Origin of the sequence: Collinsella sp. AM43-1, assembly GCF_003467925.1 — a bacterium.
In the GTDB taxonomy this organism is placed as follows: Bacteria; Actinomycetota; Coriobacteriia; order Coriobacteriales; family Coriobacteriaceae; genus Collinsella.
The window spans coordinates 1-42,195 of sequence record NZ_QSFR01000002.1 but is presented as its reverse complement, the minus strand read 5'-3'; the positions used below and the strand labels follow the sequence as shown (position 1 = coordinate 42,195).

Below are 42,195 nucleotides of genomic sequence, written 5' to 3'. Positions count from 1 at the left end.
CTCGCCATCCCCGGCCCCGACCGACTCACACACTTTCCCTCAGCTTACGGTCCCGAGAGGTTATCCGAAGGCCCGCCCGCCGGGAGGGGTTTCTTCTGAGTGATCCCGCAGCGCGAAGCGCGAGGACCAGCGAAGAAGAAACCCCGCAGGCGGGCGGGCCCGGACAGGTACGTTACTCTTTCTCCACCGCGCGCATGATCGCCTTGTAGATCTCCATCAACGGGATGATCAGGAAGGCCAGGCCCAGCGCGGCAAGAACGCCCTTGAGCTCAAGCGTCACAGGGCCAAAGAACATCTCGGCAAGCGTCGGCTGCACGGTCACGATCACCGTCAGCACCAGTGCCAGAGCGGCGGAAGCCCACAGCCACTTGTTCTGCTTCTTCATGGTGAACAGCGACGCACGACGGCTGCGCATATTGAAGCAGTGGAAAATCTCGACCATGTTGAGCGTGATGAACGCCATCATCACGCCTTCCTCGTCGGCATTGCCGGCGATCATATCGGCGATGTGGATGTAGCCCATGTCAAAGTACACGCCCACAAAGAAGCTCGCCAGCACCAGCACGGTGATGATTAGGCCCTGGACCACGCAGTCCAGACCCATATGTCCGGCAAAGACACCATCCTTGGCGTTGCGCGGCTTGCGCTTCATGATGTCGCCCTCGGCGTCCTCCATGCCCAGCGCGAGCGCAGGGAAGCAGTCGGTAACCAGGTTCACCCACAGCAGCTGCACCGGCTGGAAGATGGTAAAGCCGATGAGCGTGGCGATAAACACCGAGAAGACCTCGGCAAGGTTGGCCGAAAGCAGGAACTGGATGACCTTGCGGATGTTGTCGTAGATGCGACGGCCCTCTTCGCAGGCACCGATGATGGTGGCGAAATTGTCGTCGGCAAGCACCATGTCGGCGACGTTCTTGGTGACATCGGTACCGGTGATGCCCATGCCAACGCCGATGTCGGCGCGCTTGATGGACGGGGCGTCGTTGACGCCGTCGCCCGTCATGGCCACGATCTGGTCGCGCGACTTCCAAGCCTCGACGATGCGTGTCTTGTGCTCGGGCTGGACGCGGGCGTACACGCCGTAGTCCTCGATGTGCGCGTCGAGTTCCTCGTCGCTCATGCGATCGAGGTCGGCACCGGTGATGGCATGGCTGCGATCGGTGACGATGCCCAGCTGCTTGGCGATGGCCACGGCGGTGTCGATGTGGTCGCCCGTGATCATGACGGTGCGAATGCCAGCGTCGTGGGCCTCGCGGATGGCTTCGGCGACCTCGGGGCGGACCGGGTCGATCATGCCGGACAGGCCGCAGAAGACCAGGTCGTGCTCGAGCGCAGCGGGGCTGCAGTCGCTCGGGACCTCGGTGTAGGTGCGGCTTGCCAGCGCCAGCACGCGCAGAGCCTCGTCGGCCATGGCCTTGTTGGCGGCCACGAGCTCGGCGCGACGCTCCTCGGTCAGCGGGACGACCTTTTCGCCCTCGTAGATATGGGTGCACAGGCCGATCACCACGTCGGGCGCGCCCTTGGTGTACTGCTCGTACTCGCCATCCAAGGTCTCGACGATCACGGACATCATCTTGCGGCCCGAGTCGAACGGGGCCTCGCCCACGCGCGGATGCTCGGCAGTCAGGCCGGTGAGGCCAGCCTTGCCGGCGTCGTTGACGAGCGCGCACTCGGTCGGCTCGCCCACGGCCTCGCCCAGCTCCTCGTCCCACTGAGCATCGGAGCACAGCGCCATGCCGGCCAGGAACTTCTCCTTGGGCGCAGCGAGCTCGTGCTTGACGACGGTCATCTTGTTCTGGGTAAGGGTACCGGTCTTGTCGGAGCAGATGGTCTGTGTGCAGCCAAGGGTCTCGACAGCAGAGAGCTTGCGGATAATCGCCTGGCGCTTGGCCATCTTGGTCACGCCAAGCGAAAGGACGATGGTCACGACGGCAACAAGGCCCTCGGGGATGGCGGCGACGGCGAGCGAGACGGCAACCATAAAGGTGTCGAGCAGGGCAGTCGGATCGGTAAGGACGTTGCCCACGCCGTGGCGGAGGATGTCAACGCCAAAGATGACGACGCAGATGACGATCACCATGATGGTGAGGATGCGGCTGAGCTCGGCGAGCTTCACCTGCAGCGGCGTGAGCTCTTCCTTGGCCTCGGCCAGGGCGCCGGCGATCTTGCCCATCTCGGTGTTCATGCCGGTGCCGACCACGACGGCGCGACCACGGCCGTACACGACGGTGGAGCCCATATAGCACATGTTCTTACGGTCGCCGAGCGGCACGTCGTCGGTGCCGGCGGCGAGCTCGATCACGTTGGCATGCTTCTCGACGGGCACGGACTCGCCGGTGAGCGCGGCCTCTTCGATCTTCATCGTGGCGCTCTCGAGCACGCGGCAGTCGGCCGGAACGGAGTCGCCCGCCTCGAGCATGATCACGTCGCCGGGCACGAGCTCGGCGCTCGGCAGGTGCACGAGCTTGCCGTCGCGCAGCACCTTGGACTGCGCCGCACTCATCTCCTGCAGGGCCTCGAGGGCCTCCTCGCTCTTGGCTTCCTGGACCACGCCCAGCACCGAGTTGACGATAACGACGAACATGATGATGGCAACATCGGCAAAGTCGGGCTCGCCCTTGACCATGCCCGTGAGCGCACTGATGACGGCGGCAACGATCAGCATGATGACCATGGGGTCGGCCATCTGCTCAAAGAAACGCTTCCACAGCGGCGTCTTCTCAGCTTCCTCGAGCTTGTTAGGGCCTGTCTTGGCGAGGCGCGAAGACGCCTCGTCGTTGCTCAGGCCGAGGTTCTCATCGACACCTTGGTCGCTGAGCACCTCCGCCGCGGCGGACAGGTATTCCTTTTGCATATAGAGTCCCCTCCTGGGATTCGGGCCACTCAGCAGATTGATGCCCGATCATAATTCCCAGGAGAAGGGCAAGGGCTCATCAAGGCTGCCGTGCTGAGCGGCAGTTGATAGTGGAGCTATGGTACCCCAAAGCGACGCGTCTAGCCAAAACAATCGGTTTGGAAATATGGTCCGCACGCAACGGTGCAGACCGTGTGATGCTCAACATTGGTAAAACGTTTTTTCTTCGGCACATCGCCAAACTGACATATCGCCCAGATAGCAGCGGTTAGAGCGGTTGGTAAATTTTCTCATATACCGTTTATCCCGCAAAAAATGAACTTCTAATTCGGCATACGGTCGATTTTATGGGGTATTCGGTCAGCATTTCGTTATAATCAACACGGTTTTATTTCTTATGGTTTATCTATCAGCGCAAGACGATGTCAGATGGAGGTCTGAATGTACAAGCGCACTAAGATTGTATGCACCATGGGTCCCGCCTGCGATAGCGACGAGACCATCCGCGAGATGATCAAGGCGGGCATGAACGTCGCCCGTTTTAACTTCTCGCACGGCTCCTACGACGAGCACCACGGTCGCATCGAGCGCGTCCGCCGTATTTCCAAGGAGCTCGGTCTGCCCGTCGGCATCCTGCTCGACACCAAGGGCCCCGAGGTCCGCACCGGCCTTCTGGTCGACGGCAAGAAGGTTGCCGTCAAGACCGGCGATAAGATCGTCGTCACCGCTCAGCCCACGTCCGAGGATTTCCACGGCACCGCTGAGCACATCTCCCTCGACTACCTGGCTCTGCCTTCCGAGGTCGAGAAGGGCTCCCTCATCCTGATCGATGACGGCCTGGTTGCCCTCGAGGTCGAGTCCGTCAGTGGCCAGGACATGACCTGTGTCGTTAAGAACGACGGCCTGATCGGCGAGCGCAAGGGCGTCAACATGCCCAACGTCAACATCTCGCTGCCCGCCATCACCGAGCGCGATCGTCAGGACATCCTCTTTGGCCTGACCGAGAACATCGACTACATCGCCGCTTCCTTCATCCGTGACGGCGAGTCCGTCCGTGGCATCCGCAAGCTTTGCCGCGAGAACGGCGGCGAGCACGTGACGATCTTCCCGAAGATCGAGTGCGCCCTGGGCGTCGAGAACTTCGACGAGATCCTCGAGGCTTCCGACGGCATCATGGTCGCCCGTGGCGACCTGGGTATCGAGATCAAGCCCGAGCTCGTTCCGCACATCCAGAAGGAGATCATCGCCAAGTGCAACGCGGCCTACAAGCCCGTTATCACCGCTACGCAGATGCTCGACTCCATGCAGCAGAACCCGCGCCCGACGCGCGCCGAGGTTGCCGACGTTGCTAACGCCATCTACGACGGCACCGACGCCGTTATGCTCTCTGGCGAGTCCGCTGCCGGTAAGTACCCGGTCGAGGCCGTTAAGATGCAGGCCAGCATTGCTCTCGAGACCGAGAAGTACCTCCCGGCCCACGCTCCGCTCGAGGTTCCGGCCGACGCTCACGGCACCCGCGTCGTCAACAACGTTGTGGGTATGTCCGCTGTGAACATGGCCACCACCGTTGGCGCCAAGTGCATCACCGTGCCGACGACAACCGGTCGTACCGCACGCCTGATCTCGCACTTCCGTCCCAACATGCCGATCTGCGCGTTCTCCCGCCACGAGTGGGCCGTCCAGCAGATGATCATGTACTGGGGCGTTATCCCGCACCAGGCCGAGATTACCCAGGGCACCGTCAACGGCACGATCGTCAAGGCGATCGAGACCGCTAAGGAGCTCGGCTACGTCGAGGCTGGCGATTTGACCGTCGCTACCGCCGGCGATCCCCGCATGAGCGTCCAGCTCGAGGACAAGGTCTCCTCGACCAACGTCGCTTACGTCGCTCAGGTCCGCTAAATCGTACTTGCAAGCAGATTTGCATTGCAAAGGGCCCGGAAGGCATTGCCTTCCGGGCCCTTTTTCTGTGTCAATGCCGGCACACGGCAAAACACGCACCCATTTCTTTACCAAAAGCGCGAAATCCACCTTTCGAGGCCCAAAAATAAAGTCCCAAGCGCTAAAAGTGTTCGCCCGATGGCGAAACCACACCCTACCCGACGCTGCTAAATCGTTTTAGCAAGAGCCAGATCGACCGCGTTTTCGGAAGTATGCGGCAAATTCTGAGACCTCCGAGCACACCCCGTTTTTTCGCAACAAAATGCCTGATAAACTGGCCTCAAAAGCCAGGTCTGCTCACAGGGTTCAGATTTTGCCGCATACTTCCGAATTGACGCTGGCATCGCACGGTCCAAAAGCACATTTCGACCAGGAGGATATCATGGACCTGACGCTATGCGGTCAATCCGCTTTTTACTATCACCGTATCCCGCCGCAGGTATTAGGGCTTTACCCCGCCATTAGCCTTGGCAATATGGATCGCAGATGTTGCGGCCTCGGAAGTCATGCAGTTGTAAAAGACCTGCTTCACGCACCGCTTCACAGGCTTGTATTCACTCGAGTACAATCCGGGTCGCGAAGCCTGTTTAAATCGCACCTCCTGACCCAAGAGCCGCCTCCCGGGTCGTTTAGGCAAACTGAACATGGATTTGATGTCACGTCGCCCGAGTTTACGTTGCTCAGCCTTGCCACGCAGGTCTCACGCAACCAGTTACTCATGGCTTGCTACGAGATGTGCGGCTCCTTTGCAGTGTTTACGCCCTGCGAGCGAACGCAACAACAACTCGATGAAGCCATTTCGCTTAAGCTCATTCCACCCAACTGCGGTTGGGAGCGTGTTGTCGACACCAAGGGCAATGACACCAATTTGTGGAAGCGCCCGCCGCTCCTCAGCGCGGCGGATATCGCCGCGTTCGCCAAGCAGGCTGCAGGCCTGCGCGGCGTTAAACAACTGCGCTGGGCGGCCGAGCACATGACGGGGCAGACCGCCTCGCCCTTCGAAGTACAGACCTCCATACTTGTCTCGCTCCCCCGCAACGAGGGCGGCATGGGTATCAACATCGCAAACAACGTGCGCATCCCACTCAGCGACGCCGCGCGCTCACTGTATGACAAAACCTGCTGCTACGCCGATATCCTCATCGAGAGCAACACCGACAGCATGGGCGTCATCCTGGAATGCCAAGGCCGCTCCGCCCACGATGGCGAAGCCGCAAGTCTCTCCGATGCCGAGCGCACCACCGCCCTCACAAGCATGGGCTATGACGTTATCCAGATAACCTATGAGCAAATCAAAGACACGAAGAGCTTTAACAACATCGCCGAACTCATCCATAAAAAGGCAGGGCTCCCCTACATCCCAAAGACCGATCAGGAACGCACCACCGAAGATGCCCTGCGGCGGGAGCTATTGGTCGATTGGGATGAGCTGTTCGCCGTCAAGCCGGCCAGCTAGCAGCTAGTGATCAGAGGGACTGCGGGGACGTCAGAAGCGGCAACGCGAGTCGCAAAGCCCACCTCGGTCAGCTCGATGACCTCGGTAAACGTTGCATCGAAAAACTCCTCAGTTAGCAGGCGGTATGGCGGATGATCGGGCTCACCGGGGTTTTCGCGCACAATCTCGTGCATAACGCCGATGGTCTTGAGCACATACTCCTTATGGATGGGATACTGCCCAAAACGCATCGCCGCAGTATACAGACGATCGGTCGCACGCGGGATGGAAACAATGCCGAGCGTCTTACCAAACCAGTCAAAGTCACCTTGCTTTTTAATGCGGAATTCCTCGCACAGCTTGCCGCCGTGCGCCTCCAGGTACTGATTCACGCGCGTATTCCATACGGTATCGGCCACCAGATGCGACCAGACGCCCAGCGTTAAATCGAGCAACGACTGCGCCACATCTTCGGACGCAAGCGAGAACTCACAGGCGCCGGGACCGACAACCGGCTCGGCATCCCTGTAGCGCTGGGGATAGTGCACGCGATTCAGTCGCTCGCGTTCCTCGATAATCGAGGTCGCCGCGGCCGGCGCACCGGTGGGCGAACTTTTAAGCAACGGTGCCACATAGGTATCCCAGAACTCATGCTCACGAGGCTTAGGGATAGGCTCGGGCTTGGCAAAGTGCGTAATGCGATACGGAATGGGATCAGCGATACCAGGGACCATATAGCCCACGAAGATATCCGGAACCACGCAGCCAAACAAAAAGGCATTGCGGTCGCGCACGCTATTGGCAAGCGCGCCGGTGCACTCCAGCAAACGCTCCGTCTGAGCGATATGAATGTTCCAGCTTGGCATAGCCACCCCCATAAAAACCTGGATAACTATACCATCACGGCAAAGCCGCGCGGGCCGCTACGCACGCTCTACGCAGCAACTATTCCGCAGCGCCGCTCTCGGTTCCATACGAAGACACCGGCGCCTCGACCACATGGTGATATCGATCGATATAGATGGCGCGGGCACCCAGGCGTCGTACCAAATCCTGATGGTGCGTGCTCATCAAGACCGTCTTACCGGCAGCAACATAGGCCAGTAGAAAGTTGACCACGATGTCGCACGAGTCCTCGTCAAGTCCGTTGGTAGGCTCGTCGAGCACCAGGATATCGGGGTTCATCGACACGACGGCAGCCAGCGCCACGCGCTTCTTTTGCCCGCCCGAGAGCTGATAGGGCGAGGCATCGACCAGATCGGCAACCTGGAACAGCTCCATGGCATCGCGCACGCGGCGCTCGAGCTCGTCTGCCGGCAGCCCCATCTGCGCGGGACCAAAAGCAACTTCCTCGCCCACCGTAGCGCAGAACAGCTGGGCGTCGGCATTTTGAAACACAAAACCTACGCGCTGATGAAAACGCTGAGCGGCCGCGGAATCCTTTAGAAACGCCGCGTCGATCGCGTGCCCGTCAAACAGGTATGCCCCTGCGTCCGCGAGTTCAAGGCCGTTAATAAGGCGCATAATCGTCGTCTTACCGCAGCCGTTGGGACCGAGCAGGGCAACGAGTTCACCACGATCGACCTGCAGCGACACACCATCGACAACCGTATGGCCCGCATAGGAGAACACCACGTCGCGCAGCTCGATGAGCGGCGTGGCCTCGGCGCCGCCCGCACCGTTCGTGCCCGCCGCACTATTCATATCGATCGTCAAAACGTCGCCCTTCCCTAGTTGCATCCCCAGCCGGAACCAGCAGCGCCTACAGCACCGCGCACAACACGGCGAGCAGAACCACGCCGGCCGCATAGACCGCATCGCGCCAGCCAAACCCGGCGCGTGCAGGCGCCGGGTACACGCCGGCAAAGCCGCGGCAAAGCATAGCCTCGTCCATCGCGCGACTGCACTCCATCGCCTTGATAAACGTCATGCCCATGATACCCGCCAGCGAGTCGGTGCGCGAAAAACCCGCAGGCGCGGAACCGACGCTGCGCAGCATGACCGATTCGCACAGATCGTGCGCTGTGCGTCCCAGCACCTCGATATGCTTGAGCGCCATATCGAAAGTAAAGATGACCTCGTCGGGCAGGTGCAGCATCTTAAGCGCCGCCGACATGCGGCTCCAGGTGAGCGTCCACGAAACACCCAGCACCAGCGACACGTTAATGAACGTCTTGAGTGCAATCTTGAGCATGGCGCCCGAGGCAGAAGCACCCAGCAGCAGGGCAGGCAGCGCCAGAACCACGGCAAACCCCGCGGCAGCCAACGCCGGCACAAAGGTAGCGCGCAGCCCGCGTACGGGGCGCACGGCAACGAGCACCAACGCGATCGCCGCCATCAACATCAGGTACAGCGGGCTTTGCGTCAGACACACGCACAGGACGCAAACGAACATCCCTAACAGGCGCACCGGAGCCGAAACGCAAGAAAGGGCGCGGTCGACCATCGACCCGCCCTTGTTCGCGCCTCCACCCAGGCGAACCCGCTCAAGCAGGCTCGCCAGGTGCAGGACGTTCTTTTGCATCACACGATGCCGAGCCCCCGCGGGCTCGTATCGCTCCTCGGCCGCAAGCCAACTAGGCAGCCCGGCTATTGCCATGAGCACCGCTTTCCTTGACCGTCAGCGAGACCAGGCGGAATGCGATGGTGAGCACCGCCACGCCAATCACGCCCGAAAGAATATACATCGCGGCCTGGCCGGCAAAGCCAAGGCCCTGCTCCTCGGAATAGGCCTGCAGATAATCGCCCGTGGGCAGGGCATCGGCAAAGGTCGGAGTGTCGAGACCGACCGAAGCCTGCAGACTGTCGTCACCAGCCTCCTGAACGGCGATCGCGGCGCCCTCGGCGTCCCACTCACCCCAGGCGTCACCGGTGGCAAGCAAGCCGAGCGGCGTAGCCACGACAAGCACGGCGACCAGGATGAGCGTGGGGACCAGCGAGGTCTTCTTGGCGGTTGTGCCCTCGGCAGCAAGCTGGCCATCGACGGCCTCGGGCCCGACGATAACGCTCGGCGCCGTCTTCTTGATAAAGCCGTAGATCGCGGCAGTCGCCACGCCCTCGACCACGCCGGCAACCAACATATGCGGAATCATCATGGCCGGAATGGCAATGGACAGCGGGAAGGGGCAGTACAGCGGCGCGCCCGAAGCGTTAGTAAAGAGCATGGGCTGAATACCAAACTCGACCGCCGCGCACAGGGCCGCCAGGCACAGGCCGACCCAGCCGCTTACGATGGCCGAAACCGAGGTGCCCCAGCTCTTGTCGTGCAAACGGCTGTTGAGCGCACGGAACACGATAGCAGCGGCAAACGGCAGCACGAAGGCCATGTTAAAGCAGTTGGCGCCAAAGGACAGGATACCGCCGTCGCCAAACAGCAGCGCCTGCAACGCCAGCGCGACCGAAACCGCGATGGCCGCGGCCTCGGGGCCCAGCAGCAGCGCGATGAGCGCGCCGCCGACGGCGTGACCAGTGGTGCCGCCGGGCAGCGGCACGTTGAACATCATGAGCAAAAAGGAGAACGCAGCGCAAATACCCAGAAAGGCCATATGCTCGCGATCGAGCGTGGCGCGCACTTTCTTGATGCAGTGAACCCATACGGGCACCATCGCCACCGCCATAACGGCATCGGTCTGCGGGGACAGGTAGTTATCTGGAATGTGCATATACGCCTCCCGGTTGCCGGCACATGGGATTGCAGCGCCGCTTGAACCATTTCATCAGTGTTACGAGCTAGATGATTCGTAACACGCCGCAGGCTATGATAGCAAAACGGCGCGCCGCCACAAAAGCAGCACGCCGTTTTGTAATGCGCGTGTCATATATGCAGGGTCAGCGATGCCTTATTCCGAACACCGCGGTCGCGCAGAGCTCCGCAGCAACCGCCATCAGGCCCTACGCCCCCCATCGCAAGCCCTAGCCGCGGACCTCGCCGTTTACGCCTTTGCATACCTTGGTGACAATCTTCTGGTGCGCTTTCTCGACCTCTTCGCTGGTAAGCGTGTGGTCGTCGGAGCGATACGTAAGCGCAAAGGCCATGGACTTTTTGCCCGCTCCGATGCGGATGGGATCGCGGTAGACGTCGAACAGGCGCACGCCCTCGAGCAACTTACCGCCGGCGCTCGCAATGCGGCGCTCAAGATCCTCACAGGTCACGGAGTTGTCAACCACAATGGCAAGGTCGTGCTCAACGGCCGGGTACTGCGAGAACTCGCGATAGTTCTCCTGGTTGCGGGCGCCCTTGATCAGCTTGTCCAGATCGAGCTCAAAGGCAACGACGACCTCATCGATGCCCATCGCCTCGCGCGCCTCGGGGTGAATCTCGCCGACCCAGCCCAGCACGGTTCCGCCGGACAGAACCTCGGCCGCACGACCCGGCTGCAAGAAAGCGTAGCCCTCGCCCTCGACGGGACGGAAGCGAACCTTCTCGATGCGCAGCTGGGCGAGCAGCTCCTCGACAATGCCCTTGCCAAAGAAGAAGCGCAGCTTACGGTACTTCATGTTCCAGGACTGCTCGCTCCACTGGCCCGAGAGCACACCCGCCACGGACTTGGTCTCCTTGGGCAGGCTGGCGTTCTCGCGACCGTGGAACAGGCTGCCGACCTCGTACAGGTGCACGTTGGGCGTACCGTGCGCCTCGTTGTAGGCCACGGACTGCAGCAGGCCCGGCAGCAGCGAACGACGCATCTCGGTCTGCTCGGCCACCAGCGGGTTCATGAGCACCACGGGGCAGCCGCGGCCTTCGGTGGACATGCCGATCTTCTCCAGGTCGCCCGGGGCGGCAAAGCCAAAGGTCGTGGTCTCGTTGAGGCCGCAGGCGCGCAGGATCTCGCCGACCTTGCGGGTGAGCTTTTGCTCACGGGTCAGGCCGCCGATGTGGTTCTTGGCAGCCGGGATGGTCGCCGTCACGCGGCCCATGCCCCATAGGCGCAGGACCTCCTCGATCAGGTCAATCTCGCGCGGTAGGTCGGGGCGGAAGCTCGGCGGGGTAACCATAAAGTCCTCGCCGTCGCGCTCGACGGTGCAGCCCAGACGGGTGAGCGAACGCTCGATAAAGTTGGGCTCGATATCGGCACCGCAGATGGCGTGCACGCGGGCCAGGCGCAGCTTAATGCTGTCGATGGTCTTGGGCGCGGGGAAAACGTCGACATAACCGGGAGCAACCTCGCCGCCGGCAATCTCCTCGATGAGCGCGCAGGTAACGTTGGCGACATCCACGCAGCCGGTCTCATCGACCTGGCGCTCAAAGCGAATGGAGGCGTCGGAGATCAGCGACAGATCGCGGCTGGTGTGCGAGGTGCGACCGGCATTGAAGCAGGCACTCTCGACCATCACGTCGACGGTGTCGTCCTCGATCTCGGAATCCATGCCGCCCATAACGCCGGCCAGCGCCACGGGGCGCTCGCCGTCGGTGATGAGGCCCATGCCGGCGTCGAGCACGCGCTCTTCGCCATCGAGCGTCGTGAATTTCTCATCCTGCTGGGCGGCGCGAACCACCACGCGACGGTGGCCATCGCGCTCGGCAAAGGTGTCCAGGTCAAAGGCGTGCAGCGGCTGACCGGTGAGCATCATCACGTAGTTGGTGATGTCGACGATGTTGTTGTGCGGGCGCACGCCCAGGGCGTTAAGGCGCTTGACCATCCAGTCGGGCGACGGGCCGACCTTCACGTTGCGCACGATGCGGGCGACATAGCGGTCGCACAGGCCCTCGTCGGCAATCTCGACCGAAAGCTCGTCGTCGGTCGCGCGGCCGGTCTCCGCCTTGATGACGGGCAGCTCAACGTGGAAATCGCGGTCGAAGATGGCACCGGTCTCGCGGGCCATGCCAATCATGGACAGGCAGTCGGGGCGGTTGGGCGTGATCTCGCAGTCGAGCACGGTGTCGCTCGAGCCCACATACTCGGCAAACGACATGCCGCAGGGCGTATCCTCGGGCAGGATCATAATGCCGGAGTGGTCGCCGCCCAGGCCGAGCTCGCGTGCGGAACAGTTCATGCCCATGGACACGACGCCGCGAAGCTTGCTCTTCTTGATCTTGACGTCGCCGGGCAGAACTGCGCCGATCATGGCCGTGACGATGTGGTCGCCGGCCTCGAAGTTCTGCGCGCCGCAGACGATCTGCAGTGGAGCGGGATTGCCGTCGGCATCGAGGTTCTTGTCACCCACGTCGACCGAGCACACATACATGTGGTCGCTATCGGGGTGCGGGGTCTTGGTGAGCACCTTGGCGGTCACCACGTGGTCGAAGGACTCGCCCACGGTGTCGATCGCCTCGACCTCGGTGCCGGTACGGATATATTCGTCCGAAAGGGTCTTGGGATCCTCCGGAATATCGATCATGGTCTTGAGCCAGTCGTAAGAAACGCGCATCTAACTGGTCTCCTTTCATCTGTAACGCCTGCAATAAACAGACGAAAAACTCCAGCTACGGAGACGGGTTTCCGAGGTGCCGCAGATTGCCTTGAAAGAGGAGGGCCGCGTACTTAGGTACGCAACCGACGATTGAAAGGCAAGGTGCGGTGGCTCGGGAAGCCGCCGGGACAGGTCAACTTAAAATTGGTTCAAGAAGCGCATATCGCCCGTCATGAGCGTTCTGAGGTCCGGCAGGTCGTAGCGCAGGGCCGCGACGCGCTCGGCGCCAATGCCAAAGGCGAAGCCGGTGTACTTCTCGGGGTCGATGCCGCAGTTGATCAGGACGTTGGGGTCGACCATGCCGCAGCCTAGGATCTCGATCCAGCCGCTGTGCTTGCAGAAGTTGCAGCCCTTGCCGCCGCACACGTGGCAGCTCACGTCCACCTCGCAGCTGGGCTCGGTGAAGGGGAAGAAGTGCGGGCGATAGCGCGTCTTGCGGTCCTCGCCAAACATGCACTTAACAAAGTAGTCGAGCGTGCCCTTAAGATCGCCAAAGGTGATGCCCTCGTCGACGACCAGGCCCTCGATCTGGTTGAACTGCGGCAGGTGGCAGGCGTCGGCCGTGTCGGGACGGTAGACGGTGCCCGGGCAGATCATGTAGATGGGCGGCTTCTGCGACTCCATGGTGTGGATCTGCACGCCCGAGGTCTGGGTGCGCAGCAGCACGTCGGACTCGCCGTGGGCGTGGGCCTCGGGGTGCGCGACGCTGCCGGGGTTATTGTCGACCACGTAAAAGGTATCGCGGGCCGAGCGGCTCGGGTGATCCATGGGGGCGTTGAGCGCGGTGAAGTTGTAGTAGGAGGTATCGACCATGGGGCCAGACTCGACGGTATAGCCAATGCCGCAGAAGATGTCCTCGGCCTCCTCGATGATCTGCTTGATCAGGTGCTGGTGACCGATCTGCGGACGGATGCCCGGCAGCGTGATGTCGACGGCGTCGTGCTCGAGCGCGTGCTTGAGGGCGGCGGCCTTCATCTCGGTGTTGCGCTCGTCGAGCATGCCCTCGATCAGCTGGCGCATCTCGTTGGCGCGCTTACCCATCACGGGACGATCCTCGGGGGCGAGCTTGCCCATCATGCGCATCAGGCCGGTGATGCGCCCCTTGCGGCCGAGCAGCTCAACGCGCGCAGCCTCGAGCTTGGCTGCGTCGTCGGCGCCTGCGACGAGCTCCTTGGCCTCTTCCTCGAGTTTGACCAGATCATCAATCAGACTCATGTCTTCCCTTTCGTCTCTCGCGCTCTCCGTTTGCCGAGGCGGCTGCCGCCGTCTGGCGTTGTGAAAACGCGGCCCGGTTCGGTAATAAAAAACCGTCCTCGGGCGTGTGCATTGCCCAAGGACGGTTGAATTCCGCGGTACCACCTTGTTTGACCCGGCGGATGTCTGGCCCGCCGTGCCCACTCTGCGCCCCTTATCGCGAGGCTCACGGCTTCCCTACTGGGGCTTCGCCGCCGCTAGCCGCGCGCCCGTTGAGGTCGCTGCTCGGGAGTGAACGCTTGGCCCTTGCCACCGCAGGAAGGCTTGCAGCCCATGACCTTCCCTCTCTTGCCGGCGACGCGGCGGGCAAAACCCTCTCCGTCAACGCATTGGGCTACAGGATACCACATTGTGTGGGCGTATCGCCGCGTTCCGTTTTGTTCGTGCTGGGTACAAGGCAGGTAGCTGTGCAAACTGGCCGCGCGCCCACCCGTGGCGCTCGACCTGCGAGATCAAGGATATAGGTATGGGAAAGAAACTCGATAAGAAGGCCAAGGCGGGCAAGAGCATCAAGAAGCTCCGCAAGCTCGAAGGCAAGCTGTGGACTCGCGAGTACCTGCTCAAGATTGCCGAGTTCGATGGAGCGACGATTGCTCCTGCCAACGGCGCAGCAGCGCGTGCCGACGCCATGGGCACGCTTGCCGGCGAGCATCACAAGCTGCTGACCAGCGAGAAGTCCGTTGAGCTCGTGCGCTCGCTGGCGCGCGAGACCGTCGCCGGCGGCAAAATCGACGACCCTCAGCTGCTCGACGAGATCCGTGTGCTCGGCCGCGATCAACGTGAGGCCAGTGCCATCCCCACCGAAGAAGCCGAGGCCTGGACCAGGCTCACCTGCGAGGCGGACGCCGTGTGGCACAAGGCCAAGGCAGCCAACGACTGGGCGAGCTTTGAGACCTATGTGGATAGAATCGTCGCCCAACTTAAGCATCAGGCCGAGCTCATGGACCCCAAGCGCGATCCATACGACGTTTGGCTCGACCAGTACGAGCGCGGCCTTTCCGCCAAGAGCTTCGATGCGTTTTGCGATGAGGTCAAGGCCACGGTCGTGCCGCTCGTGCACGCCATCGGCGAGCGCGGCCAGCAGCCGGCTGCCGACTTTTTGCACGCCCACGTGCCCGAGGCTGCCCAGCGCGCCATGAGCTTCGACCTTATGAAGCTTGTCGGCCTGGACCTGGACGACACCACGCTTGCCTTTACCGAGCATCCGTTTAGCGAGGGCTTTGCCGTGGGTGATGCGCGCATCGCGACGCACATCTACGAGGACGACTGCATCTCCAACGTCTACAGCATCATCCACGAGGCCGGGCACACCATGTACGAGCTGGGCGTCAATCCCGCCTATGCGCGCACGTGCTTGGAGGGCGGCACCTCCATGGGCATCCACGAGAGCCAGAGCCGCTTCTTTGAGAACACCGTTGGTCGCAGCCGCGCCTTTATGGGACCGCTGCTCGAGGTGCTGCGTCGTCACGCGCCCGAGGTCTACGGCGACGTCGACGAAGACACGCTCTACCGCGCCGTGAACATCGCGCAGCCGTCGTTGATCCGCACCGAGGCCGACGAGCTCACCTATCCGCTGCATATTATGGTGCGTTACCAGATTGAGCGTATGCTGTTTGCCGGCGAAGCCACGGCCAAGGACATCCCCGTGCTTTGGAATCGCTTTATGGACGAGTACCTGGGCATTCCAGTTCCCGACGACACGCACGGCTGCCTGCAGGATACGCATTGGAGCGGCGGTTCGTTTGGCTACTTCCCCACCTATGCGCTGGGCAACGCCTACGACGCCATGTTTGTGCCGGCCATGTGCCGCGACGGTGTCGACCTCAACGGCGCCTGTGCGAGCGGCGATCTGACACCCGTCCGCGCCTGGCTGGGCGAGCACATTTGGCAGTGGGGCCGCGCCAAAGACGCGCCGGAACTCATCAAGGGCGCCTGCGGCATGGCCTTTGACGCCCGCTACTACTGCAGCTACCTGCAGGACAAGTTCACCACGCTGTATCAGCTGTAAAGCTTAGGCGACACGCCAACGCAAAGGGGGCGCCGCGGGTTGGTTCCGCGGCGCCCCTTTTTCATCTAAGCCAGAGACCCGGTACTTGGGGACGTTCCTTTCATGCCGGCACAATAGGAACGTCCCCAAGTGCCGGGTGAAATTGAATGTCAGATTGCCGCTTGGGGCCGTTTGCAGCGTCGAGCAGTTACGCGGTTTGGTAAAACAGCGTAACTAAAGAGCTTCCAAAGCACTTGCGATGCGCTTCATGGCGGCATCGGCGGATGCTTGGTCGGGCGCCTCGGCCAGCACGCGGATAACCGACTCGGTTCCGCTCTTGCGCACGAGCACGCGGCCCTCGCCTGCCAGCGCAGTCTCGGCCTCGGCGATGGCGTTCTGCACGCCCATGTTCTCGAGCGCGGCGTCCTTATCCGCTACGCGCACGGCAACCTGCGCCTGCGGCAGCAGCTTGCACGGAGCCGTGAGCTGCGAGAACGTCTCGCGCTCGGCACGAATCACTTCCATCACGCGCAGCGAGGTCATAATGCCGTCGCCCGTGCGCTCGATATCGCCAAAGATCGTATGGCCCGTCTGCTCGCCGCCCAAGCTGTAGCCGCCCTCGCGCATCTTGGCATACACGTGACGGTCGCCCACGCCGCTGGTCACGGCGCTCAGTCCGGCAAGCTCCAGCGACTTGACCAGACCAAAGTTGCTGGCGATCGTCGGCACCACGGTACCGCCCGAAAGGCGACCGTGCTTGTTCAGATACACGCCACACACGTACAGGATCTGGTCGCCGTCTACCACGCGACCGCGCTCGTCAACGGCCAAGCAGCGATCGGCATCGCCGTCATAGGCAAAGCCCACGTCCAGGCCCTGCTCCACCACGTGGCGCCGCAGGCGCTCCATATGCGTGGAGCCGCAGTCGACGTTGATGTTAAAGCCATCGGGCGCGGCGTTGATCGCGCGCACGTCGGCACCGAGCGCGTCAAACACCGGCTTGGCCACCGAGGAAGCCGAGCCGTTGGCGCAGTCGATACCGATCTTGACGCCCTGCAACGAAAAGTTCGCGCTGGCGATGAGCGAAGCGATGTAGCGGTTGCGGCCCTGCATATAGTCCACCGTGGCGCCGATGTGGTTGCCCGTGGCCAGCGGCACCTCGCTCTTGCCATCGACGTACTCCTCGATGAGCTCCAGTACGTCCTCGTCCATCTTAAAACCGTCGCTATTGACGAGCTTAATGCCGTTATCGCAAAACGGGTTGTGGCTCGCGCTGATCATGATGCCGCAATCGAAGCAGCCTTCCACGGTCTGATGCGCTACGCCCGGCGTGGGGATCACGTGCAGCATATAGGCGTCCGCACCGCTCGCGACCAGGCCACTCACCAGCGCCGCCTCGAACATATAACTCGAGCGACGCGTGTCCTTACCCACGATGACACGCGCCTTGCGCTCGCGGTTGGCGCCGTAATACCAGCCCACAAAACGGCCAATCTTATAAGCGTGCTCTACCGTCAGCCCAACGTTAGCCTCACCGCGAAAGCCGTCGGTGCCAAAGTACTTCATGCGCTCTCCTTACAAAATAGGGGCGAACAGATTGCCTGTCCGCCCCAAAATGGTACTCGATTATCTGCGCTACCAGAAAAACCCTACGCCGACGCGCTGTCGCGAGCCGCCTGGCATGTAGGAGTCTGACGCAGCGTAAGCGGCTTGTCCCCCGCCTCGGCTGACGTGGTCAGCGTATATGTGATCGTCGTCGTCTCGCCAGCATGCAGGTCAACGGTGCCCGAATAGAAGGGGATTCCATGCCACGTAGCGGCGCCAAGACCAAACTGGGTGCCCTCGACGGTCAGATCAGTAATGTTGCCGCCCGTCGGGGCAAACAACGAGACATTCAGACGCTCGTCGTCGCGCGCGGCATCGGGCGCGCTCGCCGCGACGTAGTCGGGCAGTTTGCCTGCCTCCTCCTGCGTCATGATGTTCGTCAGGGTAACGGTGATGCGATACGAGCACGTGCCGTCGCCGTTCTTGACGCCCTGGCCAATCTGCGTATCGGCGTTCAGGTACCAGTCGAGCTTGGAGAAGCTCAGGTTGTTAAAGTAAACGCCGGCAACGGGCTCGGCACTCGGATCATCCGGATCGGGCAGAGAAGCGTCAATGCCCGTCTCTTTGATGGCATTCTGCTCATCATCGTTTCTCATCCAAGCAATCAGACGGCCCTCTTCGGCACCGCGCTCGAATGCACCGACAAGCTTTGTAACGTCGACGTCACCGATGCCACCGAGAATCTTGTCGAAGGCGGCGCTGGCAACAGCCGCAAAGATGCCATCCGATTCCTCGACCGGATAGTTCCAGTACACATCGTGCATGAGGACCTTTGCGGCGTTGGTGCCGTCGACAACCGTTCCGTCGGGCAGCGACACGTTACCGACCAGGCCCAGCAGATACTGCAGGAACACCGGGTCGATGCCGACGACGCCATCAACGTCCTGCCCATATTGGGACTTCCACAGCGCGGCGACACGCTGCGAGTTGCGGGGCCAATCAGGCGAATAGGTATTGCCCGAGTTGTACAGGTTACTGTGGTTGCCGAACAGCGCCTCATCCTCTTCGTCGACACTCTCGACTGCCTCATCCTCACTGAGCCCAATGCGGGGAACAAACTCGCCAATCGACATCTGGCCGTCGGTGACCGAAATCAAACCTTGCGAACCGCCAAAGCCGCCGCAGGCACGAATTTCGACGTTGTTCATGGCGTACACAAGGTAGTTACGCGTCTGGCCGTTGGCGCCGAGCATCTGGGGAAGGACGGGGGCGACCTTCTCCGCCGCGTCAACCGCGCCGTTGAGGGTGGCAAAGCCGTCCTTGGCCTTATCGACCAGCTCGGTCACCTGGGAAATATGAGTATCGCCAATGCCCTGGATCTTCTCGTTGGCGCTCTTGAACACCTTCGAGCTGCTGGAAAGCGAATCGGCGACCGCCTGCAGCGCGGACACGTTAATCATGCCGTCCTGAAACAGCTTGCCGGGCGTGGCCTGCGAAAGGTTATCGGCCATGGGAACCAGCGCATTGCTCGAGACATCGGACAGGGCGTCGATCATGGTGCGGGCCGCATTGATGTCGCTGCCATACACCGGGATAAACGAAGCCGCCGTCCACAGCGGGCTCGAGGTCTCCGCCTTCATGCTGTCGCAGAGCTCATCGATCTTCTTCGCGTCGTCAGGCAGCGTCGAAAAATCGCCCGACGTGACCTTGTCCTTAAGGCCACCGACGATCTCGACAGCCTCCTTCGCTTCGCTCTTTACGGTCTTTGCCGAGTTAAGCAGCATAAAGCCGCTTGCGCCAAGCACAACGAGAAGCACCGCGACTACAGCGGCAATAATGGCGCCAGTGTGACGCTTTTTGCGCTCGCCCTTGCGATGGCGATGACGGACCAGACCGTCAGAGGTCGAACTCGACGAAGCGTCGCTACCGTAGTTCAAGCCAAAATCGTAATAATCTTCCTTGGAACCCGAGCCCGCAAACTGGGCACCGCTATCATCCAGGCGGGCGAACGTGCCGGTCTCGGAGGCGCCGGTGTAAATCGTGCCAAGGTTACCCGTAAGCCCCGCGCCACCGGCAGAGGGGGTATTGTTGGCTGCCTTGCCGGCATTAACGTTGCCGGCGGCATTCGCGGCGTTGGCGGCACTTGCGTTGTTCGCAGGTACCGAAGGAGCCCCGCTCGGCTGCGACGTGGAGGTCGCACCGCCCGCAAAGACATTCCCTCTTGCACGGCCGGTCTTTTTTGCCTTTTGAGACTGCTCGTACAGAGCGGTAAACATCGCCGTCTCGCCCGGGGACACGCGCTTACCGGAACCGCCCTGCCCAGCGCCGCCCGGCGTGCCGGCCTTACCAGCCCCGTTCGGACGCGGCGGAACTGCAGGACGGCCGCTATCGCTGCCCTTAAAGTGATTACCAGCCATAAAGAAATCCTCGCAATTGAGTCGCAATGAAAAAGTCCATAACGTTACTAGTTTATGGCATTTTGAGCATCGACAGCTAAACTCCAGACACGGACATCAATTGGCGAAAATGTGGCACAGCACCTTTTCCGTCTTGGCGCCAGCTACACCGTGAGGAACACCATCGCGATAATCATGGCAAAGCCCGCCAGGTCGGTGGGCAAAAACACCGTTCCCAGCATAAGGGCGCTGGTGATGGTGGCCGAAACCGGCTCCATGGTTCCAAGGAGGCTCGCGCGCACCGAGCCAATCTCCTTAACGCCCTGCATGTAGAACATATAGGCGAAGAACGACCCCACCACAATAAATATCGCGAGTGCACCGACACCCGAGGGCCCGAGCGCCGGCATATGCGCCCACGGCTGGGTAAAGATACTCATCACGATTCCCGCCGAAAGCATGGCCGAGCCCGTGACGACCGGGCTTCCGTATTTGTTGAGGATTCCGGCAGGGATGATTGCTATGCAGGCACCGCCCACGGCGCACAAAAGGCCCGCAAGCAGACCCATCGGCGAGATGCTGAGCGTACTGGGGTCGCCGCCCGTGGCGATCAAAAACGTTCCGCCCAAAGCGAGCAAAATGCCAAGCGCCTCGCGCGTGCGCGGCAGTCGATGCGCGGTGACGCAGGCATACCCCATGACGACCACCAGCTGCAGGCACTGGAAGACGGTCGCGGTGCCCGCGTTGGTCAGGCGCACGGCTGACAGATAGCAAAGCTGGTTGAACAGCAGACCAAAAATCGTAAACAGAATGAGCTGCTTGCGATCGGCGGGGGTAGTCCACAGCTCGATCAAGCGGTCGCGGTCTTTTCTGAGCACAACGAACATAAAGAGCAGGCCAGCGATAACTTGGCGCACGCTCATCAGCCAAAACGTCTCGATATGGCACACGTCAAAGAGGTAGCTGGCGCTGGTGCCGGAAAAACCCCAAAACGTACCGCCGACAAACGCGGCGAGCGTACCCAGGGCCATCTTGCGCGCCTGGGCGTCGTTGAGGCGGTCGCGCCATGCGCGGCGGGTGCTGCGGCTCAGCTCGTCAGTTCCCTCGGGCACGACAAAATCGGCCGCCGCCGTCATCGGTACCGAAGCCTTTTCGCGTGCGTGCTGCGCCGTGCGCTCCTGCTCCATTCCACTCCCCCGAAATCAATTGGCAACAAAGCGCTCAAACTGTAGCACGAATATTGATATGGAAATGCGGACGATTCAGAACATATACGAGCGTCCAAACTGTAGGGACGAAAGGCGCGGATAAGCTATGCCGAGTGGTTGGAATCGTCTAGGGCGCCGGAGGCGGCTTCCGCACTTCCCTCAGCATGCTCGCCATCGTCCCGGTCCTTGTCGCTGTCCCGGCCCTCCTGCTCGCGACGGCGCTTTTCGCGAATCTGCTCAACGGCGGCTCGCAAGGCGGCCTCGTCCTCGGCGCGTGCCACCTCTTGCGTTGTCTTGACCATATGGCGAATCTCGAGCACCAGCAGCACGATCAGCGGCACCACGATAAGCGGAAAGAACAGCAGCGGATTGGTGAGCAACGAGACCACCACGCCCAGCCCCGCCGAGACAAAGACCACGCGCCCCACCACGTCGGCGGCGGGCACGGGCGCAGCATCCTCGACCGGATTGGCATCGCCCTTGGTGCGGTAAACCGGCGTGCCGTCGGCCGCATCCTCCACGGCAACGATGCGATGCGTGTTGAGCGAACCCTCCAGCGCGTCATCGGACGAATGGAAGGTGATGATGTCGCCGACCTGGTAGGCCTGGCTGTTGTCGGTATCGACGACGATAAACGAATGCACGGGAATCGCCGGCTCCATCGAGCCGGTCAGCGTGCGCATAAAGCCGTAGCCCATGATGGTGGGAATCTCGCCGGCGGGCGTGAACACCGTGCGCAGCAGCACCACAAAAGCGACCAGGATCACCACGGTCGCCAACACGTTGATCACGCGGAGCACGTGCTTCATCACTTGTCGGCGTCCTTTGCGGAAGGCTCGACGTCAGTGGCGTCAGATGCCGAAACGTCGGTCTCATCTCCCTCAACGGTCGTGGCGACATCGCCCTCGGCGGCCTCTCCGCGCAAGCGAGCCAGCAGATAGCGCGACAGGCTGTTGCCCTCGGCACGGCGCTCGGCGCGGGCGCGATCGCGCTCGGACTGCTCCAGCTCGTGTGCCAACGAGTCCAAGCGTTGCTGCATCTCCGCGCGAGCGGCCTCGAGCTCGCGCTCGTGCGCGGCCTTGGCGGCGGCGAGTTCCTGCTCAATACGCTCCCCTGCCTCGAGCTCGGCTGCGGCGGCACGCGCGTCGGCGTCGGCATGAGCCTCCTCGGCGGCACGCGCGGCGGCATCGCGCTCGGCAGCGGCAGCGGCGACCTTCTCGCTGGCATCCACCGCGGCCCGCTCCACCGCAGAATCGGCGGCCGCGCGGGCGGCATCGATTGCGGCATCGGCCGCCTGCTGAGCGGCGGAAACCTTCTCCTCGGCAGCGGCAACGGTGTCGGCAAGCGCCTGCTCCGCCTCGGCCGCGGCGACGTCGGCAGCCTCCTGCGCGGCACGGGCATCGCGCTCGGCCGCCAGCCGCACTTCCTCGATCTGCAGCTTGGCGGCGTCCAGCTTGGCATGCAGTGCAGCCGCTTCCTTGGCAGAGGCCTCACGCACGGCGGCGAGCTCGGCCGCAGCAGCGTCCTTGGCGGCCTGCAGCTCGGCAGCGTCGGCAGCCGTCTTGGCAGCCAGGGCCGCAGCGGCATCGCTTTTGACCTGCGCGATCTGCTCGGAGGCCGCCTGCTCGGCGGCCGCAACCTTTGCATCGGCATCAGCGTGAGCAGCCGTGACCTCGTCATCGGCCTCGACGCGCATCTGCTCAAGCTGTGCCGCCGCAGTCGAGCGCACCTCGGCAGCAGCCTCCTCGGCAGCTTTCTTGCCCGCCTCGACATCCTCCAGCGAACCTTGCAGCTCCTCAACATCAGCCTCGGCCATCTGAGCGCGCTGCGTCAACGCCAGCTCGCGCGTCTTGGCCTCGTCCAGCTCGTCGACCAGGTCGTCGCGCTCGTCGGTCAACGCGTGCGCCTGCACCTTCCAGGATTTCACCTGGCCCTGCAGCTCCTCGATCTGCTCGCGGGCCTCGGCCAGCGCCTGCTCGGCATCGAGCTGGGCCTGCGTGACCTCCTCCACAAACACGCGACGGACCTCGACATCGGGCAGGTCGGGGCTATCGACCTGCACCTCCTTAATCTCCTTAATAAACTTGGGCGCCACCGGCGCGTGTTGCACGCTTTCGAGCTCCTGCAGGTTGCGCTCGTCGTCGGTCAGGCTCTTAAAGACGGCGTAGTTGTTAATGAGGTTGGTGTACATCTGCACCATGTACTCGTCATCGAACGCCAGTGACTGCTGCTGCACGTCGATGTTGTAGCCCACCTTGTCGTAGCGCTCCATAAACTGCCACAGCTGGTAGCACTTGCGGTAGTTGGGGTCCTTCATGATGAGGTTGGTGCGCTGGATGGGGCTGCGGACCGCGCTGCACCCGTTCATGATCTGGCAAAACGACGCGCCGCGCAGCGCCATGACCAGACGGCGCACACGGTCGATGCGCATAAAGACGTCCATGTTGTCGGCGTCGTTCTCGGCAAAGCTCTGGCGGTTTTTGACCGTCATCTCGACGTTATACTCGATCTCTTCGTACGCGTCGTCGATCTTGCTGTGCATCTTAAAGCGGTTGCGGATCTCATTGCCCGTCGACCAAAAGATCACGTCGGTGCGCTTGTCCACAAACGTCAGCAGGCGCTGAATCAGGTGGTAGATGAAGCGGTTCTCGTACAGATCGTAGGTCTCGACGGTATTGACGTTGAGGATGCGCGTGGGATGGACGCCGCCATCGTCGCTCGGCGCCAAAAACTGCGTGTTCTGGCTCAGATGACGGACGCTGTCGGCGCTGATCTTTTTGGCGAGCGAGACCGGCACCACCTCTTCCTCGGTGGTGATAAAGCGCCGCGGCTTTTCGATAATGGTGTTGATGGCGTCGAGCGAGTCCTCGATCATGCTGATCCATTCCTCGTCCACCACCTTGACGAGCTCCTCGCGCTGCTGCTCGATCGTGGTGCACGAGGCCTGCGCCATCTCAAACAGATAGCGGAAGTAGCGGTTGTCCTCCTGGATGGGCTCCATCTGCTCGGAGAAGCTGGTATAGAGGTCCTGAATGGTCTCGGACATGGGTTACTCCATAGATTGGATCGATCGGAAAGGGGCGGGGCGACATCACGCCGCCCCGCACTTACGCCATTAGTAGAAGTTCTGGATCCGCTGCAGGTACATGACGGAATCGGGCAGGCCGCCCTCGCCAAAGGTCTTCTCGATGTACTCGATCAGGCCCTTCATCTCGTCGCGCACAAAGCTCACGTTCATGGACTCAAACTTCTTGAGCACCTTGCGGGCGATGATGTAGTCCATGCCGCCCAGCTCGGTGCCGCCGCACGCCACGTACACGGGGATAAAGTCGTACATCTGCTTGATGATACGGTTACCAAAGGCCAGCTTAAAGCGGGTCTGCAGGTACTGGTCCAGCTTGTGCATCTTCTGGAGCAGCTCGTCGTCGATTACGTACTCGACCTTAGCCTTTTGGAACAGATACTGCAGGTGGTCGGCCGTCACGTGCACGCGCTCGTGCGGCTCGCATTCAAACGCGTCGGCACGCTCGTTGAGCTCGATGGGGATTGCACGGTCGTACACCTTGTCCGTGATGGTAAAGGTGGAGTCGTCGTTGTTGGCCGTGCCGATGAACCACAGGCTGTCGGGGATGGTGAGCTTGCCGTCGTGCAGAGCCTTGGGATCGGCGGCCCACTGGGTGGGGACCAGATCGAGTACCCACTCGTCGTGGCTGGGCATCTCGAGCACCGACAGGATCTCGGCAAAGTAGTACTCCACGCGGGCGAGGTTCATCTCGTCAAGCACGATCATGGACGGGTCCTGGCGAAGGCCCGCCTCGTACACGGCGCGGAGGAACTCGGTCTCGTTAAAGCGCTTGGAGAACTCGTTAAAGTAGCCCAGTACCTCGGTGCGATCGCGAAAACTCGGCTGCACCGACACGATGGTCGCGGGGTTATCCAGATAGCGGCTAAAGCTGTAGGGCAGCGAGGTCTTACCAGTACCCGAGATGCCCTCCAGGATCAGCAGCTTGGAGGCGGCCATGCCGGCCACAAAGCGGCGGATGACCTCAGGCGTGTAGTAGAGCTTCATCTGGCTGCAGGCGAACGCGCGGAAGCTGTCGACAAAGTCCTCCAGCGAGATGGCATCGTCGTAGGCCGGCGATTCCCAGTCGCGGTACTTAAGGTCCACAAGGGACAGCTTGGGGAAGCGGTTGGCCTGGGCGATCTCTTTTTCCTCGGCAAGGGTCTTGGCCTCGACGGTGGCCTTGGCCATGGCGGCCGCGGCATCCTTGACGCCCTCGCCATCGAGCGCGAGCGACGCGTTGCCCGACATGACGGCCGTCGCCGCAGCGCCCTCGCCAGCAGCCGTACCGGCGCCCGCAGCGGCGCCCACCACGTTGCCCACCGTGGGCAGGTGGTCGTCGGCCAGGGCCGAGGCACCCACGTACGGAATCTGCTTGGTGCCGCCCATGGCATTGACCTTGAGCGCCAGCAGCTTGTTCTTCTCGTCCATAAGGTCGAGCACCTGCTTGTTCAGGCGGCCGATCTCGCGATAGAGCGCCTTGTTGGACGTGTCGTCGCGATGCAGGCGGCGGTTGATGCGGTAGCGGTGGACCAGAATGGCCACGATCAGCACGGGAACCGCGATGAGCATGGCAAACAGAATGACCGCACCGATCTTGCCCACCAGGTCAAACGTGGTGAAGTAGGTCATAAAGATGTTGAAGTACTCAACCCAGCCAAACACCAGCAGGTTAAGGATAGAGCTCACGACGGCAACGACGTTATAGACGACCTTTGCCAGCAGCTCCCAGGCAAATCCCAGAAACTCACTCACCGTCGGTATCCTCCTGCTTGGTCGCGTTCATCGCCGCCTCGGCCTCGGCCTTTAAACGACGGGCTTCCTCGAGCTTGGCCTCGGCCTGGGCGAGCTGCTCGGCGGCGTTATCGGCGGCAACGGTGGCGGTGTCACCCTTGCCCTCGGCGTCCACGATGGCAGCCGCGGCGGCCAGGCGGTCCTCCTCGGCCATAGCGCGCTTAAGGTTCATGCCCACCACGATAAGGTGATACACCTGGTAGATAAAGAACAGCAGCATGGGCAGGACAATCACGATGAGGAAGCCCATGGAGCTGGACAGGAAGTCCATGACCTTGCCCATCTGCGGCAACGCGAACAGGTACTTACCAACGATGTCTCCGTCGCTGATGATGTGCGTATCGGCCACGTCGTTGTTGTCGCCCTTGGTGGTAAAGCTGCGCATGCCGTTGACCTCGTCGATCGCGGCGATGCGGTGCGTGTTGAGCGCGTACTCGTTGTCGATGATGGTGTGGAACGTCACGATGTCGCCCACCTCGAGCTTGGAGGTGTCGCACTTTTGGATGACGATGAGGTCGCCCTTGTTAAACGTGGGCGCCATGGAGTCGGACTGCACGGCGAGCGGGGTGAAGCCGGCGATGTCCGAGACGCTGCCGTCCTCGCGCGTGGCGAGCGTGGTGAACGCGTACAGGGCCGCTACCAGGATGATGATCCACATGACGACGCTCAGTGCGATGGGTGCGGCTTTTTTAACAGATTGCATGATGTCCCTTACTACCGTGTCTGACTAGGTCGTGCGCGGCCCGGTGGCCGCCGTGCATATCTACTGTTCTTCGATGCCCTCAAAGCGCATCGAAACCGAATAGTTAGCTCCCTTTAGCATATTAGTGCAATTTGGGTCCGTTCCCTCGAGCCATATGCGAACGGTTACCGGCTTGTCCGTATCTTTTATTAGGTCGAACATGTCGCTGGCAGCGTTCGCTGCTCCCGAGTCGAGCCCAAAGACGGTGGCCGCACCAGACGAGCCCCCGCCTCCGTTGGGGTTGTAGACCCAGGTGTGGCCATCGGCGGTAAAGCTCATGCGCATGGCGCTGGCCATGCCCTGCGTGTCGGAGCTAAACCGCGTGCCGGACACGCCGCCGTCGCCGTCCTGCCCGGTCAGGCGAACGCGCAAGTCCGTGCTGCTCATAAAGTGCAGCGTGAACTCCAGGTAGGCGCCGGTGGCGGGGTCGGCGGTAGAGCCGTCTTCGAAGGTGAAGGTCTGGTAGTCGCTCGTGGTGACGGGCTTGAGCTTGGACGCGTCGATGTCCACGCCCTTTTCGCTGGCGATGCGCGCCGAGATCTGGTCGAAGCCCAGGCTGTGGACGTATTCGTCGAACGTGGCATGCTCGTCCAGGTCAAAGCGCAGCGAACCGTCGGCGTTGGCGTCGATCATGAGCATGCGGGTTTTGGCGCTATCGGCGATGGAAAACCAGGCAAAGGTTGCCATGGCTATTGCCACCAGGGCAAACAGCACCAGCACCACAGTGGTGGTGAGCTTGCGGCGCAGGTCGGTTTCGGCGGGCGCGGCGGCGCCGGCGGGCTTGCCGGTGGCGGGCGTGCAGCTGGCGGCGGGTTGCTTACGCGTCATGGCTACTCACCGTCCAGGGTCGCAAAGAGCGCCAGGTGCAGGGTGCCCGGGTCTTGATGCAGGTAGTCGGCGCTATCGGGGTCGGTTCCCTCGATGTAGTAATAGATGTCCAGGCGATAGATCTGGCCCAGCGCCAGCGTGGCGAGCGAGTTTTGCGGGCGCTCGGCCGTCTCGCTCGTGTCCAGCGTATAAGCGGCCGGGTCCTGCGTCACGTTGGCACCGCAAGCGAGCTGGCCGTTTTGCCAGCCCAGGAGCATGCCATCGGCGTAGCCGGCAAGGCCAGCCGGGGCGGTCGTGGGATGCTCGCCGCGATGGCCGCTGTCGGAACTGTCGAGCTCAAAGATGTTGGTGGCGAGCACCTGGTTGCCGCTGGAGATCTTAATGCCCACGCGGGCCGCGCGCAGCAGCTCGGCGTTGGCGCCCTGCGGGACCAGCGATTCGGCCAGATACAAGTTGACCCTGCCCTTTACTTTGCTGGCACCCGTTCCGGTAATGGTGGGACGCAGATCGATCCAACCATGGTAGAACGCGGAGCCGTTGTCTTTTGCCTGTTCAAACACCGTGGCATCGCCGGCTGAGTTGTTTTGTGCGCAGGCGGCAAAGCCGTTGAGGTCAAAGGTCGAGACCGGGTAGAGTGTCACGGCACCGCTCGCGTTAGAAGTCAAGGAAACGTCGCCCTGCTGCGACCAGCTACCACGATCGGCATCGCCCTGCTCCAGCACCAGCTTGGACGTGTCGCTGTGCACGCTCACCGAGTTGGTGTTGACCTTCATGTTGTTGGTAAACCAGGCGTAGGTCGCGGCGCCCAAGGTGGCGGCGAGCGCCACCATGACGAGCGCGATGTAGGCACGCGCGCGGCGGGCGTGACGGCGGGCGGCGGCGGGCTCGAGGCGTTCGCGCTCGGCGGCTGCGTTGGAGGGGACCGCGGGGGTCGCGCTCTCGGCGTTGGCCTTGCAGCTATCTGCTGGCATGTGCTTCTTGTCTTCCATGTCGCTTCGCCCCCTTACGCCTTGGCCGCAGCAAAGGCAAGCTGCAGCACCACATCGCGGGCCTGAGCCTCGTCGATGCAGTTGGCGTCGCAGCCTTCCATGTACACAACGTAGCGAACGCTTGCCACTTCGTTGGCGGCCAGCGTGCAGATGGGCGTGGCGCCTGCGCGCGCCGCGGGCGTGTCGCCGGTGCCATCCATGCTGTAAGCGCTTATGGCACGCGCGGGGTCGGCGGTGTAGGTCCAGCCCGAGACACCGGGCGCCACGACCACGCCGTCTTGCGCGGTGGTACGCCTACTGGTGGCGCCCGAGGTGTTGCCCAGATCGTCGCAGGTAAAGATATGCGTTTGCGTGCCCGACTGAGTTGTAATGACCAGGCCCAGACGCAGCGCGGCCAGCAGCTGCGGGTCGTTCGTCACGCTCATCTGGCCCTGATACAGGTACACGTTGAGCGCGCTATCGCTGCCCTTAAGGTACAGCGTGCCCGAAAGGGCGTAGTCGTCCAGCCGCGCGGTGCAGTCGGCGTAGTCGGTCGTGATGCCGGCGGCGTTTTGGAACGTGCCGCGCCAAAAGCGGGAAAGGTCTGCCGTCGAGATGGGATAGAGCGTCTTGTCGGCGGCGGCAAGCGTTGCCGTTGTGTCCCAGGGCCCGTTGGCCGAAAGACCAATCTGCAGGTCGGCGCCCTCGTCGCTTACCGTGTGCGCCACGGGCGTCACGTTGGTGTAGCGCGAGTTGCTAAACCAGGCGTAGGTGGCCGCGCTCAAGGCGGCTACCAGCACCAACATCCATGCGGCCGCAGCAACCATGCGACGGCGCGAGCTTAGGATATCTTTGATGTTCGATACACTCATACCCAGCCCCCTTACGAACGCTTACCGGCAAAGCGCAACGCCAGCGATTGCAAGCTGGTGGCGGCCAGGTTGTTGGTGCAGTCGGGGTCGCAGCCTTCCAGCCACACGTACACATCCACGCGCACGGGCGTGCTGCGGTTGGTGCCCTTGGCAGCGGCGGGCAGGCTGCAGATCTTGGTCGTAGCCTCCTTGAGGCTCACGATGCCAGTGTCTTCGTTGTAGTCACAGAAGTTTGCACTGGTCAGCTGGTCAAAATGAACCGTTGTTCCATCGGAGCGGGTGCTGTCGAGCACCAGGTGATTCTGCTCGTTCTCGCCGGCATCCTTGCCGTCGAGCGTGTTGTAGCGCGCCTGGGGATTGCGCTCGCCCGAGACCTCAAAGATGTACTGGCCCGTAACGGTATCGCCCTGCCCCGGCGCATAGGTAACCAGGCCCACCCGCAGAGCGGTAGAGATGGGGTTTGCCGGGTCCTGCTCGGTAAAGTCGATGCCCGACAGGTACACGTCGGTCGCGGCAGAGTTGGTGGCCAGGTACAGGGAGGTCTTGTAGTAGTCGGAATGCTCTGCGGCACCAAACATGCTGGCAAACAGCGAGTCCTGGGTGGTTCCGCCGGTAAAGCCCGTTACCTTTTGAAAGCCGTTGAGCACGTTGTCGGTCGAGACGGGATCGAGCAGACCCGTAAAGCTCAGGCCGGCGTTGGTTTTGTATTCGCCGTCGTACTCGTTGGAGATAAGGAAGGTCACGCCCGTGCCCGCGGCCATCTTGACGTCGGTGATGTGGCGGTTGGCGTTGTAGATGTACCAAGCATACGTTACGGCTCCGGCAGCAGCAAGCGCCACCAGCAACGTGGCGAGCATGCGATTGAACTGTTTTCGCAGCGAGCGCGCGTCCGACATGTCCCTCCCCCAGATGCCGCATCGTAAACTACCTGGACACCATTTGCCCATAATGGGAACATTTTACGCGAACGTGCAGTTCATCGGGGGTACAAACGCGACTTTTCACGTGCTGCTCGTGCCGGATCGGGGGCCGATAGGGTCGCAAGTTGCCACTTTTTAAAAAATAGTTCTTGCCACCGGATGGGAGCTCCGTTATATTATTCCCTGCGCACTCGCGCACCCTTGATCGGGCGTTTAGCTCAGGGGGAGAGCGCTTCCCTGACACGGAAGAGGTCAGAAGTTCAAATCTTCTAACGCCCACCAAATGTTCGCAGCTCAGAGGCTTCGCCTCTGAGCTGTTTTATTTTACGGCGACCAAGCCCAGAGGATGCCACGGCACCCAAAGCGCCCAAACAGCCCCGGTGATTGCCCCGATCAGGCGCGGTTGGGTCTCGCAGCCATATATAAATAACCCCCTATAAAGTGAGGTTTAATACTTTTCCCGAGAAGTGAACGAGCTTATTTGGACCCCCAGAGCATCCACACTTTTTGACGTTAAAACCGCAGGACCCCAGCAGCAAAACCGCAGGAAACGGGCCCCTAAAAGTGTCGATGTTTCGGGGGTCCATTCTGGCTCGTTCACTTCTCGGGAAAAGTATTAGATCTGGATATATGGCCGCTAATTCTAACCCCCTGTTACCGCCCCTACCAATACTGATGCGCATCGATAACGGCTTGCCAGAGCCAAAATCGCTTCGTTTCGGCACGCGCATGGGCAAAATATCGCTGCTCTGCACTCATCGCCTTGTTAAAGATGGGGCGCTTATTCCGATGCAGCTTCCGTCGGATGCGTTCGCACAGCCGAACGAGCTTGTCGTAGTCATTTGCTTGGTCGGTTGTCACCGTAAAATACGCTACTCCCTCAAGCAGTTCCAACTCGTTGCGGCGCTCGGCATCCTTGTGGATCTTCTCGCGGCCGTCATGAATGGCATCGCTGTCGTAGTCGACCATCGCGGTCAGCACCTCTGGCAGCAGCCCGGCCTTTACTTTATCCCTGCCCACCTCGACTTTAGCCGTAAGCGTAATGTCGGGCGTGCGCTCCAACACGCGCAGTTTGCGCTCGCGCCCATCGTTGAGTCCATCGCGAATGAAAGCCTTCTTGTTGAGCTCGGCCTTGCCCAATGCATACCCGCCGTAGCGCGCAGGCAGCGACATAAACATGCACAGCCCCGACTCCCTCGGAGAGCGCGATCCCTCGATCACATACGCAAGCAGCGCCTTTGCCTTCGCGAGACCCCTTACCTTTGGGGACGCCTCGATATACGCCGCAATGAGCTCCTTCGTTGTGAGCCTGCCATCGCGCATGCCCCCATCCCTGCTTGTCACCCCGCCGGGAGCAAGGTTGTCCAGCCGATAGTCCGATGTCATGGCATAGCCGGCATAGATGGCCTCGGCCGCAGAGCTGTCGTGCGCAACCTGCACAAACGCCAGCTCGGGGGAGCACACATACGCATCCAGGCCGCCCATCCAGTGGCCCAGCGAGATAAACGAGCCCGCCGGGAGCTCGTTGGTGCACAGGTGCGTCTTAACATGCTTGCTCTGCCGACGGTCGGCACGCGATGGCACCAGCAAATCCAGCGTTTGGATCCCCAGATCATAGCGATCGATAAACTCCTGCGCCTCTTGCTCCAACAGCGCGCAGGCGCCTGCAATCGACACGACCTCTGGTTCCGAATCCCCAAAACGAGGGTTCGGCAGGTGCGCCAAAAGCGCCAACGCAGCGTTATGTGAAACGATAAAGTAACCCATGGCGCGAAGATAGCACGCGCGTCGGCGGCCGCTGGCGGTCCTGGCGAGTTTTCGGCAAACGACCAGCAGTTTTTTGCCGCGGCGCAACCAAAGTGTTCATTCGTCGACGTCTAAATGCAAATCCGTCAAGCTTTTGGCAAGGTTGCCGCTCAACTGACCAAAAGCTGACCATTTGCTTGCCCATTTGCTTGACGGCACCCCCTCGCCAAAATGCTCCGCGACTTCTCGGACGGTCGAAATGCTCGTTTAGCGACCACACACCCAGCGCTGGGGTATCCTTGGAGCACATGCACCGCAAGCCGCACAAAGGAGCCGCCATGCGCACCGAGCTCGATGTTCCCTTTTCGCACAAAGACAAGGCCAAGGCCCTGGGCGCCAAGTGGGACCGGGTCAAGAAGATCTGGTACGTGCCCGATGGCGTCAACCCCGAGCCCTTTGCCGCGTGGCTGCCTGGGCTGGACCGCTCCGACCCCAGCGCGCCCTACATCTACCTGGTGCTGGGCAAGCGCGAATGTTGGAAGTGCCACGAGCAGACAACGGTCACGGCCTTTGGCATTCCGTATCGGGTGGCCGAGGACTCGGGCAGCAAGGCTGCGCCCGGCGCAGTACCCGCCATGGACGACGCGGGCCACATCGCGATCGACACCGCCCGCGCCAACGCCATAGCTATCGTCCCCGCGCTGGGCTGCGTGCCGGCCGAGATCCGCGACTACCTGCGCGAGCGCTGCGGCTACAAGCCCGTAACGTCGCGCACCACCAAGACCGCATCGCTCTCCAGCACCTGCACCGCCTGCGGCGCGCTGCAAGGCAGCCATTACCTGTTCGAGGAGCCCACGTCGCCGTTTGCGCTCACGGCCATCAACAAGCTGCCCGCGCTGGAGTTCGTGCGCGTGGAAGTCGCCGGCGTCTACGGCATCCCCGCCAGCCAGGACAACTTTGACCAGGCGCTCTTCACCTGGGCACGCGACCACCACACCCAGTTCCACAAGACCTTGTACGAGGGGATTTACCTGTAGGGCATCTTATAAGGCAGAAACGGCTGAGCGTGGAAAATCTCCCGTTTTTGACAGCCCTTCAGCCCAAAAACGGGAGATTATCCACGCTCGGTTTTCGATCGTCCAAAAATCCTCGCTCGCCATCAGGCAATTAGGTGTCCGCATCGTCATAGGTAATGGCGCATCCACAGGTCGGGCATTGCTGAGGATAGACCGGGAGGCGCAGGCCCGTTCGAACCCGCGGGTCGGTGGCGTGCTTATCGCGGGCATCGATGAAGGTGATGTCTAGGCACGGAAGGTCTGTACCGCAGCAAGGACAGGGCAGACAGATTTGGCTGCAGCTGGCCTCGATGAGCGGAAATAAGCTCCGATCCATCAAAACGCGCGGTAAGTTACCGTATGCGCCGCGTGCGATATCGCTTCGCCATCCCATGGTCTCCCCTTTCCTGTTTTACCTGTTGAGAAGAGGATGGCAGGATCGTGCGGCTCTCGTTGCGGCGCGGCGCGATCCGATCAATCGACATGATTGGGTTGCGACGGGCCGCACCTAACTAATACGGAGCAACGGCTTCCGCCCGACGTCGCGATTCCGAGAAATCGAACTCGGCTCGATGCGCCTCGAGGAATCGAGCGTTGGGTCGCAAGCGATGCTCGTCCGGCTCGCGCAGCACCGAGCCTGCAAACGTCGCATATTCCGTATGTCGCAGAAGGTACGACCCGCAAAGTTGATAGTCGCCGCGTACCAGCTCAAACGAAATCAGATGAGCGTCGAACAGCGAGTGCAGGTCGCGGCGCAGCAGGATACCGTTGCTGACAACCTGCGACTTGGGACCCGAGTAGTTCTCGATATGCGCAGCTTCGAGCGCTTCGTCGACATTGCAACCCGAGACGGCGCATCGACCGGTATAGGCCTCAAAGAGCTGCGTGCGGAAACGCTGCTGGCCGATTCGCTCGCGACGCAGCGCATAGCGAACCTTTTCATCGTCGCTCGCCGGAGCGCCGGAAAACTCCGCCGCAATCGGAGCGTCCTTCATGTAGCTCATATCGGGGAAGAAACGCGCGTCGGGTCCACCCTTGTGAACGGGGCCATGCAGCACAAACCAGCTGTTCTCCGGCTCGTAACGCTCAACGAACGCTAGGCCCAGCACCTTGTAGCCAGCGCTCGTTGCAAAGAACACGCCAACGGGAACGCCGCACTCCATGCAGTTGATCATCTTTTGGTTGTAGTCCTGGTCGCGCCAGTTTTCGACCGAAGCACTTTGCGACGAGTACTTGAGCACCCAGGTGCCATCCTCAAGATAGAGCGGCGGAACATCGGGGTAGGCGCCGCGCTTTGAGTTGTGCACCGAAAGGGCGAAGGTCTTCTCACGCGGATGCTTAACGCGCCGGCGACCAGGCCAAAAGATGCCCGAGTCGCGCGACACCGGAAAGAGTTCGGAATCAATCGTCAGACGAAAGGGATATTGAGGGCTATCGGCATTGGTGCGATGCGGGAGCTTGTCCCACAGGCCGCCACGCTGCTCCTCGCGCAAGAACCACTCCCAGGCCTGGACATATTCGGACGGCACAAAGCTGCAAGCACGGTCGAAACTCGGCCGAGCAATCAGCGGAACACTAGAAGCGATGCCGTCCATAAGGAACCTCCTGGAAGAACAGTTCCCCACATTATCGCCTATGCAATGATGGCGCCAAACGAAAAAGGGCCCACTTCCTTCGGAGCGGGCCCTTGACCATCTGCATTTAAGCGAGCGTCGGCATTACGACGTTGCAACACCGGCGAGCTTGACTGTCACATCGTATGTTGCAAGGTCCTCAGCTGCGGCGTTGTTAACGCAGTCAGCATCGGTTCCTTCCATCCAAATATAAATTCGGACCGCTATGCCATCATAGCCAACGCGACTTGCGATCTGGTGCGTACCGGCGTCAACCTGATAATCGTCTCCCACCTTGTTTGCAAGCCAGCCGGCGCAATTGTCTGCTTCAATATGTTGGTAGGAAGGCACTTGAGGTCCGCTAACCGCGTCCTTTACACAAGACCATCCAGCAATGGCGTTTTTATCGTTACCCTTCTCGGTAGTAGAAACTGCAGCGGGAGCGTACACGACCTTTAGAGTTTCATCACCGGTCGGGTTTCCATTAGCATCAATTGCCTGAGTAGTGATACCGACTCGTAAAGAATTCGGGATGGTATCGGTCGTTGGTGCCCCATGGGCGGTAACAACTACGGGCTCTCCGTCAGATCCTTCAAGATACACGTCGGCTATACCGGACTCTGTAATGGTATAAACAATAAACTCACTCTTGAGATAAGCGTAGTGGGTCTCGCCACCAGCCTCGTATTCGCCAGACTTGCCGCCTTGCTTAAAGTTAATCTGCGAGTAAGAGGATACTTTACCGTCGGATCCCCAGCCTTGGCAAACAAACCAGTTCTTAAGATCGTCTGTAGAAGACGGCGTTATCTTTCCGCCCTGTATTGCAGCCGCAAGCGACGTCTGTTCGCCGCCATGTTGGGCACCGTTTTTGAGTTCATCTATCTGAAGGATGAAACCATTCGTCGTTGCGCTGATGGTTGAAGATGTTGCCTTCACCGTGTTATTTGCGACATACCAAGCATAGGTAGCAGACGAAAGAGCAACGGCGGACATAAGCACCGCGCAGGCAGCGCCCATAAGCTGTTTTTTTAGCTCTTTTACGCTTTGGCTCATTCGATAGACCTATCTAGTAAAAATGCCGGGAGCCGACGGTTCGGCCCCCGGCATTCTGAAATCTCAAAAACGACGAAGTCAGCAATAGCTAGTTAGAAGCGCCCTTGTACTCCTTGGGCGTCGCCTCGAAGGTGATTGTCACGCCATTGTTGCCAGCATCGGCATTGATCTTATTAAGGTTGTTAGAATAGACGTTAGCGTCGTTACCATCGTAGTACAGGTAGACATCAATCTGAGTATCCTGATTGGACTTGATCACCGCATTATCGGAAGCAAGCAAATTGCTAGCCGACAGCGGTTTAGAGTCGCTAGACGAGCTGAGCTGAATGCCATTACCGCTCCAGACCTCCCACTTATTACCGCAAACAACGAGAACGCGAAGGGCATTGCCGAGGTTCATGTTTTCCGTCGTTGCGGGGTTAGTAACAGTCACACCCGTAATGTGCAGGTTCGTGAACTCGCCATCATAGGTACCGGTGCCAACATAAAACGTGTTTTTAACCGCGTAATTCGCCTTCACAGCTTTATCGGCAGTTCCGTCAGCAATCTCAAAATCGCTCCCGGTCTTCATCGTCGTGGCATTGGCCTTTTCCGCGTAAGCGGTCTTCCAAACGGCCTTGCCTTCCTTTTTTTCAATCATAGCAGGATAGAGACCAGTCGTCTGATCTGTCGAATAGCTGGTAGAACTAGTGGAATTCGTCGACGTCGTCGTCTTATCAATCACAAGGTATGCAGAGTTGGACTGAGCCGCAATGTTAGACGTCTGTGCTGTGACCTTGTTGTTGCTGACAAACCATGCGAACGTGGCAGAGCCCAGCGCTACGGCTGCTACCAGCACCATGGCGATGGCGGCGCCCATCTGCTTCTTTAATGCTTTGGTATCCATGCGGACCCCTTTCTTTCCCCATTCATCCCAGATGACCCTCGAGAAGCCCGGAAGGGGAGCCCGCGCTTTCGTGTTGGATGTTGCTTGCCCATCCTTTAGACATGGAATTGAGAATACCATAATTCTTACGATTTCCTTATGAGTTTTCGGCAGCCTACATTCCGGCAGATTCATGGGTCTACCTCGGGCTATATGTGGTGTCATGTGAACATCGTTTACCTTATTTGATCTCTCTCCCGCGCAGTCATAAGTCCCTCTTAAGCCTTGCGACCGCAGCGCCACGCCATCGCATTATTCACCCTCCGCCGTGCTTCGCCCTAGCCCTTCCCCACTCGCTATACTGGTGTGGCACGTGTCATTTTTGCCTGCTAAACGGGCTATTTGTTGGGAGGGCTCATGCCTGCCGCCACTCAACCCAAGGGAAGCGTTTCCGTCGGATCGATCAAGCCGGTGACGCGCAAAGCCGTCCGCTGCCAGCGCGAAGTCGCCTGGTTGGTCACGCAAGCGGCCGGCAAGCTCGTCGCCACCACCGACGACGTCAATGCGCCCACGCCCAGCTTTGTACTGGCGGCGGCATTGTCGTACACCCGCAAGCAGGAGCAGGCCGCTCAGGACCGTAGTACCGCGATCGGCTACAAGGCCGTCATGGCTCCCGACCTCGCGAGCTTCTGCCAAGCTGCGGGACTGCCCGCAGCACCCAACGCACTTTCGGACGCGGGCTACATGTTCACGCTCTCGGGCGCGGACCTCATCCGCGACGTTTACGCCTACTGTGGCGACCTGGGCGAACGCACGGGAGACGCGGCGCAGGTCAAACCTGGCTATGCGATCAAGCTCGCGCTGCGGTTGTTCTTGCTGGACGGCGCCTCAACCGCCACCGCCTCCGACGGCAAAACCTCGGCATAAGTCGTCACCAAAAGCGCCGGGCCGGAAAATCGATTCCGGCCCGGCGCTCTTCGCTCTACTTGTCCCCGTCCCCTGCGGGCGAGTTCTTTTGGTTGCGACGGTTACTCCAGGTCACGTTGTGCTCCTTGTAGTAATCGGGTGCCTCGTTGCCGCTCGCGCTAATGGGGTCGTTGCCGGTCAGGGTATCGGTAATATCCTGCACGAACTTAACGAACAAGCTCGAATCGTCGGTCTCGGACGAATCAAAATCAAAGCCGAACTCCACCGCGCCACCGATGATCTTGTCCACGCACTCCGGGTCGTCGCCGTCCAGCCAAATGACCACGGTGTATTTGTCCACGTCGCCCACGCGGAAGTTCGCGTGGCTAATGGTCGTCACCACGTCTTTGGACGCGAACGGCTCGGTGTTGGGCTCGGGGCTGCCATCGGCCGCAGCCGCCGCATAGGTGGTGGGCTCGCCGTTGCGATACACCCTTACGCGCGCGGCCTTCTCCACGCCCTTGCTGGCGCTGACCACCTTGAGCTTGGCGCTGTAGCCCAGATCGGTCTTGCCGGCGTTGCGGATATAGAAGGTGTACGCCACGTAGTTCTTGCCGTTGTGGCTGCCGTCGATATCGTCCAGGTTGTCGGGCAGGTCCTCAGCAGCGATATTGGTGCCGTTGTCCAAGGCGTCGGCCGCCAGGCGCGCGGTGGCGTTGTTAAAGTCGCCGTTGTCGGCAATGGCCACGCCGCGGCGGAACAGCTCCAGGCGGTTGAGGTTGATGGTGAAGTTACCCATGTTTTCCTGCATAAACGACAGGGCGAACAGTACGCCAAAAGCAAGCGCCAGCACCACGAGGGCCTTTTGCAGCTTGTCCATGCGCAGCAGCGCCGCGCCGATGCGCTCCATGCGGCGCTTGGGCATATACATGGACACGACCGCGTCGGGGTCGATGTCGTCGAGGTCCTGGTCGGCCAGCGCCTGCTCCAGCTCCTCGATGCGCACCACGCCGCGCAGGTTGCGCTTGGGCTTGGACTTGCGTTTGGGTTTGCCAAAGCGCTTGCGGGAGGTGGGAGCCTGCTCGGGCACGGAGTCCTCGCCGGATGCGTCCTCGGCATTGGCGCTGGGCGCGTTCTGCGACGTGTCCCCGGCCTGGCCCTCGGCCAAAACCTCAGCCAAATCCTCGGCAGCTTGATCTTTGTTGTCGTTACGCTTGAACAGAGCCATGGCGATCAGATCTTATATTTCATGCGGATGTAGCCGACGTATTCTTTGACGAGCTCGCGCTCCATGTCGTCGGCGTAGCGGAACTGCAGGCCGCAAACGTTGCGGTACAGGCTGCCCTTGGGCGCGCGGCGCACCCAGCACACGATGCCCAGCTGCTCGGGCAGCTCGTGGCGCTCGCCCTGCAGACGGATCGTGGGCATTTGCACGGCCAGGGCCTCGCCCACGTCGGGGTAATCGTTGAGGTAGATAGCCAGACCGCCGGCCGAGACGTCGATGGTCATGGCGTCCTCGGGCTCGGGGGTCGGCGCGTTGTCGCGCTGGTAGGTCAGACGCATGGCAACCTTAAAACGCTCGTCGCGGCGCCTGACGAAGGTGCGCTGTTCGGCGACTTTGCGCATTTTCCAGTAGGTGCGGATGCCCTTTTTCTCGACCGACTCGGGGTAGCCGGCGAGCACGAACGTCTCCTCGCCCACTTTGTATTGCAGCAACAGCTTTTGGTTTTCGTCCATGATAAGCGGCTTGCCGGCGAGCATGGGCGCGCTCATAAGAAAGTACGCCTCGTCCAGGTTCTCTTTGTACGTGGCAAGCATGTTGAAGTCGGTTTTTTGGCCCATGGGCACGTCGAATGCCACCTGAAGCTTGGTCCCCGGCATTATCTGTTGCTCTGCCATGTATTCTCCCCCAGTCGCGGGCGCCGATATCATCGTCGTGCGCGATGCACATTGGGCTATTGTAACTGCTTTGCCGTGGGTTGCAGCGCGTGAAATGGCGCGGATGTGAGGCGCGGCAGCCGCTAGCGCATCTGCCCTGCACGCCCTGTTAGTCGATACTTGCGGTTACGGCTCGTCGTCGCGGCCGTAGGCTCTAGCTTGCCCTGCGCGATAAGCGCATTGACGCGCGTCCTAACCTGGGAGACGGTGAGTCCCGTGCATTCTGCCAGTTCACGTGTTCCCAGTTCGCCGTTGCGCTTGAGTGCCGCCACAATTAAGTCCCCGCCATGATCGATTTGCTCAACCTTCGCTCGGTAGAGGACAACCTTAAACCGGTCGAAACCCGGGCAAAACAATGGCTCGGCCAGACCGTGCGCACGCATGGCATCGAGCATCATTGGAATGCCCGATCCGTTGCCTTCGGCAGGAGAGCCCGCACCGTCGGGCAATGGAACAAGCGACATGAGCTTCACAAGCGTCGCATTACGACATCGGGAGCTGCCGTCAAACAGGTTCTCGCGAGTCTTTCCTCCGTATAGGCCGCCGGGGTTCACCACCTCGATACGATCGTCAAAAACGTCGACGGCGATCGATTGCCCACAGAACCGATCCCCGTATTCCCTGTGGATAACCGCGTTGGCGATTGCCTCACGCAGGACCTCCTCGGGAATCTCCAGCGAGTCGATACGCGAAATGCCTTGGACGGTCGCGGTGCGGCGCAGGTTTTTGGCGACAGCCGCGACAGCATCCGAAATCATCTCGCCCAACGTTCCCTCGCAGATCGTACGGTCCATGAACCTCAACGACCCCGCCGCGCCCTTCTGCGTTCCGGCATAGACCGCCACATCGATAAAGAGCTTGGGATAGAACTGCTGAGGATAGGCACCCGCAGCCAGGAGCCCGGCTTTAGTGACATTGCCCTGGGAGTCGAGGAAATTCAGGCGCTCCAGCTTCGTTTTCTTGTCCGGCGCGTCGCGCATCGCACGGGGTGTCAGTGAGAAAGCACGCTCTATCGTGCGGTCGACCAGGGCCTCGTCAAGATCGCCTGCGACCGCGCCGGGCACTGCATCGCGATCACTGGGGCTCGTCCGTTCATGCGATGACAAGGACAGGACCTCGGTCGACGAGAGCGGAACATCTTTGTCGTCGATGCGTTTGTAGCTGCCGCCTTGAGCGCCCCGCTCTATGACATAACAAGGCTTGCTCGACGGGTCGAGCTCCTCAATCGTGATGACCAGAACCACGGTGCCCTGGAGCTCCACGCGTTCAATGGTGTATTTGGGCGGATTGGCCAGTTTTCCGCGACCGCCGGCATCACCCATGCCCGCTACGAATTGGTTGAGTACCTTCTCGGTCTCAAAGTTCTCAACCGGGACAAAGCCCGCGCGCTCGCTCACGCCGAGCACGATAATTCCGCCAGCGGTATTCGCGAATGCGCTAACCGTTTCCCATACGTCGCGAGAAAGCGTCGTGGCGCTCTCCTTTACTTCGACGCTAAAGTCATCCGAACCCATGCGCTTTAAAGACTCGAGCAAACCGGCCAGCTCGTTTTCGTTCATCTGCACGTCCCTTCGCTCGGTCCTGCGGAGAATGCTGCAGACGGATTTCCCTCGTCTCTCAGTTATCTCTCGTAATTATCTCTTATCTTTCTGTTATCTCTCGTATTAGATATGAGTGAAAGATGAGAGATAAGATATCTCTACCTGCTTCATTAAATCATGTTTTTGCTGGTGGAACAATCGATATTGAGACTATATCATGGTTGCTTGTCTCTTTGCTGCTGCGCTATCTCTCGTAATTATCTCTCGTCTTTCAGCTATCTCTCGTGTTAGTGACGAATGAGAGATGAGAGACACGTGAGTGATGCATGGGCCTGGACTATTGGACGGTCGGAAAATCCCTCAAACAAAAAACGGGGCCGGCCTGACGCCGAGCCCCGTTTTCAAACGGTCAGTTAGTTATCCAACGCGCGAGCATAGCAGTCAACATTACGCCGCCGCGAACACTCCCAAGCCCGTTCCGATGATGCAGATCGCAAAGATGCCCAAGATGATCCAAATGGTCTTGACGCCCTTTTTGTACAGGGCGACGCAGGCAAAGGTTGCCAGCAAGGGCAGCAGACCGGGGAAGATCGAATCGAACAGATCCTGCAGGACAATCTCCGAACCACCCACGTCAAAGGTCAAAGCAGTGGACAGTGAGACCTGTGCCGCAATCATGGCGCCGATAACGGTCATTCCGAGGACACCGGCAGCATGCGTCATGCGAGACATAAGGTTGTTCTCTTCGGACTGCTGCAAAAACTTGGTTCCCAAGTCGTAACCCAGATGGGCTGCGACGATACGCGTTGCAAAGTTAATCACGGAGTAGAGAAGGAAGACGGAGACGGGAAGGGCGAGCGCGACGGCAGTTGCCGTGCCTGTACCCGTAATGACGGCAAGCGCGCAGCCAAGCACGCCGGAGGTATAGACCTCGGGAGGAACCGCCGCGCCGACCATGATGGCACCCATGAACATGGACTCCAAGGCAGCACCAACGATAACGCTCTGTTGAACGTCACCAAGAATCAAGCCAACGAACAGCTCGTAAACAACGGACGGCCAGGCATTGTAATGCCAAATAACTGCTCGTCCATGGACGCCATAATGCGACCAGTGCAACTAGGAGGTACTGGGCAACTATTTTGATTAACCCCAGTAATAAGCCTGCAGGCGAGACGTTCAGCACGTCTCGCCTGCAGACAACAGCAGCAATTTGAAAGGATTAGTAGTTCATCTGGTGGTAGTAGCGACGCGTGGTGAGCGGG

At 60.7% G+C, this 42,195-nt stretch carries 32 protein-coding genes and 1 tRNA gene; 6 read left to right on the top strand and 27 right to left on the bottom strand.

Translation table 11 applies throughout. The annotated features are described in order from the left end of the window. Positions 1-172: 172 nt before the first annotated feature. A complete protein-coding gene (locus tag DW925_RS01170; protein WP_117637392.1) occupies positions 173-2,854 on the bottom strand; it encodes a cation-translocating P-type ATPase in 2,682 nt (893 codons plus the stop codon). Positions 2,855-3,295: 441 nt separating this feature from the next. Between DW925_RS01170 and pyk the strand changes: the two genes are divergently transcribed. Together pyk and DW925_RS01160 are read left to right on the top strand one after the other, a co-directional pair. Beyond that, a complete protein-coding gene (pyk, locus tag DW925_RS01165) occupies positions 3,296-4,756 on the top strand; it encodes a pyruvate kinase (protein ID WP_117637393.1) in 1,461 nt (486 codons plus the stop codon). Positions 4,757-5,177: 421 nt separating this feature from the next. After that, positions 5,178-6,251, top strand: coding sequence for a hypothetical protein (locus DW925_RS01160; RefSeq protein ID WP_124785840.1), 1,074 nt, complete (start codon positions 5,178-5,180; stop codon positions 6,249-6,251). Here the strand turns inward: DW925_RS01160 and DW925_RS01155 are convergent. The 6 genes from DW925_RS01155 to pheS all read right to left on the bottom strand — a co-directional run bounded on the left by DW925_RS01155 (position 6,248) and on the right by pheS (position 13,853). Continuing rightward, positions 6,248-7,096: a hypothetical protein gene (locus DW925_RS01155; RefSeq protein WP_117790190.1), complete on the bottom strand. Its 849-nt coding sequence runs from the start codon at positions 7,094-7,096 to the stop codon at positions 6,248-6,250. The genes DW925_RS01160 and DW925_RS01155 overlap by 4 nt on opposite strands. 79 nt (positions 7,097-7,175) lie before the next feature. Beyond that, positions 7,176-7,946 (bottom strand): energy-coupling factor ABC transporter ATP-binding protein, encoded by a 771-nt coding sequence (locus DW925_RS01150; RefSeq protein ID WP_233509116.1) that lies wholly within the window; start codon positions 7,944-7,946, stop codon positions 7,176-7,178. Between the two features lie 46 nt (positions 7,947-7,992). Next, positions 7,993-8,754, bottom strand: coding sequence for an energy-coupling factor transporter transmembrane protein EcfT (locus DW925_RS01145; protein WP_158551984.1), 762 nt, complete (start codon positions 8,752-8,754; stop codon positions 7,993-7,995). Between the two features lie 52 nt (positions 8,755-8,806). Next, positions 8,807-9,892 (bottom strand): cobalt transporter CbiM, encoded by a 1,086-nt coding sequence (cbiM, locus tag DW925_RS01140; protein WP_117790189.1) that lies wholly within the window; start codon positions 9,890-9,892, stop codon positions 8,807-8,809. 250 nt (positions 9,893-10,142) lie between these two features. Beyond that, on the bottom strand, positions 10,143-12,596 hold the full coding sequence (gene pheT / locus DW925_RS01135) for a phenylalanine--tRNA ligase subunit beta (RefSeq protein ID WP_117790188.1): 2,454 nt from the start codon (positions 12,594-12,596) through the stop codon (positions 10,143-10,145). A gap of 180 nt (positions 12,597-12,776) precedes the next feature. Beyond that, positions 12,777-13,853, bottom strand: a complete 1,077-nt coding sequence (pheS, locus tag DW925_RS01130) for a phenylalanine--tRNA ligase subunit alpha (protein ID WP_117786092.1) — start codon at positions 13,851-13,853, stop codon at positions 12,777-12,779. A gap of 505 nt (positions 13,854-14,358) precedes the next feature. On the opposite strand from pheS, the gene DW925_RS01125 reads away from it, so the two are divergent. Further along, positions 14,359-15,900 (top strand): carboxypeptidase M32, encoded by a 1,542-nt coding sequence (locus DW925_RS01125; protein ID WP_117790187.1) that lies wholly within the window; start codon positions 14,359-14,361, stop codon positions 15,898-15,900. A 213-nt stretch (positions 15,901-16,113) separates the two neighbouring features. Here DW925_RS01125 and glmM read toward each other — a convergent pair whose 3' ends face one another. The 11 genes from glmM to DW925_RS01070 all read right to left on the bottom strand — a co-directional run bounded on the left by glmM (position 16,114) and on the right by DW925_RS01070 (position 30,189). Further along, positions 16,114-17,445: a phosphoglucosamine mutase gene (glmM, locus tag DW925_RS01120; RefSeq protein WP_117790186.1), complete on the bottom strand. Its 1,332-nt coding sequence runs from the start codon at positions 17,443-17,445 to the stop codon at positions 16,114-16,116. A gap of 83 nt (positions 17,446-17,528) precedes the next feature. Then, positions 17,529-19,841, bottom strand: a complete 2,313-nt coding sequence (locus DW925_RS01115; protein ID WP_117790185.1) for a DUF4012 domain-containing protein — start codon at positions 19,839-19,841, stop codon at positions 17,529-17,531. A 143-nt stretch (positions 19,842-19,984) separates the two neighbouring features. Then, positions 19,985-21,007, bottom strand: a complete 1,023-nt coding sequence (locus DW925_RS01110) for a DMT family transporter (protein ID WP_199575473.1) — start codon at positions 21,005-21,007, stop codon at positions 19,985-19,987. A gap of 125 nt (positions 21,008-21,132) precedes the next feature. Then, positions 21,133-21,837: a signal peptidase I gene (locus tag DW925_RS01105; RefSeq protein WP_117786088.1), complete on the bottom strand. Its 705-nt coding sequence runs from the start codon at positions 21,835-21,837 to the stop codon at positions 21,133-21,135. After that, the gene (locus DW925_RS01100) at positions 21,837-24,074 is read right to left on the bottom strand and encodes a DUF2357 domain-containing protein (RefSeq protein ID WP_117790184.1); all 2,238 of its coding nucleotides are present in this window, start codon (positions 24,072-24,074) and stop codon (positions 21,837-21,839) included. The genes DW925_RS01105 and DW925_RS01100 overlap by 1 nt, the downstream gene beginning before the upstream one ends. A gap of 69 nt (positions 24,075-24,143) precedes the next feature. Next, the gene (locus tag DW925_RS01095; protein WP_117786086.1) at positions 24,144-25,844 is read right to left on the bottom strand and encodes a hypothetical protein; all 1,701 of its coding nucleotides are present in this window, start codon (positions 25,842-25,844) and stop codon (positions 24,144-24,146) included. Next, complete coding sequence (locus tag DW925_RS01090; RefSeq protein ID WP_117634337.1) at positions 25,837-26,586, bottom strand: signal peptidase I; 750 nt, start codon at positions 26,584-26,586, stop codon at positions 25,837-25,839. The genes DW925_RS01095 and DW925_RS01090 overlap by 8 nt, the downstream gene beginning before the upstream one ends. A gap of 60 nt (positions 26,587-26,646) precedes the next feature. Beyond that, positions 26,647-27,453, bottom strand: coding sequence for a hypothetical protein (locus DW925_RS01085; RefSeq protein WP_117634339.1), 807 nt, complete (start codon positions 27,451-27,453; stop codon positions 26,647-26,649). Between the two features lie 2 nt (positions 27,454-27,455). Next, positions 27,456-28,442 (bottom strand): hypothetical protein, encoded by a 987-nt coding sequence (locus DW925_RS01080; RefSeq protein ID WP_117634341.1) that lies wholly within the window; start codon positions 28,440-28,442, stop codon positions 27,456-27,458. Between the two features lie 14 nt (positions 28,443-28,456). After that, positions 28,457-29,293, bottom strand: coding sequence for a hypothetical protein (locus DW925_RS01075; protein WP_117634343.1), 837 nt, complete (start codon positions 29,291-29,293; stop codon positions 28,457-28,459). Between the two features lie 11 nt (positions 29,294-29,304). Continuing rightward, the gene (locus tag DW925_RS01070; RefSeq protein ID WP_117629013.1) at positions 29,305-30,189 is read right to left on the bottom strand and encodes a hypothetical protein; all 885 of its coding nucleotides are present in this window, start codon (positions 30,187-30,189) and stop codon (positions 29,305-29,307) included. Between the two features lie 231 nt (positions 30,190-30,420). Here DW925_RS01070 and DW925_RS01065 point away from each other — a divergent pair. After that, positions 30,421-30,495, top strand: a tRNA-Val gene (locus DW925_RS01065). A gap of 381 nt (positions 30,496-30,876) precedes the next feature. Here DW925_RS01065 and DW925_RS01060 read toward each other — a convergent pair. Next, positions 30,877-31,890 carry a hypothetical protein gene (locus DW925_RS01060; RefSeq protein ID WP_117716598.1) on the bottom strand — a complete coding sequence of 338 codons (1,014 nt, stop codon included), beginning with the start codon at positions 31,888-31,890 and terminating at the stop codon, positions 30,877-30,879. A gap of 407 nt (positions 31,891-32,297) precedes the next feature. Here DW925_RS01060 and DW925_RS01055 point away from each other — a divergent pair, with 407 nt between their 5' ends. Beyond that, entirely contained in the window at positions 32,298-32,996 is a 699-nt protein-coding gene (locus tag DW925_RS01055; protein ID WP_117629015.1) for a DUF5710 domain-containing protein, read from the top strand. A gap of 130 nt (positions 32,997-33,126) precedes the next feature. Here the strand turns inward: DW925_RS01055 and DW925_RS10065 are convergent, their stop codons facing one another. The 4 genes from DW925_RS10065 to DW925_RS01040 form a co-directional block, all read right to left on the bottom strand. Continuing rightward, positions 33,127-33,408 carry a hypothetical protein gene (locus DW925_RS10065; RefSeq protein WP_118256698.1) on the bottom strand — a complete coding sequence of 94 codons (282 nt, stop codon included), beginning with the start codon at positions 33,406-33,408 and terminating at the stop codon, positions 33,127-33,129. 118 nt (positions 33,409-33,526) lie between these two features. Then, positions 33,527-34,609 carry an HNH endonuclease gene (locus tag DW925_RS01050; RefSeq protein ID WP_117629016.1) on the bottom strand — a complete coding sequence of 361 codons (1,083 nt, stop codon included), beginning with the start codon at positions 34,607-34,609 and terminating at the stop codon, positions 33,527-33,529. Positions 34,610-34,732: 123 nt separating this feature from the next. Beyond that, a complete protein-coding gene (locus DW925_RS01045) occupies positions 34,733-35,680 on the bottom strand; it encodes a hypothetical protein (RefSeq protein ID WP_117716597.1) in 948 nt (315 codons plus the stop codon). Positions 35,681-35,768: 88 nt separating this feature from the next. Continuing rightward, the gene (locus DW925_RS01040; protein WP_117629018.1) at positions 35,769-36,566 is read right to left on the bottom strand and encodes a hypothetical protein; all 798 of its coding nucleotides are present in this window, start codon (positions 36,564-36,566) and stop codon (positions 35,769-35,771) included. A gap of 396 nt (positions 36,567-36,962) precedes the next feature. Between DW925_RS01040 and DW925_RS01035 the strand changes: the two genes are divergently transcribed. After that, positions 36,963-37,472, top strand: a complete 510-nt coding sequence (locus DW925_RS01035; RefSeq protein ID WP_117790182.1) for a hypothetical protein — start codon at positions 36,963-36,965, stop codon at positions 37,470-37,472. 55 nt (positions 37,473-37,527) lie between these two features. Here the strand turns inward: DW925_RS01035 and DW925_RS01030 are convergent, their stop codons facing one another. The 4 genes from DW925_RS01030 to DW925_RS01015 form a co-directional block, all read right to left on the bottom strand. Then, positions 37,528-38,679 (bottom strand): hypothetical protein, encoded by a 1,152-nt coding sequence (locus tag DW925_RS01030; RefSeq protein ID WP_117790181.1) that lies wholly within the window; start codon positions 38,677-38,679, stop codon positions 37,528-37,530. Positions 38,680-38,684: 5 nt separating this feature from the next. Continuing rightward, entirely contained in the window at positions 38,685-39,350 is a 666-nt protein-coding gene (locus tag DW925_RS01025; RefSeq protein WP_158565719.1) for a PilZ domain-containing protein, read from the bottom strand. A gap of 122 nt (positions 39,351-39,472) precedes the next feature. Next, positions 39,473-40,948, bottom strand: coding sequence for an ATP-binding protein (locus tag DW925_RS01020; protein WP_117790179.1), 1,476 nt, complete (start codon positions 40,946-40,948; stop codon positions 39,473-39,475). Positions 40,949-41,377: 429 nt separating this feature from the next. Further along, positions 41,378-41,959 carry a PTS system mannose/fructose/sorbose family transporter subunit IID gene (locus tag DW925_RS01015; RefSeq protein ID WP_233540204.1) on the bottom strand — a complete coding sequence of 194 codons (582 nt, stop codon included), beginning with the start codon at positions 41,957-41,959 and terminating at the stop codon, positions 41,378-41,380. Positions 41,960-42,195: the final 236 nt, after the last annotated feature.

Bases quoted from the DNA above. Each gene is read 5' to 3' on its own strand.
- pheT (WP_117790188.1), bottom strand. From the start codon at position 12,596: ATGCGCGTTTCTTACGACTGGCTCAAGACCATGATCGATATTCCGGAG.
- DW925_RS01115 (WP_117790185.1), bottom strand. From the start codon at position 19,841: ATGGCTGGTAATCACTTTAAGGGCAGCGATAGCGGCCGTCCTGCAGTT.
- DW925_RS01040 (WP_117629018.1), bottom strand. From the start codon at position 36,566: ATGGATACCAAAGCATTAAAGAAGCAGATGGGCGCCGCCATCGCCATG.
- DW925_RS01100 (WP_117790184.1), bottom strand. From the start codon at position 24,074: ATGTCCGAGACCATTCAGGACCTCTATACCAGCTTCTCCGAGCAGATG.
- DW925_RS01025 (WP_158565719.1), bottom strand. From the start codon at position 39,350: ATGGCAGAGCAACAGATAATGCCGGGGACCAAGCTTCAGGTGGCATTC.
- DW925_RS01070 (WP_117629013.1), bottom strand. From the start codon at position 30,189: ATGTCGGACGCGCGCTCGCTGCGAAAACAGTTCAATCGCATGCTCGCC.
- DW925_RS10065 (WP_118256698.1), bottom strand. From the start codon at position 33,408: ATGGGATGGCGAAGCGATATCGCACGCGGCGCATACGGTAACTTACCG.
- DW925_RS01030 (WP_117790181.1), bottom strand. From the start codon at position 38,679: ATGGCTCTGTTCAAGCGTAACGACAACAAAGATCAAGCTGCCGAGGAT.
- DW925_RS01080 (WP_117634341.1), bottom strand. From the start codon at position 28,442: ATGGAAGACAAGAAGCACATGCCAGCAGATAGCTGCAAGGCCAACGCC.
- DW925_RS01105 (WP_117786088.1), bottom strand. From the start codon at position 21,837: ATGAAGCACGTGCTCCGCGTGATCAACGTGTTGGCGACCGTGGTGATC.
- DW925_RS01045 (WP_117716597.1), bottom strand. From the start codon at position 35,680: ATGAGCCAAAGCGTAAAAGAGCTAAAAAAACAGCTTATGGGCGCTGCC.
- cbiM (WP_117790189.1), bottom strand. From the start codon at position 9,892: ATGCACATTCCAGATAACTACCTGTCCCCGCAGACCGATGCCGTTATG.
- glmM (WP_117790186.1), bottom strand. From the start codon at position 17,445: ATGAAGTACTTTGGCACCGACGGCTTTCGCGGTGAGGCTAACGTTGGG.
- DW925_RS01110 (WP_199575473.1), bottom strand. From the start codon at position 21,007: ATGGAGCAGGAGCGCACGGCGCAGCACGCACGCGAAAAGGCTTCGGTA.
- pheS (WP_117786092.1), bottom strand. From the start codon at position 13,853: ATGAGTCTGATTGATGATCTGGTCAAACTCGAGGAAGAGGCCAAGGAG.
- DW925_RS01050 (WP_117629016.1), bottom strand. From the start codon at position 34,609: ATGGACGGCATCGCTTCTAGTGTTCCGCTGATTGCTCGGCCGAGTTTC.
- DW925_RS01125 (WP_117790187.1), top strand. From the start codon at position 14,359: ATGGGAAAGAAACTCGATAAGAAGGCCAAGGCGGGCAAGAGCATCAAG.
- DW925_RS01055 (WP_117629015.1), top strand. From the start codon at position 32,298: ATGCGCACCGAGCTCGATGTTCCCTTTTCGCACAAAGACAAGGCCAAG.
- DW925_RS01145 (WP_158551984.1), bottom strand. From the start codon at position 8,754: ATGCAAAAGAACGTCCTGCACCTGGCGAGCCTGCTTGAGCGGGTTCGC.
- DW925_RS01035 (WP_117790182.1), top strand. From the start codon at position 36,963: ATGCCTGCCGCCACTCAACCCAAGGGAAGCGTTTCCGTCGGATCGATC.
- pyk (WP_117637393.1), top strand. From the start codon at position 3,296: ATGTACAAGCGCACTAAGATTGTATGCACCATGGGTCCCGCCTGCGAT.
- DW925_RS01075 (WP_117634343.1), bottom strand. From the start codon at position 29,293: ATGAGTGTATCGAACATCAAAGATATCCTAAGCTCGCGCCGTCGCATG.
- DW925_RS01155 (WP_117790190.1), bottom strand. From the start codon at position 7,096: ATGCCAAGCTGGAACATTCATATCGCTCAGACGGAGCGTTTGCTGGAG.
- DW925_RS01170 (WP_117637392.1), bottom strand. From the start codon at position 2,854: ATGCAAAAGGAATACCTGTCCGCCGCGGCGGAGGTGCTCAGCGACCAA.
- DW925_RS01160 (WP_124785840.1), top strand. From the start codon at position 5,178: ATGGACCTGACGCTATGCGGTCAATCCGCTTTTTACTATCACCGTATC.
- DW925_RS01020 (WP_117790179.1), bottom strand. From the start codon at position 40,948: ATGAACGAAAACGAGCTGGCCGGTTTGCTCGAGTCTTTAAAGCGCATG.
- DW925_RS01090 (WP_117634337.1), bottom strand. From the start codon at position 26,586: ATGCAATCTGTTAAAAAAGCCGCACCCATCGCACTGAGCGTCGTCATG.
- DW925_RS01085 (WP_117634339.1), bottom strand. From the start codon at position 27,453: ATGACGCGTAAGCAACCCGCCGCCAGCTGCACGCCCGCCACCGGCAAG.